The organism is Variovorax sp. FG153 (assembly GCF_057809595.1).
In genome coordinates this window covers 1-53922 of record NZ_JBMDKG010000043.1, presented here as the reverse complement: position 1 = coordinate 53922, position 53922 = coordinate 1, and the positions used below count along the sequence as shown (strand labels likewise).

Sequence of the window (53922 nt, the reverse complement as noted above, 5' to 3'; positions counted from 1 at the left end):
CTGCAGCCGCTGATCGCCGCGGGCTGGATCGCGCAGGGCGCCGGCGCCGATGCGCGCAGCCGCCTGGTGCAGCTCACCGACAGCGGCGAGGCCAAGCGCCGCGAGGCGCAGGCCCACTGGAAGACGGCGCAGCAGAAGCTCAATGCGCTGCTGGGCGTGGAGCGCGTGCTCGCGCTGCATGTGCTGATCGACGAATCGCTCGAGCTGCTCGGCGCGGACGACCAGGCCTGCGATCTGGACTGACGTCCATCCGCACCGGCTTCCCTTTCCTCGCACCTTCCACGCCCGCAGACCCCGCGGTCCAGTCCCCTCTTTTCTCCGATTCCTCCATTCCCATTCCTCCAGAGGTCCCATGTTCGCCACCCAAGTCTCCGCATGGCTGCAGCGCCGCGGCATCCATTACGGATGGATCGTCGCCGCCATCACCTTCCTGACCATGCTGACGATGTCGGCCGCGCTGGGCCTGCCCGGCGCGATGCTGCAGCCGCTCGGCAAGGAGTTCGGCTGGAGCACCGAGCAGATCTCGTCCTCGCTCGCGCTGCGCTTCGCGCTGTTCGGCCTGATGGGTCCGTTCGCCGCGGTGCTGATGGAGCGCTGGGGCCTGCGCGCGGTGATCTGCACCGGCCTCGCGCTGGTCGGCCTGGGCATGGCGCTGGTGACGATGGCCTCGCAGCTGTGGCAGCTGTTCGTGCTGTGGAGCCTGATGCTGGGCCTGGGCACCGGCATGACGGCGCTGGTGCTCGGCGCGGTGGTGGCCAACCGCTGGTTCGTGGCGCGCCGCGGGCTGGTGGTGGGCATGCTCACGGCGAGCTCGGCCACCGGCCAGCTGGCCTTCCTGCCGGTCGCGGCCTGGATGATCGAGCACTGGGGCTGGCGCTCGGCCATCGTGCCGATCGTGGTCGGCAGCCTGCTGATCGGCGTGCTGGCGCTGTGCCTGATGCGCAACCGGCCGTCCGACCTCGGCCTGCGCCCCTTCGGCGAAGCCCCCGATGCGCCGCAGGCGCCGGCCGCGCCCGCCGCGGCGATCAACTTCGCCACGCCGTTCCGCGTGCTCAAGGAGGTCGCGACCAACCGCACCTTCCTGATCCTCGCCGCCACCTTCTTCATCTGCGGCCTGAGCACCAACGGCCTGGTGCAGACCCACTTCATCTCGCTGTGCGGCGACAACGGCATGGGCCCGGTGCCCGCGGCCTCGGTGCTCGCGATGATGGGCGCCTTCGACTTCGTGGGCACGATCCTCTCGGGCTGGCTGTCGGACCGCTACGACAACCGCAAGCTGCTCTTCTGGTACTACGGCCTGCGCGGGCTCTCGCTGTTCTGGCTGCCGCATTCGGAATTCACCATCTACGGCCTCGGCCTGTTCGCGATGTTCTACGGCCTCGACTGGATCGCGACCGTGCCGCCCACGGTCAAGCTCGCGGGCGCCGCCTTCGGACCGGCCAAGGTCGGCATGGTGTTCGGCTGGGTGTTCGCCGCCCACCAGCTCGGCGCCGCCACCGCGGCCTATGGCGCGGGCTTCGCGCGCACGCTGCTGCTGACCTACACGCCCGCGCTCTACGTGGCCGGCGGCGCCTGCCTGCTGGCGGCCGCGATCGTGATGGCGATCCGCCGCCCCACCGCGCCCAAGGGCCATGCCGCGCCCGCCACGGGCGGCGCCGCCGCGGCCCGCGCCTGATCGCCCCACGCCACGGAGTACGAAGGCCATGACCGCTTCCGCCGCCGATCTCGATCCGCGCACCCGCCGCCTGCTCGAGGCGCCCATCGTTCCCACATTGCTGCGGCTCGCGGCGCCCAACGTCCTCGTGATGGTGGCGCAGGCCTCGGTCGGCCTGATCGAGACCTACTTCGTCGGCAAGCTCGGCACCGACGCACTGGCCGGCATGGCGCTGGTGTTCCCGATCGTGATGCTGATGCAGATGACCTCGAGCGGCGCCATGGGCGGCGGCATCTCGTCGGCCATCGCGCGCGCGCTCGGCGCGCGCCGCCGCACCGATGCCGACTCGCTGGTATGGCATGCGATCGTCATCGCGCTGGGCTTCGGCGTGCTGTTCTCGCTCGCGCTGCTTCTCGGTGGGCGCTGGCTCTACGGGATCATGGGCGGCAGCGGCGCGGCGCTCGAGGCGGCCCTGACCTATTCCAACTGGGTGTTCTCGGGCGCGGTGCTGGTGTGGCTGTTCAATTCGCTGTCGGCGATCCTGCGCGGCACCGGCAACATGGCGGTGCCGGCCAACGTCACGGTGGTGGGCGTGGTGTTCCTGATCCCCGCCTCGCCGCTGCTGATCTTCGGCTGGGGCCCGCTGCCGGGCATGGGCATCGCGGGCGGCGCGATGGCGCTGCTGCTGTATTACCTGCTGGGCTCGATCGCGCTGATCGTCTACCTGCGCTCGCCGCGCAGCCTGCTCAAGCCCTCGCTGGCCGCGCTCAAGCTGCGCTGGCCCTTCTTCCGCGACATCCTGCGCGTGGGCCTGGTGGGCACGGTGTCGACCGTGGCCACCAACCTCTCGATCGGCATCGCGACCGCGCTCACCGGTCACTTCGGCCCCGAGGCCCTGGCCGGCTACGGCACGGCCTCGCGGCTCGAGTACCTGCTGGTGCCGCTGGTGTTCGGCCTGGGCGCGCCGCTGGTCGCGATGGTCGGCACCTGCATGGGCGCGGGCCAGCGCGAGCGCGCGCTGCGCGCCACCTGGATCGGCGCCGCGCTGGCCTTCACGCTGGCCGAGACCATCGGCCTGCTGGCCGCGCTGTTCCCGCGGCCGTGGCTGATGCTGTTCGGCCACGACGCCGCGATGCTCGACACCGGCATCCACTACCTGCGCGTGGTCGGTCCGCTCTACGGCTTCTTCGGCGTCGGCCTGGTGCTGTACTTCGCCTCGCAGGGCGCGGGCCGCTTGCTGTGGCCGGTGATCGGCAACCTCGCGCGGCTGGCCGTGGCGGGCATCGGCGGCTGGCTGGCGCTGCGCTGGGGCGCGGGGCTCACGGGCGTGTTCGCCGCGCAGGGCATCGCGCTCGTGGTCTACGGCCTGGTCATCGGTTCGGCGATCGCGGGCGGCGCCTGGTTCGGCCGCGTCGGCTGGCCGCGCACCACCAGCGGGCTGCTGCGGCGCATGGCGCAGGCCTGAAGCATTTTTCTTCGTTCACACCCTCGAAAGCTCTGCCATGAACCTCAAGGATTCCGTCGTCTTCATCACCGGTGCCAACCGCGGCCTGGGGCTCGCCTTCGCGAAGGCCGCGCTCGCGGCCGGCGCGCGCAAGGTCTACGGCGCCGCGCGCGACCCCAGGACCATCACCTTGCCGGGCGTGGTGCCGGTGCCGCTCGACGTGACCCAGCCGGCGCAGATCGAGGCCGCGGTACTCGCGTGCGGCGACGTCTCGGTGCTGGTCAACAACGCGGGCATCTCGCGCGGCTCGAACCTGCTCGGTCCCGACTCGGTGGCGGCCGCGCGTGCCGAGCTCGAAACCAACTTCTTCGGCCCCTGGGCGCTCGCGCGCGCCTTCGCGCCGGTGCTGGCGGCCAACGGTGGCGGCGCCATCGTCAACGTGCTGTCGGCGCTGGCCTGGACCACCTTCCCGAGCGTGGCGACCTACAGCACCACCAAGTCGGCGGCCTGGTCGCTGAGCAACGGCCTGCGCAACGAGCTCGCGGGCCAGGGCACGCAGGTGGTCAGCGTGCACGTGGGCTACATGGACACCGACATGGCCGCGCACGTCGATGCCCCGAAGACTTCGCCCGACGAGGTGGCGCGACTGGCCTACGAGGGCGTGGAGCAGGGCCTGCCCGAGGTGCTGGCCGACGCGATCTCGCGCGGGCTCAAGCAGGGCTTCGCCAGCGACACGCCGCCCTATGCGCAGGTGCCCGCGGCCTGAACGCGGCGGCCATGAAAAAGCCGGGCGCGAGGCCCGGCTTCTTCGTTTCTGGGAACGACCGCGTCAGTAGCGGTACGGATTGTTGGGACGGCGGTCGTAGCGGTTCGGCACGCCATCGCCATCGTTGTCGCGGCGCCCGTAGCGGCGGCCGTCGTAGCGGTCATGGCGGTAGTAGCGGTCGCCGCGGTGGTAGCCCGGGTGGTAGTGGGGCGGCGGCGGGGGCGCGTAGTAGCGGCGGTCGTAGTGGCGATGCGGCGGTGCCGGCGTCACGTAGACCTGGGCCTGGATGAAGGGACCGCTCTGGGCCTGCGCCGGAGCGCTGATCGCCGCCAGCGAGAGAAGGGCCGCGGCGCCGAATGCGTAGGTGAGCTTTTTCATGGCGACTCCAAAGGAGTGGTTGTTGATGGGTGTCATCCTCCCGCGTTCGTGTCAACGCTTTGTAAGGCGCGGGCGAAATCCGATGAAGCGCTGTAACGCCGGGGCGTAGGACTTCGCTCACGGCGACCGGGCGCATTCTGCCCGCGCGAATGCCGCGTCCAGCGCAAGACGTAACGCGCCGCGGCCGCTGCCGCAAGGCAATTGAAAGCACGGGAAACGCCTCGACACAAAGAGGCCGCCGTTGTCGCCGCATGGCGACAGGAAAGGGCGCGAAAAAGCTCAGCCGCGCGGCGCGGGCAGCATGCGCCGCAGCGCCTCGAAGAACAGGTCGGACTGCTCGCGCTCGCCCTGGATCTGCGCCGCCACGCGCGCGGCCAGTTCGCGGTTCACGGGTGCCAGCGGGCGGCCCGTCGACTGCGCGATCACCTGGTGCAGGCAGGCGCGCTCCAGGTAGTAGAGGTCGTCGTAGGCATGGGCGATGGTGGCGCCCGCCACGATCACGCCATGGTTCGCGAGGAAGGCCACGTCCTTGCCGGCCATCGCGCGCGCGATGCGCTCGCCCTCGGCATCGTCGAGCGCCAGGCCGTTGTACTCGCGGTCGACGGCGATGCGGTCCATGTAGCGCATCGCGTTCTGGCTTGCGGTCGGATCGAGCGCGCGGTCCACCGTGATGGTGAGCGCGGTGGCATAGGGCATGTGGCAGTGCAGCACCACCGCATGGCCCGCGATGCGGTGCACCGCGCCGTGGATGAACAGGGCGGTGGGCTCCACGCGGTGGCGGCCCGCGAGCACCTCGCCGTGCACGTCGATCAGCACGATGTCGTCGGCGCCGATCTCGCTCCAGTGCAGGCCGCGCGGGTTGATCAGGTAGCGGTCCTGCCGGCCCGGCAGCATCACGCTGAAGTGGTTGCACACGCCTTCCGACAGCCCGTGGTGGGCGGCGGCGCGCAGCGCGAGCGCGAGGTCTTCGCGCAGTTGGCGCACTTCGGGGCTGGCGTAGTCGGCTTGGGCGGACATCGTGATCCTCTGGTGTTCTGTGGGGTCGTGGAATCAGGCGCGCGTCGTGCCCGTGCAGGCAGCGACGAAACGCTGCGCATCGTCGCGCACGGCCTGCGCGCTCTTGCCGGGCTTGAACAGCGCCGAGCCGATGCCGAAGCCGGAGGCACCGGCCTCGCGCCATTCCGCCATGTTGGTGGGCGTGATGCCGCCCACCGGCATCAGCGGCGTGCCGCGCGGCAGCACGGCCAGCAGCGCCTTCACCACCGCGGGCGAGGCCAGTTCGGCCGGGAACAGCTTGAGCCCGGTGGCGCCCGCGGCGAGCGCGCCGAAGGCCTCGGTCGGCGTCATCACGCCGGGCAGGCACACCAGGCCCAGGCGGGCGGCCTCGCGCACCACGGCGGCATCGAAGTTCGGCGACACGATCAGCTCGCCGCCGGCCGCCTGCACCTCGCGCACCTGTTGCGCATCGAGCACCGTGCCGGCACCGACCAATGCCCGCGGGAAGCGCGCGCGCAGCCGCGCGATGCTGTCGAGCGGCTGCGGCGAATTGAGCGGCACCTCGAGCACCTGGAAGCCCGGCTCGACGATGGCGTCGCCGACGGCATCGGCTTCATGCGGCTCGAGCCCGCGCAGGATGGCCACCAGCGGCAGCGTGCGCAGGGCGGCGTCGAATTTGTCGAAGGGCGTGGTCATGATGGGGTAGCGGAGGAATCGAGGAAGCCGGACAGCGCATGCAGCCCGGCCCAGGTGGCTTCGGCGCCTAGCGAGCGCGTGGCCGTGCCGCTCGCGCGCAGCGCGAGCGCATAGCGCTGGGTGAGGGCGGGCGAGCCGATCAGCACCACCTCGCCCGCGGCCTGCAGCGACTGGGTGCGCAGCTCCTCGCCGATCAGCAGGCCCGAGAGATAGCTCGCGAGCTCGGCGCGCGGCATGCGCTCGAACAGCGCCAGCGTGCGCGCGCCGAAGGCGTTGTGCAGCAGGCCCTGGCCGTTGTCGGCGCGGGTCACGCCCTCGACGAAGGCGGCCTCGTCGAGCGGCGCCGACGCATCGAGCGTGCGCGCGAGGATCGAGTGCTGGCTCAGCAGCGCATAGAACTCGCCGGTCATGAAGGTGCGAAAGCCGGTCACGCGGCCCTTCTTCACCGTGGCCCACTTGTTGTGCGTGCCCGGCAGCACGAACAGGCCCTCGTCGCGGCCCAGCAGCGACAGCGCGCCGAAGATCTGCACCTCCTCGCCGCGCATCACGTCGGGCACGCCGTCGTGCTCGTCGCGCAGGCCCGGCACCATCGCGATGCGCTGGCCGGGAATGGCGTCGATGGCGATGATGCTGCGGCCGACCTCGACGCGGCCCGCGGGACAGGCGCAGTAGGGCGCCTCGACCCAGCCCTGCTTGCTGCCGGCCATGCCCGAGATCAGGCAGCGCGCGCCGCCCTCGCGCATCCAGTCGCCGAACAGCGCCTCGAACACCGCGGGGAAGCCGCCCGCCGGCACCGCGAGGATGCCGCGCGTGTCGCTGCGCTCCTCGCGCACCGTGCCGTCGGCCGCGATCAGCGCGCCGCGCAGCGAGCTCGTGCCCCAGTCGACCGCGACCAATGGACCCGTCATCGCCGCCATCAGTGGTTGTCGCGCGGCACGAAGGCGCCGCGGCGACCGCGCAGGAACGAGAGGTCGGCGCCTTCGTCGGCCTGCAGCACGGTGTCGACGTAGAGCTTCCAGTAGCCCGAATCGAGCGGTGCCTTCGGCGCGACCCAGGCGGCGCGCCGGCGCGCCAGTTCCTCGTCGCTCACGTGCAGGTGCAGCTTGCGGTTCGGCACGTCGAGCTCGACGATGTCGCCGTCCTGCACCAGCGCCAGCGGACCGCCGGCCGCGGCCTCGGGCGCGGTGTGCAGCACCACGGTGCCGTAGGCGGTGCCGCTCATGCGCGCGTCGCTGATGCGGACCATGTCGGTGATGCCCTTGCGCAGCACCTTGGGCGGCAGCGGCATGTTGCCGGCCTCCGCCATGCCGGGGTAGCCCTTGGGGCCGCAGTTCTTGAGCACCATCACGCAGTGCTCGTCGATGTCGAGGCTCTCGTCGTCGATGCGGCGGTGCAGGTCGTCGGCGCTCTCGAACACCACCGCGCGGCCCTTGTGCACCAGCAGTTCGGGCGTGGCCGCGCTGGGCTTGATGATCGCGCCGTTGGGCGCGAGGTTGCCGCGCAGCACGCAGATGCCGGCCTTGTCCTTGAAGGGCTCGGCCTGGGTGCGGATCACCTGCGGGTTGTAGTTCTCGGCGTCCTTCACGTTCTCCCACACGCTGCGTCCGGTGACGGTGAGGATGTCCTTGTGCAGGTGATCGGCGATCTCCTTGATCACCACCGGCAGGCCGCCGGCATAGCAGAAGTCCTCCATCAGGAACTGGCCCGAGGGCTGCAGGTTCAGGATGCAGGGCAGCTCGGAGGCCAGCCGGTCGAAGTCGTCGAGCGTGAGCTCGACGCCGATGCGCCCGGCGATCGCCAGCAGGTGGATCACGAAGTTGGTCGAGCCGCCGATCGCGGCGTTGACCTTGATCGCGTTCTCGATCGCCTGGCGCGTGAGGATCTTCGACATGTTCAGGTCCTCGTGGACCATGCCGACGATGCGCCGGCCCGCCTCGCGCGCGAGCACGTTGCGGCGGCCGTCGACGGCCGGGAAGGCCGCGTTGCCCGGCAGGCCGATGCCCAGCGACTCGACCATGCTGGCCATGGTGCTCGCGGTGCCCATCGTCATGCAGTGGCCGTGGCTGCGGTGCATGCAGCTCTCGGCCTCGAAGAAGTCCTGCAGCTTGAGCGTGCCGGCGCGCACCTGCTCGCTCATCTGCCACACGCCGGTGCCCGAACCGAGCTCCTGGCCGCGCCACTTGCCCGAGAGCATCGGGCCGCCCGACACGCCGATGGTCGGCAGGTCGACGCTGGCCGCGCCCATCATCAGCGCGGGTGTGGTCTTGTCGCAGCCCATGAGCAGCACCACGCCGTCGAGCGGATTGCCGCGGATGCTTTCCTCCACGTCCATGCTCGCGAGGTTGCGATAGAGCATGGCGGTGGGGCGCAGCAGCGTTTCGCCGAGCGACATCACGGGGAACTCGAGCGGGAAGCCGCCGGCCTCGTAGACGCCGATCTTCACCTGCTCCGCGAGCGTGCGGAAGTGCGAGTTGCAGGGCGTGAGTTCGCTGAAGGTGTTGCAGATGCCGATGACCGGCCGGCCGTCGAACTGGTCGTGCGGCACGCCCTTGCCCTTCATCCAGCTTCGGTAGATGAAGCCGTCGCGGTCGTGTCGGCCGAACCACTGCTGGCTGCGCAGCTCTTCGGGATTCTTCTTCTTGGGAGGGGTGCTCATCGAGGGTGTCTCCGGTTGCGGGAAGGCGCCGCGGGGTCAGGGTTTGTCCTGCCGAGCCGCATTTTCAATCATCATATGATAAGCGCGCTGTCCTGGCGGGGCGCTCAGGGTTTCCGAGCGAGCGGGGCGCGCCGGGCGGCCTTGGCCGCGTCGCACAACCAACGGCTTCGCATGATCAAGAACGTCCACGGCAACACGGTCGACCGGATCGGCAGCGACATCGTCGCGGGGCGCTACGCGCCCGGCGCCGCGATCCCGCCCGAGCCGATCCTCTGCGAGGAGCTCGGCGTGAGCCGCACCGTGGTGCGCGAATCCATCAAGTCGCTGATCGCCAAGGGCCTGGTCACCACCGGCCCCAAGGTCGGCACGCGCGTGCAGCCGCCCGACCAGTGGAACTGGTTTGATGCCGATGTCATCGTGTGGCAGACGCAGGCCGGCCTGTCGGTCGAGTTCCTGCGCGACCTGCAGGACCTGCGCCGCGTGGTCGAGCCGGCCGCGGTGGCGCTGGCCGCCTCGCGCGCCACGCCCGAGGACATCGCCGACATGGAGGAGGCCTACGCCGGCATGAAGCAGGCCATCGAGTTCGGCGGCGACTACATCACGCCCGACCTGCGCTTTCACCAGGGGCTGATCCGCTCCAGCCACAACCGCATGCTGGTGCAGATGAGCCGCGCGCTCGGCGCGCTGCTGCGCACCAGCTTCGAGATCTCGACCACGCGCAAGAACGGTCCCGCGAGTTCGTTGCCTTTGCACCGCGCGGTGCTCGACGCCGTGATCGCGCGCAACCCGGCGGGCGCCGAGCGCGCGGTGCTGGTGCTGATCGACGGCGCGCGCGACGACATCGAGATGGTGCTCGCCTCGCGCCGCAGGCTGCCGCGCATCAGCCGGCCGGCGACGCGGCTCAAGGCCGTGCCGCTCTAGCGGGCGGCGCCCCGGGGGCGCCATGAAGAGCGGGTCGGACGAAGAGACGAACAACAACACCGCAGAACAAAAGGAGACAGGAGCAATGAAGAGATTGATCGACGGATTCTTCCGGGTGCTGGAATTCCTCGTGGTCGCCTGCATGGTGGCGATGGTCGTCATGGTGTTCGGCAACGTGGTGCTGCGCTACGGCTTCAACTCGGGCATCACGGTGTCCGAGGAAATGTCGCGCTACTGCTTCATCTGGCTCACCTACATCGGCGCCATGGTCGCGATGCGCGATGGCGCGCACCTGGGCGTCGACACGCTGATCCGCCACCTGCCGCGGCTCGGCAAGAAGCTGTGCTTCGTGCTCAACCAGCTGCTCATGCTGTTCTGCAACGTGCTGTTCTTCATGGGCACCTTCGAGATGCACGAGCTGCAGCGCACCAACGTCTCGCCGGTGGTGGGCATCTCGATGATCTGGGTCTACGGCATCGGCTACGTGGTGTCGGTGGTGATGGGCGTCATCAACCTCCACAAGCTGTGGCGCCTGGCCACCGGCCGCGTCTCCGACGAGGAACTGGTGCAGGTGATGGAGTCGGAGGACGTGGCGCACGAGCCCGCGGCCACCCCGGCTTCGGGCACCGCCGGAGGCGCGCGATGACGGTCACGATCTTCACGGTCTCGCTGCTCGCCGCCATGGCGATCGGCATGCCGATCGCCTATGCGCTGCTGGTGTGCGGCGTCTCGCTCATGGGCTGGCTGGCCTACACCGGCGGCCTGCCGGCCTTCGACAGCCAGATCATCGCGCAGCGCTTCGTCGACGGCGCCGACAACTTCCCGCTGCTGGCCGTGCCCTTCTTCCTGCTGGCCGGCGAGTTCATGACGGCGGGCGGACTGAGCCGGCGCATCGTCGACATGGCGATGGCCTGGGTCGGCCATTTCCGCGGCGGCCTGGGCTACGTGGCGGTGGTGGCCGCGATCATCATGGCCTCGATCTCGGGCTCGGCCGTGGCCGACACGGCGGCGCTCGCCGCGCTGCTGATCCCGATGATGAACCGCGCGGGCTACGACACCAAGCGCTCGGCCGGCCTGATCGCCGCGGGCGGCATCATCGCGCCGGTGATCCCGCCCTCGATCGGCTTCATCGTCTTCGGCGTGGCGGGCAACGTCTCGATCACCAAGCTGTTCCTCGCGGGCATCGTGCCCGGCATCCTGATGGGCGTGGCGATCGGCATCGCGTGGTGGATCGTGGCGCGGCGCGACAAGGTGCAGCCGGCGCCGCGCGTGCCCCTGGGCGAGCGGCTGGCGATCACGGCCAAGGGCAGCCTCGCGCTCGCGCTGCCGGTGGTGATCATCGGCGGCATGAAGTTCGGCATCTTCACGCCGACCGAGGCGGCGGTGGTGGCGGCCGTGTATTCGCTGCTGGTCGGCATGTTCGTCTACCGCGAGCTCAAGCCCTCGATGCTCTACCGCCTCACGCTCGCGGCCGGCAAGACCACCGCGGTCGTGATGTTCCTGGTGGCCGCGGCCATGGTCAGCGCCTGGCTCATCACCGTGGCCGACATCCCGGGCGAGGTCACGAAGATGCTCGAGCCCTTCATGGGCAACAAGACGCTGCTGATGCTGGTGATCATGGTGCTCATCGTGATCGTGGGCACCGCGCTCGACTTCACGCCCACCGTGCTGATCCTCACGCCGGTGCTGATGCCGGTGGTGCTCAAGGCCGGCATCGATCCGGTGTACTTCGGCGTGCTGTTCATCATCAACAACGCCATCGGCCTGATCACGCCGCCCGTGGGCACCGTGCTCAACGTGGTGTGCGGCGTGGCGCGCATCACCATGGACGATGCCTTCAAGGGCGTGATGCCCTTCCTGATCGCGCAGCTCATCGTGCTGTTCGCGATGGTGTTCTTCCCGCAGATCGTCACCGTGCCGCTGTCGTGGTGGCTGGCGCGCTGAGGGCGTTTCGCAGAGTTTCCCGTCCGTTCGTTCATCACCCAAAAAGTAGGAGACACAGACCATGATCCAGCGCAGAACCCTCGTGGCGGCGGCGACCGCCGTGGCCCTGATGGCGGCGGCCCCGGCCTTCGCCCAGTTCGCCGAACGCACCATCAAGTTCACCAACGGCGTGAACGAGGACCACCCGGTGGGCCTGGGCGTGAAGAAGATGCAGGAGGTGCTGGCCGCCAGGACCGGCGGCAAGATGAAGATCGTCGCCTTCTGGGGCGGCGCGGCCGGCGGCGACCTGCCGGCCACGCAGGCGCTGCGCGCGGGCACGCAGGAGATGGTGTGCACCTCGTCCTCGCCGCTGGTGGGCATCGTGAAGGAGCTCGGCGTGTTCGACCTGCCGTTCCTGTTCAACAACGAGAAGGAAGCCGACGCGGTGCTCGACGGCCCGGCCGGCGAGTACTTCAACAAGAAGCTCGAGGCCGCGGGGCTGGTGAACCTGGCCTACTGGGAGAACGGCTTCCGCAACCTCACCAACAGCAAGCGGCCGGTGGCCAAGGTCGAGGACCTCGAGGGCATCAAGGTGCGCGTGATGCAGAACAACATCTTCCTCGACTCGTTCAAGACGCTGGGCACCAACGCCGTGCCGATGGCCTTCGGCGAGATCTTCACCGCGCTCGAGACGCGCACCATCGACGGCCAGGAGAACCCCTTCGTGACCATCGAGACCTCGAAGTTCAGCGAGGTGCAGAAGTACCTGAGCGTGACGCGCCATGCCTACACGCCGTTCCTGGTGCTCTACAGCAAGAAGCTCTGGGACCAGCTCAAGCCCGAGGAGCAGGCGGTGCTGCGCGAGGCCGCGGTCGAGGGCCAGAAGGTGGAGCGCGCCGCCAACCGCGCGCTCAACGAGAAGTCGCTCGCGAGCCTCAAGAAGACGATGACGGTCAACGAGGTCTCGCCGGCCGAGCAGAAGCGCATGCTCGACAAGGTGAAGCCGGTGTACGACAAGAACGTGCCGGCGATCGGCCCCGAGGCCGTCAACGTGGTGATGGATGCGCTGAAGAAGGCGCGCGGGGGCTGAGCCTTCCGCCGGCCGGCGGCGCTCGAGAGCGCGCCGGCCATCCAGTCACCGCATCCCGGACCGCCATGAAGATCACCCAGCTCGAAACCATCCGCCTCGGCGAATTCCCCAACATCCTCTGGGTGCGCCTGCACACCGACGAAGGCCTGGTCGGCCTCGGCGAGACCTTCATGGGCGCCGAGGCGGTCGAGGCCTACCTGCACGAGTGGGGCGCCCACAAGCTGCTGGGCACCGACCCGCTGGCGATCGAGGCGCGCAACCGCGACCTCACGGGCTACCTGGGGTGGCGCGGGTCGGGCGTGGAGACGCGTGGCAACTCGGCCGTGGACATCGCGCTGTGGGACCTGTTCGGCAAGGCCGCGAACATGCCGGTGCACACCGCGCTCGGCGGCAAGAGCCGCGACGCGATCCGCATCTACAACACCTGCGCGGGCTACCAGTACATCCGCAGCGCCGCCAACCAGACCAGTTCCAACTGGGGCATCGGCAACGCGGCCGGGCCCTATGAAGACCTGCAGGGCTTCCTGCACCATGCCGACGAGCTGGCCGAGTCGCTGCTGTCGGAGGGCATCACGGCGATGAAGATCTGGCCCTTCGACCCGGCGGCCGAGCGCAGCCATGGCCAGTACATCAGCAACGCCGACCTCGACGCGGCGCTCGAGCCCTTCCGCAAGATCCGCGGCGCGGTCGGCAAGCGCATGGACATCATGGTCGAGTTCCACAGCCTCTGGCGGCTGCCGATGGCGCAGAAGATCGCGCGCGCGCTGCAGGAGTTCGACACCTTCTGGCACGAGGATGCGATCCGCATGGACAGCCTCGACCTGTTGAAGCAGTACGCCGTCGACTGCAAGGCGCTGGTCTGCGCCAGCGAGACGCTGAGCTACAGGTGGGGCTTCAAGGACTACCTGCAGACCGGCGTGGCCGGCGTCGCGATGCTCGACCTGAGCTGGTGCGGCGGCCTCACCGAGGCGCGCAAGATCGCGGCCATGGCCGATGCCTGGCAGCTGCCGGTGGCGCCGCACGACTGCACCGGCCCGGTGGTGTGGGCCGCGTCGACCCACCTGAGCCTGCATGCGCCCAATGCGCTGATCCAGGAGAGCGTGCGCGCCTTCTTCACGGGCTGGTACCAGGGGCTGGTGACCGAGCTGCCGAAGGTCGAGAACGGCATGATCAGCCTCAACGACAAACCGGGGCTGGGGCTCGAGCTGCTGCCCGACCTGCACGAGCGCGCGGATGCGATGGTGCGGATCTCGAAGGCCTGAGCAGCCGCGTCTTCAGTCGGTGCGCAACCGCAGCAGCGCCCGCACGAAGCCGTGGTCCGAGCGCGAGCGGTCGCGCCCCTCGTGCAGGTGGTCGTTGAAGTAGTCCACGCGCCGCACGTCGCCCAGGCTGTGGCGGCTGCCGGCGATGAATTCCTCGCTCACCAGGATCTGGTCGAGCACCTCCGGGTAGCCCTGGTGCACGTGCGAATAGGCCACGTCCTTCTTGAGCGCGGCCTCGCCCTGCATCTCGTAGGCATTGAACAGCGCCACGTCGCGCGCCGCCTTGTCGTAGGCCACCTCGGAGGTGGCGGCCACGAGCTGCGTGGTCACGCTGTGCGGGTTGTCGTTGAAGTCGCCCATCACCACCAGCGGCACGTTGGTGCCTTGCAGCAGGTCGATCACGATGCAGCGCAGGGCCGCGGCCTCGGCGCCGCGCATCAGCAGCGAGCGCAGCGAGGCCATCGCGCCCACCTTGCGGTCGTCGCGGTCCTCGAGGTGGTTGCCCTGCGCATCCTGCAGGAACTTGGGCCGCTTCGACTTCAGGTGCACCGTCAGCACGTGCACCGGCTGGCCATGCTTCATGCGCAGCGTGGCCAGCAGCGGCGGACGCTCGAAGCGGGTGTGCGGCCCGAGGCCCGGCACCTCGACGCCGAAGCCCGGCGGGAAGTCGACGAAGGACTGGATGCGGTCGACCTTGAGCCGGGTGGCGATGCCCACGCGCGGCGTGCCCTGCGCGCCGGGGCGCGGCGGCTGGTCGGGTTGCGCGGGCGTGTTCTCGGCGCCGGGCACGGCCACGAAGTCGTAGCGCAGGCCGCTGCGGTGGATGGCGGCCTTCAGCGCCGCCTCGTCCCAGACCTCCTGCACCGCGAGCACGTCGGCATTGAGTGCATGGAAACGCTCGCCGAGCCAGTCGATCTTGCGCTCGTACTCGCGCTCGTTGTAGGCGTCCTGGTTCTCGTAGTACACGCGGTGCGGGTTCGCGAGATTGAGCAGATTGCAGGTGGCCACGAAGAGGGTGGCGAAGTTCGGCGGGATGGGCTGCATGGCAACGATTGTGTCCGGAAGGTGTTTCGGCCCCCGAACTGCCATGAAAAAGGGCGCCGAAGCGCCCTCTGTTCTGCGTGCGTCGTGCCTCAGCGGCCGAACGAACGGCCACCGCCGCCGCCCGAGCGGCCACCGCCGCCGTAGCCGCCGCCACCCGAACGGCCACCGCCGCCCGAACGGTTGCCGCCGCCGTAGCCACCGCCACCCGAGCGGCCACCGCGTCCGCGGCCGCCGCCCATGTGGTCGACGCTGGTGCGCAACGGATCGGGCTGGCCGGCCGCGCCGGCGATCGCCTCGGCGCGCAGGTGCGCGACCTGGTTGGCCTGGGTCGGGCTGTGGCTGTTGCCGTGATGGCGCGGCTGGCGCTCGTCGTGCGGCTGGTGGTTCTGCGCATGCGCCGCATGGTGATGCGGACGCGGCTGGGCCTGCGGGGCGCGGCCTTGCGGCGCGCGGTTGCCCGGACCCTGGCCCTGGCCGCGCGGGCCCTGCTGGCCGCCGCCGTTGGCAGCACGGCCCTGGCCCTGGCCCTGGCCGCCGCCACCGGCGCGGCGCTGGCCATTGCCACCACCGCCGCCCTGGCCGGCCTTGTTGTCGCGGATGCGCTGCATCATCTCGCTGCGCGCCGCCTTGGCTGCCGCCTGCATGACTTCGCGGCTCGGCGGACGGCCGGCGCCGCCCCAGATGGTCTGGCGGCCCATGGCGATGGGCTCGGCGCGCTCGCCTTCCTCGGGACCGAAGCCCTCGATGACCTGCACGGGGATCGTCTGCTTGGTGAAGCGCTCGATCTCCTGCATGAAGCCTTCCTCGTCGAGGCAGACGAAGCTCACGGCCTCGCCGCTCGAACCCGCGCGGCCGGTGCGGCCGATGCGGTGCACGTAGTCTTCGCTGACGTTCGGGATCTCGTAGTTCACGACGTGCGGCAGCTCGTCGATGTCGATGCCGCGGGCCGCGATGTCGGTGGCCACCAGGGCGCGGATGTCGCCGCTCTTGAAGCCGGCCAGCGCCTGGGTGCGCGCGCTCTGGCTCTTGTTGCCGTGCAGCGCCATCGCCTCGATGCCGTTCTTGGTGAGGAATTCGGCCACGCTGTTGGCGCCGAACTTGGTGCGGGTGAACACCAGCACCTGGCTCCACTGGTGCTCGTTGATGATGTGCGCGAGCAGCGCCTTCTTCTTGCCGCGGCCCACGGGGTGGATCACCTGGGTGATGCGCTGCACCGTGGTGTTGCGCGGCGTGACCTGGATGCTCTGCGGGTTGCGCAGCAGGCCGTTGGCCAGTTCGCGGATCTCGTCGCTGAAGGTGGCCGAGAACAGCAGGCTCTGCTTCTGGGCCGGCAGCAGCGCCAGCACCTTCTTCACGTCGTGGATGAAGCCCATGTCGAGCATGCGGTCGGCTTCGTCGAGCACCAGGATCTGCACGGTCGACAGGTCGAGCATGCCCTGCTGCTGCAGGTCGAGCAGGCGGCCGGGGGTGGCCACGAGGATGTCGACGCCGCGCTTGAGGCGGTCGATCTGCGGGTTCATGCCCACGCCGCCGAAGATCACGGTCGAGCCGAGCTGCAGGTACTTGCCGTAGTCGCGCACCGATTCCTCGACCTGGGCCGCGAGTTCGCGGGTCGGGGTGAGCACCAGGGCGCGGATGCCGATGCCGCCGAACTTGTTGGTGGCGCTGCGGCTCATGGTGAGCTTGTGCAGCATCGGCAGGGTGAAGGCGGCGGTCTTGCCGGTGCCGGTCTGGGCACCGCCGAGGAGGTCGTGGCCCTCGAGGACGGCCGGAATGGCCTGGGCCTGGATCGGGGTGGGGGTCTCGTAGCCCTGCTCGTGCACGGCCTTCAAGATGGCCGGAGCCAACTTCAGTTCATCAAAAGTCATTGTGTGAAACAACAAGCGCCATACACGGCGCGGTGACATCGGCCCGCTCGGCGTCTTTCGTTCTTGTGACGCGAGCCAGTCAAGGCTGATGAAGGTCAGGAGTGGGAGCCCGAAAAACCGACTTGCGGAAGGGTTTTCTTCGTCCCCGGCAGAGAGCCGGTGTGCGGGCAACTGGACCCGGCACGGTGGCGATTGTCGCATGAGTCGATAATCACTGCTTTTCGCGCTCCGTTTCCGCGATTCCGCGCGCCGGGCCTGCCGCCTTCCCCCGGGGTTCCGCCAGGGGCTCCTCCCAGGGGATTTCGGCTTGTTCCGGCTTTCGCCACCTCAGCAATCAGCAGTCCAACACAGAAGATGGCCCAGTACGTCTACACCATGAACAGAGTCTCCAAGACCGTGCCGCCCAAGCGGCAGATCTTGAAAGACATCTCGTTGTCCTTCTTTCCCGGCGCCAAGATCGGCGTGCTCGGCCTGAACGGCTCGGGCAAGTCCTCGCTGCTCAAGATCATGGCCGGCGTCGACAAGGAGATCGAGGGCGAGGCGATGCCCATGCCCGGCCTGTCGATCGGCTACCTCGAGCAGGAGCCCAAGCTCGATCCCGAGCACACCGTGCGCCAGGCCGTCGAGGAGGCCATGGGCGAGGTCAACGCCGCCAAGGCGCGCCTCGAGGAGATCTATGCCGCCTATGCCGAGGAAGGCGCCGACTTCGACGCGCTGGCGGCCGAGCAGGGCGAGCTCGAGGCGGTGATCGCCGCCGCGGGCACCGACTCCGAGCACCAGATCGAGATCGCGGCCGACGCGCTGCGCCTGCCGGCCTGGGACGCCAAGATCGGCCTGCTGTCGGGCGGCGAGAAGCGCCGCGTGGCGCTGTGCAAGCTGCTCTTGTCCAAGCCCGACATGCTGCTGCTCGACGAACCCACCAACCACCTGGACGCCGAATCGGTGGAATGGCTCGAGGTGTTCCTGCAGCGCTTCACGGGCACCGTGGTGGCCATCACCCACGACCGCTACTTCCTCGACAACGCCGCCGAGTGGATCCTCGAACTGGACCGCGGCCGCGGCATCCCGTGGAAGGGTAACTACAGCACCTGGCTCGAGCAGAAGGGCGAGCGCCTGGCGCAGGAGCAGAAGAGCGAGGAAGCCCACGCCAAGGCCCTGAAGAAGGAACTGGAATGGTCGCGCCAGAACCCGAAGGCACGCCAGGCCAAGAGCAAGTCGCGCCTGGCCCGCTTCGAGGAGCTGAGCGACGTCGAATACCAGAAGCGCAACGAAACGCAGGAGATCTTCATTCCCGTCGCCGAGCGCCTGGGCAGCCAGGTGATCGAGTTCAAGGACGTGAGCAAGAGCTTCGGCGACCGCCTGCTGATCGACAAGCTGAACTTCAACATCCCCGCGGGTGCCATCGTCGGCATCATCGGCCCGAACGGCGCCGGCAAGTCCACGCTGTTCAAGCTGATCGCCGGCAAGGAACAGCCCGACAGCGGCGAGGTCGTGATCGGCCAGACCGTGAAGATGGCCTTCGTCGACCAGTCGCGCGACGCGCTGGCCAACGACAAGACCGTGTGGGAAGACATCTCGAACGGCCTGGACATCATCAACGTCGGCAAGTTCCAGATGGCCAGCCGCGCCTACGCGGGCCGCTTCAACTTCAACGGCCAGGACCAGCAGAAGAAGGTCGGCAACCTGTCGGGCGGCGAACGCGGCCGGCTGCACCTGGCCAAGACGCTGATCCAGGGCGGCAACGTGCTGCTGCTGGACGAACCCTCGAACGACCTGGACGTGGAAACGCTGCGCGCGCTCGAGGACGCGCTGCTCGAGTACGCGGGCACCGTGCTGGTGATCAGCCATGACCGCTGGTTCCTCGACCGCATCGCCACCCACATCCTGGCCGCCGAAGGCGATTCGCAATGGGTGTTCTTCGACGGCAACTACCAGGAGTACGAAGCCGACAAGAAGAAGCGCCTGGGCGAAGAGGGCGCCAAGCCCAAGCGCGTGCGCTTCAAGGCCCTCAAGTAAGGCCCGCGCCGGCCCTCAAGCCGGCTCGACCAGGGCGCGCGGTTCCGCAAGGGGCCGCGCGCTTTTTTCATCGTCGGCCGCGAACACCTCGCGGGCGGCGCCCAGGCCGTTGAGCGCGGCCGGAAAGCCCGCGTAGACCGCCATCTGCATGATCACCTCGATCACTTCCTCGCGCGTCACGCCGACGTTGAGCGCGCCCTGGATGTGCACCTTGAGCTGCGGCGCGGCATTGCCCATGGCGGTGAGCGCGGCCACCACCGCGATCTCGCGCGAGCGCAGGTCCAGGCCGGGGCGCGAATAGACGTCGCCGAACGGGAACTCGATCAGCAGGCGCGCGAAGTCGGGTGCGATGTCGGCCAGGCCTTCGACGACCTTGATGCCGCCCTCACCGTCGATCTGCTGCAGTTTCGCGAGGCCGCGCGCGTAGCGCTCGCCGGTCGGCTGGCTGGTCGTCGTCGGATGGATGGGGTGCTGCATGTTTCTTCCTCTTCGTTGAAGCCGGGGCCTTGCCCGATGAAGAGGGACGCCGGGCCTCGATCCCGCGGTAGTGCTCGATCTTGTGCGCCAGCGCCTGCATCGATTGCTGCAGCGCCTCCACCTTCGAGCGAACCTCGGCGAGATGCGATTCGAGCATCGCGCGGCGTTCGCCGATGCTCGCGTCCCCCTGACTGCGAAGCCCGGCGAAGGCCTGCATGCCCTGGATGGGCATGCCGGTCTCGCGCAGGCGCAACAGGAAAGCAAGCCATTCCATGTCGCTGGCGGCATAGCGGCGCTGGCCGCCGGGCGCGCGCGACACGGCGGCGATCAGGCCGATGCGTTCGTAGTAGCGCAGCGTGTGGGCCGTGAGGCCGGTGCGCCGTGCCACTTCCGCGATGCTCAGGTTGCTTTCCATGGGGAGAATTCTCGAAGTTGGAGCGCGCTCTAAGTCAAGCGGTATCTGGAAGAAATCCGTTCAGGGCAGGAGTTCGGCCTCGATCCAGCCGCGCAGGCTGTTGACGAAGGCCAGCGCGCTCACGCGCGAGAGCTGGTCGCGCCGCACCGTCGCCTCGACCAGCCAACCCTCGGCCAGCCGTTGCGCGCGCCCGATGCCGGGCAGCAGGCCGCAGCGCAGCGGCGGCGTGACCCAGCGGCCGTCGTCCAGGCGCAGCGCGATGTTGCCGCGCGTGCATTCGGTGAGCTCGCCCTCGGGGTTCCACAGCAGCGTGTCGAAGGCCTCGGGCAGGGTCGGCGCGAAGGCCTCGTAGTGCGCGCGGCGCGTGGTCTTGAAGCGCGTGAACTCGCTGTGCGCCTCGTCGAAGGGGCGGTCGGCCAGCTGCAGCTTCACGCGGTGGGGCGCGGAGCCCATTTCATGCGCTTCGGCGCTTGGCTGGCCCCGTGCATCGAGCAGCAGGCGCACGCGCCAGGTGCCTTCGGCATGTGCGTCGCGCAGCGATTGCAGCGCTGCCTCGACGCGTGCTGCATTCCAGTCGAAGCCGAAGTGGGCGGCCGCGCCGGCCATGCGTTCGATGTGCAGCGGCGCATCGCGCAGCGTGCCGTCGACCAGCGCCAGCGTTTCGAGCAGTTCGAAGCCGGGTGCCTCGGCGACCGCGGCCGTGCCCAGGAAGGCTCGCTTGTGGCCCCACTCGGCCCATTCGGCGTCGGCCGTGGCATCGGCCGTGATGCCGCTGCCGATGCCGCAGCGCGCCTGGCCGCCGCGCAGGGTCACGGTGCGGATCGGCACGTTGAAGGTCGCATGCCCGCCGGGCCGCAGCACGCCGACCGCGCCGCAGTACACGCCGCGCGGCGCCTGCTCGAGCGCGTGGATCAGCCGCATCGCCGCCACCTTGGGCGCGCCCGTGACCGAGCCGCAGGGGAACAGCGCGTCGAACACGTCGACCAGCGAGGTGCCGGGGCGCACCGTGGCTTCCACGTCCGAGGTCATCTGCCACACGGTGGGCAGCGCCTCGGTGTGGAACAGCCGCGGCACGCGCACCGAGAACGGTTGCGCGATGCGCGACAGGTCGTTGCGCAGCAGGTCCACGATCATCACGTTCTCGGCCCGTTCCTTCGGCACGCTGCGCAGCCGCTGCGCCTGGGCCTCGTCCTCGGCCGGCGTGGCGCCGCGCGGCGCGGTGCCCTTCATCGGGCGCGCGAGGATGCGCTCGCCCTGCCAGTCGAAGAACAGCTCGGGCGACAGCGACAGCACCTGCTCCTCGCCGCTGTCGATGAAGGCCGCGTAGCCCGCGGGCTGGTTGCGGCGCAGCGCGGCGAACAGGGCCAGCGGGTCGCCAGCGTATTCGCCGAGCAGCGGCGCCGTGTGGTTGATCTGGTAGAGGCCGCCGGCGGCGATCGCCGCGTGGATGGCTTGCATCTGCCGGTCGAAGTCGGCGCGCGAGAGGCTGTCGCGCCAGGCGATCGGCGAACTGGCGGGCGGGGCCTTCTCGGGCCAGGGCAGGGCCAGGTCGTGCACGCCGAACCAGGCCAGTGGCCCGCCATCGCCCGCATGCGTCTCGAACGCGGCATCGAAGGCCGCGGCCGCCTCGTAGCGCAGGTAGCCCACGCACCAGTGGCCCGCGCGCGCCAGCGCCTCGGCCTGCGCGAGCACGGACCGCACCTCGGCCGGGCTGCGCGCCACGAGCGTGCGGGAAGGGGCGCCGAAAGCCAGGCGCAGCCGTTGCGCGCCATCGGTGCGCGGGGCGGCGAAGTCGATCAGGGTGGACACGGTGGGTCTTGGGGCAAAGGCAACGGCGCCCGCTGGCACCGTTTGCCGGTCAGCGCGGTGCGGAAGGCGAAGGCGGCGGTGGCATCTCGGGGCCGGCCGGCGCACCGGCGCCGCGCGCCAGCGCCCGCTTGCGCACCGCATAGATGTTGTTGCGCAGCGCATAGAGCTCGTCGGCGTACGACAGCGGCACCGCCACGCGGTTGACCACACGGTCGAGCTCGTCGAGCTCCTTCGTGAGCTCGGCCGGATCGCCGCGCTGGCCGTCGACCTTGCCCTCGATGTCGCGCAGCCGCGCATACCAGCGGAACACGCGGCGGCGCACGCGGAACTGGTAGAGCGGCGGCACCACGCGGCTCAGCGGCAGCATCAGCACCAGCAGGCCGCCGAGCACCAGCCACATGCGCTCGATCAGGTTGCTGGCCCAGAACGGCAGGTAGCGCTGCCAGAACGGCGGCGTGCCGTTGATGGCGCGGTCGCCCTCGGGGCTCACCGGCAGTTCGCTGGTGCGGGTGTTCGGGAAGTCGCGCGGCCGGTTGAACCAGCCGGCGCCGCCGTGCAGGTGCTGCGCCGCCTGCGCGAACAGCTGGCGCAGCGCGGGATGGGTGTCCTCGCGCGACAGCAGCGAGGTGGTGGCCGCGAGCAGCGACACGTCGCCGGCCGGCAGGTCCTTCGACAGGTCGACCACGCCGCGCGGCAGGGTCACGGCCGAGAGGAAGGGGAAGCGCCGCGTGTACGCATCGGCCTGCACGAAGTCCATGAGCCGGATGTCGTTCGCGCGCAGCAGCCGCTGCACCTGCGGCGACTGCGGCGCCGACGACAGCACGATCGCATCGAGCAGTCCGGCCTGCAGCGCCTCGGCGGCCGCGGACTGCTCGAGGTTCGACAGCAGCAGCGCATCGGGCGCGAGCCGGTTGGCCTCGAGCAGCCGGCCCATGAGTTCGGGCAGGCCGCTGCCGGGCATGTCGACGTTGACGCGCAGGCCGCGCAACTGGGTCAGCGAGGTCAGCGGGATCGGGGCGGGGGGCACGGCGGGTTGCGGTGCCGCGGCCTTCTTGCGTGCGGCGCCGTGGCGGCCCTTGGCGGCGGCCTGGGCCGCCTTCTTCGCCTTCTCGGCCTCCGCCGCCTGCTGCGCGATCACGCTGTCGGGCGCGCGCGTGATCGCGTCGGGCCGATAGAACAGCCAGACCGGCTCGAAGAACAGGCTGCCGAGCGAACTGAGCCCGGCTTCGTCGTCGGCCACCGGGTCGGCGCTGCCGCCACGCACGAAGCCCACGTCGGCCTCGCCCTTGCGCAGCAGCTCGAGGTTCTCCGACGAGCCCGAGGTCGGCTTGAGCACGACCTCGATGCCGCTCGTCTTCAGCGCCTCGGCGTAGCGCTTGCCGAACTGCGCGTAGGCGCTGCCCGTGGGGCCGGTGGCCAGCGTGACCTGCTTGGGCGGCTGCGGCTGCAGCCACCAGTAGGCGGCGATCAACAGGCCGATCACGAGGAACAGGATCGGGCCGGCGGAGGCGACCAGGTCGCGGATCGACAGCAGGATCAGCTTGAGGGTTCTCGGGAAGGCCATGGTGTCTCGCTCGTGAGGTCAGCGCGGCGCGGTGCCGAGCTCGGCGGCCGAGGGGATGTGCAGCTCGCCGACCGTCACCGAGCGCGCCGCCAGCACCGCGCGCAGGGTGGCGCGCGCGGCGACCTCGGCCGCCATGGTGCTGAGCACCGTCATGCCCGGGCCGTCGGCCGCCAGCGGCACGCGGCCGGTGGCGAGCGCGAACAGGGTGTCGCCGTCGCTCATGGTGTGCACGGGGTTGATGGCGCGCGCCAGGCCGTCGTGCGCCACGGTCGCGAGCCGGTTGGCCTGCACCTTGGTCAGCACCGCGTCGGTGGCGATCACGCCGATGGTGGTGTTGGTGCCGGCCAGCAGCGGCTTGGGCAGGTCGCCGCGCAGCAGGGCGCGGCGCGTGTCGAGCAGCGCGCGGCCGTCCTCGGTGCGCGCGCCGGCCACGGGCAGCGCGGTGTCGGGATCGATCACGTCGCCGAGCGAATTGACCGCGATCAGCGCGCCGACCGTGACGCCGCCGACCGTGACCGAGGCGGTGCCGATGCCGCCCTTCATCGCGCGCTGCACGCCGAACAGCTTGCCCACCAGCGCGCCGGTGCCGGCGCCCACGTTGCCTTCGGCCGGCGCGTCGCGACCCGCTGCCTCGCAGGCGGCATAGCCGGCCGCGGCATCGGGCCGGATGCGGGCATCGCCCATCGGCAGGTCGAACAGCACCGCGGCGGGCACGATCGGCAGGGTGCCGAAGCGCACGTCCATGCCCACGCCGCGCTCCTCGAGCCAGCGCATCGCGCCCTCGGCCGCGGCCAGGCCCCAGGCGCTGCCGCCCGCGAGCATCACGGCGTGCACCTGCTGCACCAGGTTGCCGGGCGCGAGCAGGTCGGTCTCGCGCGTGCCGGGCGCGGCGCCGCGCACCTCGACCCCGGCCACCGCGCCTTCGCGCGCGATGATCACGGTGCAGCCGGTGGGCCGGCGGGTGTCGGAGAAGTGGCCGACCTCGATGCCGGCGACGTCGGTGATGGCACCGTCGGAAGAGGAGGGGGAAGCGTGGGAAGGCGTGGCTGACATGGCGGCCGATTATGGAACCATGCCGCGCGGCCCCTACGATGGGCGCCATGACAGTTGAAAGAAGTGGTTTCCAGTCCGGCGCGCGGCGCCATGCGGTGGTGATCGGCGCGGGCGCCGTCGGCAGCGCCACCGCCATCGAGGCCTTGCGCGCGGGCCTGCGCGTCACCGTGGTCGAGCCGGGCGAGCCCGGCGCGCCGCAGGCCACCAGCTACGGCAACGCGGGCTGGCTCTCCTCGCATTCGGTGGTGCCGCCCGCGCTGCCGGGCGCCTGGCGCAAGGTGCCGGGCTGGCTGGCCGATCCGCTCGGCCCGCTGGCGGTGCGCTGGCCCTACCTGCCGCGCGCGCTGCCCTGGCTGCTGCGCTACCTGGCCTCGGGCGCCACCGAGGCGCGCGTGCAGCGCATCGCCGACGCGTTGCGCACCTTGCTGGTCGACGCGCCCGCGCTGCATGCGCGGCTGGCGACGGAGGCCGGCGTGCCACAACTGATCGAGCAGCGCGGCCTGCTGCATGCCTACCGCTCGCGCGCCGAGTTCGAGGGCGATGCGCTGGCCTGGCGCGTGCGTGCGCGCACCGGCGTGCGATGGAGCGAATGGGGCGCCGACGAGCTGCGAAGGCAGGAGCCCGACCTCGATGCGCGCTACACGCTGGGCATCCACGTCGGCGAGGCCGGCCACTGCCGCGACCCGGGCGCCTACGTGGCGGCGCTGGCCGCGCATGCGCGTGCGCTCGGCGCCGAACGCGTGGCGGCACGCGCCACCGGTTTCCGCATCGAGGGCGGCCGGCTGCGCGCCGTGCGCACCGAGGTCGGCGAGGTCGCCTGCGACACCGCCGCGGTCTGCGCCGGCGCGCGCTCGGGCGCCCTGGCCGCCGCGGCCGGCTCGCCGGTGCCGCTGGAATCGGAGCGCGGCTACCACGTCGTGCTGCCGAAGGCCGCGGTGGGCCCGCGCACGCCGGTGATGGTGGCCGACGGCAAGCTCATCGCGCACTGGATGAACGGCGGCCTGCGCGCCGCTGGCCAGGTCGAGATCGCGGGGCTCGAGGCCGCGCCCGACTGGCGCCGCGCCGAGATCCTGCACGCGCACCTGCGCTCGATGTTTCCCGCGCTCGCCGACGCGCCGCCCGAAGGGGCCGAGGTGCAGCGCTGGCTCGGCCATCGCCCGAGCCTGCCCGACGGCCTGCCCTGCATCGGCCCCGCCGCCGGCAGCGCCGACGTGGTGCTGGCCTTCGGCCATGGGCACGTGGGGCTGTGCGGCTCGGCGCGCACCGGGCGGCTGGCGGCGCAGGCGATGGCGGGGCTGGCGCCGGAGATCGCGCTGGCGGCGTTCGATCCGAGGCGCTTCGGGGCGTAGCGCGGTTCGCCGTCAGTCGGACGAAGAGGGCCAGCCCGTGGGGTCGCGGCGCTGATGCATGCAGCTCAGCACGACCACACGATCGAACTCGACGAGATAAAAGACGGAATAGGGGAAGCGCCGCAGGTGGGCCCGGCGAACGTCTTCCCAGACCAGCGGCGCGCCTTCGGGCTGTCGCGCGATCCGGTGCACCACGGCCTCGACGCTGCGCGCGAACTCCGCGCCCAGACCGGCGCGCTGCATTTCGTACCAGCCCTGCGCGTCCTGCAACTGACGCAGGGCGCTTTCCCGAAAAACGATGTCCAGCAAGGTCAGAGCTTCAGCGATGCCTTGACCTGGTCCCAGGGCACGACCGCCTGCGGGTCGGCGCGATGTTCCGCGCGGCGGCGTGCGACCTCTTCCTGTTCGCGCGCGCTCAGCCTTTGCGATTCGGCATCGCGCGCCACGCTGTCCCACAGTTCTTCGGCCAGCTCGATGCGTTCCGCCATGCTCAGCGAAGAAAGAGCCTGCTGCAGATCGGAGCTTCCCAATTCGATCTCCCGAAAGTGGATCAACGCATCATTTTAGGCAGGCGTGCCCGAAGCCCGAAGGCCCTCAGTTCGCAGGTGCGATCGACAACACCGTGAGCGCCCCATCGACCTTGTCGGCCGTGAACCGCACCTTGTCGCCGGGCTTCACCTGCGTGAGCAGCGCCGGGTCCTTCACGCGGAAGACCATGGTCATGCCGGTCATCTCGAGGTTGGGGATGTCGCCATGGCGCAGGGTGATCTTGTTCGCCTCGGTGTCGATCTTGCGGACCTCGCCCTCGACGGGCGGCAGGGCCGCCTGCGCGAAGGCAACAGCGGCGAACAGGGTGGCGCACAGGGCGGTGAACAGCTTCTTCATGGCGGTCGGTCTTTCTTGCAAGGGGATCGGAGGATTCATCGATAGCTCTGGAACACGCGCGTGCCGCCATCGGCCAGCACCAGCAGCACGTCGTAGGGATCGCGCTGGTCGCCATAGGCCGGACCGTCCATGCCCGGCGAGCCGACCGGCATGCCGGGCACGGCGAGGCCCACGGCCCTGGGCTTCTCCTTGAGCAGGCGCTGGATCTCGCGCGCGGGCACATGGCCCTCGATGGCGTAGCCGCCGACCTGGCCCGTGTGGCACGAGCCCAGCTTCTCGGGCAGGCCCAGGCGCTTGCGCGCGGCCGCGTTGCCTTCGTCGTGCACGCGCGTGGCGAAGCCGTTCCTGTTGAGGTGCTTGACCCAGTCCTGGCAGCAGCCGCAGTTCGGGTCCTTCCAGATCTCGACCATCGGCGCCGCGGCGCGCGCCGCGAACGGCAGGGCGGCGGTGGACGCCAGGGCCAGCATCAGTCGTCTTCTTTGCATGGGAGCTCCTTTGGGTTGTCAGGATTTGCCGGCGGCGGGCAGCACGCGCACGCGGCCGGCCATGCCGAGTTCGTAGTGGTCCTTCACCAGGCAGGCGAAGTCGAAGTCGCCGGCGCGGTTGAAAGTCCAGACCAGCTCGCCGGTCCGGCCCGGCGGCACGTGCGCCATCCAGGGCTCGTCGTGCTCCATGCCGGGGAATTTCTTCATCATGGCCGCGTGGGCCTCGATCTCGGCCGTGGTGCCGAGCACGAGCTCGTGCAGATCCTTGCCTTTGTTCTTCAGGCGCAGGCGCAGCGTGTCGCCTTCGCGCACCTCGATCACCGAGGGCGTGAACGTCATGTCGTCGGCCATCGCGATGTCGATGGTGCGCTTCACGGCGCCGGGCTTGCCGACGATGCCCCAGGGCTTCTGCTCGGGCGCGAGTTCGGCCGCGCCCTTGGGCCTGGCGACGTGGTTCTCGTGCGCCGGCGCGGTGGTGGCGAAGGCCGCGAGCGCGAGGCCGGCGGCAACCCGTGCGAGTGTCTTGTTCATGGATGGAACTCCAAAATGAAAGGGGATGAGCGGATTCAGTGCTGGTGCGCGCCATGCCCCGAGGGCTTGCGCACGCTGGCATCGGGCTCGGTGGCCGATGGCGCCGGTGCCTTCGCGCGCGGGGCCGGCGGCACGTTGGCGTCGGGCACTTCGCGCGCGACCGTGCCCGGCGGATGCTTGAACCAGCCCGGGTCGCGGTAGTCGCCGGGCTTCTGATCACGGCGCACCTTGAGCAGCGTGAACATGCCGCCCATCTCGGCCGAACCGAAGGGGCCGGTGCCGGTCATCATCGGCACCGTGTTGTCGGGAATGGGCATCTCCATCTCGCCCATGTCGGCCATGCCCTTGTCGCCCATCACCATGTAGTCGGGCACCAGCTTCCTGATCTTCTCGGCCACGCCCTTGTGGTCCACGCCGATCATGGTCGGCACCTCGTGGCCCATCGGCCCCATGGTGTGGTGCGCCTTGTGGCAGTGCAGCGCCCAGTCGCCTTCCTCGTCGGCGATGAACTCCATCTGCCGCATCTGGCCCACCGCCACGTCGACCGACACCTCGGGCCAGCGCGCGGTGCGCGGCACGGGCCCGCCGTCGGTGCCGGTCACCTCGAACTCGTGGCCGTGGATGTGGATCGGGTGGTTGGTCATCGTGAGGTTGCCCGCGCGGATGCGCACGCGATCTCCGCGGCGCACGTTGAGCGTGTCGATGGCCGGGAACACGCGGCTGTTGAAGCTCCAGATGTTGAAGTCGGTCATGGTGTTGACCTTGGGCGTGGCGCTGCCGGGCTCCACGTCGAAGCTGCCGAGCAGGAAGCAGAAGTCGCGATCGACCTTCTCGATCAGCGAGTGATCGGCCTTCGGGTGCGTGACCCAGAAACCCATCATCCCCATGGCCATCTGCACCATCTCGTCGGCATGCGGGTGGTACATGAAGGTGCCGGGCCGGCGCGCCGTGAACTCGTAGACGAAGGTCTTGCCTGGCGGAATGTGCGGCTGCGTGATGCCGCCCACGCCGTCCATGCCGTTGGGCAGGCGCTGGCCGTGCCAGTGCACCGTGGTGTGCTCGGGCAGCCGGTTGGTCACGAAGATGCGGACCCTGTCGCCTTCCACCACCTCGATGGTCGGGCCGGGCGACTGGCCGTTGTAGCCCCACATGTTGACCTTGAAGCCCGGTGCCATCTCGCGCACCACGGGCTCGGCGACCAGGTGGAATTCCTTGACGCCGGCGTTCATGCGCCAGGGCAGGGTCCAGCCGTTGAGCGTGACGACGGGGTTGTAGGGCCGGCCGTTCGGTGGCACCAGCGGCGGCGCGGTGGCGGTGGAGCCCTGCGAGACGGGTTCGGGCAGCGCGGCCATCGACACGCGGCTGACGGTGGTGGCGGCGACGGCGGTTGCCGCGCCGGCGAAGAAGTTTCGACGGTTCATTTCAGTGGCCTCCCGCCGCGGGGGCGTCCGTGGCGGCCGCGGTCTGCAGCGCCGTCATGCCGCCGGGCGAGCTGCCCGTGAGCACCAGCTGCAGATCGGTGTCCGCCAGCCAGAAATCGCGCTGCGCCTCGATGCCCGCGTTCACCGCGAGCATGCTGGCGCGGGTTTCGCCGAGCAGTTCCCAGACGCTGGCGAGCATGCCGTTGTAGCGAAGGACCATCTCTTCGTTGACCTTCTTGCGCAGCGGCAGTACCTCGTCGCGGTAACGGCGGGCGATGCCGTAGGCGGTGTTCCAGCCCTGCCACGCCTCGCGCGCCTCGCTCGCGGCGAGCACCCCCACGTCGCGCACGCGGGCGGCCGACTGCAGGTACTGCGCCTCGGCACGGCCGTTGCGCGACTGGCCCCAGTCGAAGATCGGAATGGGCAGGTCGAGCTCGAAGCCTCGCTTGGTTTTCTGCGTGCGGTCGGCGTCGTTGTCGAAGGTGGTGTTGCGCACCACGCCCAGCTCCATCGCGTTGATCACGCTGGTGGCGTGCGTGAGGCCGAGCGAGCCGGCCACGGCCGTGTTCTGCGCCTGCGCCGAGCGCACGTCGAGCCGGTCGCGCAGCGCGCGCGCCTGCACGTCGCCGAGCTCGGGCGCGGCCTGGGGCAGCGGCGGCAGGCGGTCGGGCAGGGTGTAGGCGGTGCGCTCCCCAGCGAGGCCCAGCAGCCGCGTGAGCTGCTCGCGCGAGGCCACGGCGGCCTGCTCGGCGCGCGCGAGCTGGGCCGCGGCATCGGCCAGCAGCAGCTGTTCGCGCGTGCGTTGCAGCGCGCTCCAGTTGCCGACCTGGGCCATGCGGTGCGCGAGCTCGGCGCCGGCCTCGGCCGCCTCCCTGGCATCGCGCAGGTAGGCCACGCTCTGCTGCGCCGCCACCGCGCGCACCCAGGCGCGGCGCGTGTCGGCGGCCAGCAGCAGCACGCTCTGCGCGGCCTGCAGCTTGGCGGCCTCGTGGCGCTGGCCGGCCCAGCGCGCCTGCCACGGCAGCGTGACCAGGCCGATCACGTTGAAGCTCAGCATGCGCTCGAATTCGCGCTCGCGACCCTGCGCCAGCCGGCTGAACGAGAGCACCGGGTTCGGCAGGCTCGCGGCCTGCACGCGGTCGGCGTCGCTCAGCTGCAGGGTGGCGAAGGCGTCCTGCACGCGCGGGCCGTTGACGAGCGCGATGCGCACGGCGGCCTCGGCGTCGAGCGGCCTGGCGAGCAGCGCATCGACGCTTTTGCGCGAAGCCTCGTCGGGCATGCGCTGGGCCGGCTGGCCCGCCATCAGGGGATTGCCCGCGACCAGGGCCTGTACGTCGGCCGTGCCGCCGTCGGGCGAGAGGCTGGCGCAGCCGGCCAGAAACAGGGCACTGGCGAATGCGAGGGCGCGCCGGGGCAGCGCGTCAGCTGTTCGACAGCGAAAGGGAAAGGGGCCGGCCAGGTGCCGGCGAACGATGGGGTTCACGCTCGATCTCCATGAGCAATACGATCGACGCCGCGAGCCGGCAAGGGCTCACCGCGGACGGACTACGGGCAGGGAGATCAGGAAATGGGCGGCTTCAGGCCCAGGAAGGGCTCGGTGCTCGCGAAGCGAGCCGCCGGGGCCGCGGGGGCGGCCTGGGGGGCATCGTGCGCGATGCCCGGGAGTTCGGTGCCGCCGAGCGCGACCGAATGGCAGACCTGGCAGGCGGTGCAGGTGCCGCAACCCTGGTGGCTGGCGTGGTCGCTGTCGTCACCATGGCCATCGGCCATCGCGTGGTCTTCGTGCGATGCGCCGTCCATGGCGCTCATGGCCATGTCGCCCGCCTCGTGGCAGTGCGCCTCGGTGGCCGCCTGTGCCGCGCCGGCGACGGCCTCGGCCGCGGGCATCGAATGCCGCACCATCTCGATCGCCATCGCGTCGCCGAGCCAGCCGCGAACCGGCAGCAGGGCGATCATGAGGGCGAGGAACAGGGTGCGCATGGAGGGCCGATGATAAACCGCGTGCCTCAGCCGCCGAGCTGCGCGCGGGCCTTGTCCACCCACAGCGACAGGTTGTCGAGCAAATCTTTCTGGCTGAACGAGCAGCTTTCCTCACTGAACAGCGCGCTCGATTCGAGCCGGTCGAGCAGGTTCAGCAGCACCTCGCCGTAGCGCGGCGGCAGGGCGGCCAGCAGCGCGGCGCTGCCGCGTGCCTGGTCCGACAGCAGGCCGGCGGGGCCGCCGCCCTGGCGGCGCAGCGCGTCGATGTGCCCGGCGATGGTGTCGAGCTGTTGCAGCGCGGCGCTCACGAGGCACTCCTTCCCGAGGGCGGCAGCGGCAGCCCGCGTTCGCGTACCAGGTCGCGCAGCACGTCGGGGTAGTCGGTGATGATGCCGTCCACGCCCAGGTCCATCAGCCGGATCATGTCGGCGCGCTGGTTCACGGTCCAGGGCAGCACCTTCATGCCGAGGCCCTGTGCCTCCTTCACCTGCGCCGCGTCGAGGTCGGCGAAGGCCGGCGACCAGACGAGCGGACCGCCACTGGTGCCGGCCGCGGCCTTCACGAGCCGCGGCGTGGAGCCGAAGCCCGCGGCATCGAGCCCGGCGGTCCAGCGCTTGTCCTTCAGCGTACGCGGCGTGCTCAGGTAGGCGCGCGACATCGTGGGCGCCAGCTGGCCCACCAGCGCCAGCGTGCGCCAGTCGAAGCTCTGCACGGTCACGCGATCGGCCATTTGCGCCTTGTCGATGACCGCGAGCAGCGCGCGCACCATGGGCTCGGGCGCGGCGGTCTCGTCGGGTTTTGTCGGATCGATCTTGGTCTCGATGTTGAAGCGCACGGTGGCCGCGGCCGGGCCGCGCGCGCGCACCAGGTCGAACACCGCCTCGAGCGTCGGGATGCGTTCGCCGTCGCGCGGCAGCTGCAGCGCGAACTGGCGGCCGTAGCTGCTCGAGGGATTGAGCCGGCCCACGTCGTAGCTTTGCAGCTGCGCCAGCGTGAGCGAGCGGATCGTGGGCCCGCTGCGGCCGTTGGCGGGTGCGAGCCACTGGCCGGCGGCGTCGCGCGTGTGGTCGGGGTTGAGGGCCGTGTCGTGCGACACCACCACCACGCCGTCGGCGCTCAGACCGATGTCGAGCTCGAGCGTGGTCACGCCGAGGTCGATGGCGTTGGAGAAGGCCGCCAGCGTGTTCTCGGGCGCGAGGCCGCGGCCGCCGCGGTGGGCCTCGAGGTCGAAGCGCGTGCGCGGCGTCGGCGCGAAGCCGGTGCAGCCCGCGGCGAGCGCGGCCGTGGCGCCCAGGGCGAGCAGGAGCGTGCGTCTGCGATGTGTCATTTGAGTTGTACCTTGATGCCGTCGGCGAGCACCGTGATGTCGCCGATCTCGTAGGTCTTGCGCCCGACGGTGAGTTCCTCGGGCTTGAAGGTGCGCAGCGGCTGGCCCTGCAGCAGTTCCTGCGCCACCAGCGCGCCCACGCGCTGCAGCCGCTCGCCATCGCGCCCGCCCAGGCCCTGCAGCTCGATGCGCTCGGCCTTGGGCTGGTCGAGCCGCAGCGCGCGCGTGGCGGCGTCGTACTTGAGCGCGCTGCTGACCGCCACCGTGCCCTGCACCGGCGCGCCGCCGAGCAGCGGGCTCGCGATGGTCAGCGTGGCGGTGATCGCGGCGCGGTTGGTGGCCGCGTCCAGGCCCAGCTGCGGATCGCGCAGCCCGACCGTGAACAGCTCGGCATAGCGCTCGGCCACCGGGAAGCGGCGCGAGATCTGCGCCTGCAGCTCGTCGCGGCTCGCGGTGTATTCGCTGGTGAAGAAGTTGAAGCCCGCGAAGGCGGCGAACGGCGCCTGGAGCGCGGCGGCGCCGAGCAGGACGCCCAGCGCGCGGCGGCGGGTAGGGCGGGTCAAGGAGAGGGGCATGGAGCGGCGGCTTTGCATGGCGGTGGGAGCTTGCCACAGGCGCGCGAGTTCGCGCCCGATTGGTTGCAGGACGTCACCGGCCGCCTCAGGCATGCAACAGGTTCTGCGGCAAGCCGCTCACGAACTCCGCGAAGTCGCTGCCGCCGATCGAGATGTGGACCAGCATCGCCGCCTGCGCCTCGGCCGGATCGCTGCGCAGCAGCGCCTCGGCGATGGCCGCGTGCTCGCGCGCCGAGCGCTGCATGCGGCCCGGCGAATCGAAGCGGTTGGCGGTGTAGGCGGCGCAGCGGGTGCGCAGCGCGCGGATCTGGTCGACCAGCGTCTCGTTGCGGCAGGCCGCGTAGATCAGGTCGTGGAAATGGTCGTTGGCATCGCGGTAGGCCAGCGCGTCGTCGCGCGCCGAGGCCTCGGCGCAGGCGGCCAGCGCCTCTTCCAGCGCCTTCTTCTCGGCCGGGCGCATGCGCTTGGCGGCGAACTTGGCGGCCGCGCCTTCCAGCTCGCCGAGCAGCTCCAGCAGCTCGCGCAGCAGCTGGATCGACAGCCGCGGCACCGAGGCGCCGCTGCGCGGTTCCATCACCACGAAACCCTGGGCCGCGAGCTGGAGGATGGCTTCGCGGATCGGGGTGCGCGAGACCTCGAAACGCTCGCTGAGTCCGCGCTCGTCGATGGGCTGGCCAGGCTGCAGCAGGCCGCTGGCCAGGCTTTCGATGATCGACAGGCGGATCGATTCGGCCAGCGTCGGGCTGGCAACGGGGCTTCTACCGGGTTGCATACGGATGTGATCTGAAAATATACTGAACTCGTTTATAAATATTTAAACGGAGACGCGTGGTGTTTTCAAGACTGCTTTGGAAGGTCGTGGCGGCTGGTTCTGCATTTCTGCTGGGTGCGCCCGGATTTTTGCATGCACAGGAAAGCTGGTCGCCGACCCGCCCGCTGCGGCTGGTGCTCGGCTACACGCCCGGCGGCGCGGCCGACGCGGTGGCGCGCGACCTCGCGCCGGTGATGGAGAAGGCGCTGGGCCAGCCGGTGGTGGTGGACTACCGGCCCGGCGCCGGCGGCGCGATCGGCGCCGAGGCCGTCAAGACCGCCGCGCCCGACGGCTACACCCTGGGCCTGATCGACGGCGCGCCACTGACCATCATCCCGAACGCGCGCAAGGTGCCCTACGACCCGCGCAGCGACTTCAGCTACCTGGGCGTGGTCTCGAAGTCGCCGCTGGTGGTGCTGGTGAATCCCTCGGTGCCCGCGCGCACCCTGCCCGAACTGCTGGCGCTGGCGCGCGCGCAGCCGGGTCAGCTGGCCTATTCCAGCTCGGGCAACGGCACCATCCACCACCTGGCGGGCGAGCTGCTCAAGGCCGCGAGCCGCAGCGACCTGATGCACGTGCCCTACAAGGGCGCGGCGCCGGCCATGAACGACCTGATGGGCGGCGCGGTCGCGGTCTCGTTCGCCACCATCGCGCCCGCCGTGCCGGTGGTGCAGGGCGGCCGGGCGCGCGCCATCGCCGTGACCTCGGCGCGCGAGGTGCCGGCGCTGCCGGGCGTGAAGACCGTGGCCGCGCAGGGCCTGCCGGGCTACGACGCGCAGGGCTGGTTCGTGCTCGCCGCGCCCAAGGGCCTGCCGGCGCCCGTCGTGCGACGGCTCAATGCGGCGCTCAACGCCGCCCTGCAGACGCCCGCGGTGCGCGAGCGCCTGCTGGCCACGGGCAGCGACATCGAGGCCGGCCCGCCCGAGGCGGCCGCCGAGCTGGTCGCGACCGACTTCCGCAAGTGGGGCCAGGTGATCCGCGAGCAGCAACTCCGTTTCGATTGACCCGCCCCTTCCCCTTTTTTCTCTTCCTCTCCAAGGACCTTCACGCATGACCACGACCCTCCAGGATCCCGCGGCCGACACCGCCGCGCCGCCGCTGCTCGCCATCGACGGCGCCGTCGCCACCATCACGCTGCGCCGGCCCGGCAGCCACAACCGCATCGAGCCCGACGACCTGCCGGTGCTGCGCGGCTACCTGCGCCAGCTCGACGCCGATCCCGCGGTGCGCGTGATCGTGTTCGCGAGCACGGGCAAGAGCTTCAGCTCGGGCTTCGACCTCTCGCGCCTGGGCAAGGCCGCCGCCACCGGCGAGAACCTGTTCGAGCAGTTCACCGACGAGATCGAGAACGCGCGCGCGGTCACCATCGCGCGGCTGCACGGGCCGGTCTACGGCGGCGCCACCGACCTCGCGCTGGCCTGCGACTTCCGTCTCGGCGTGCAGGGCATGCGCATGTTCATGCCGGCCTCGCGCCTGGGCCTGCACTACTACGGCCACGGCATCCGCCGCTGGGTCTCGCGGCTGGGGCTCGGCGCGGCCAAGAAGCTGTTCCTGACCTCGCGCGCGATCCAGGCCGAGGAGATGCTGCGCGTGGGCTATCTCGATGCGCTGGTCGCGCCCGAGGCGCTCGATGCCGAGCTGCGCACCTGGCTCGACGAGCTGCTCGCGGTGGCGCCGATCCCGCTGGTCACGATGAAGCGCACGCTCAACGAGACCGCGCGCCAGCAGTACGACGAGGCCACCGCGCAGCAGGCGCATGTCGCCAGCCTGCGCACGCGCGACCTGCACGAGGCCCTGGCGGCCTTCGCCGAGAACCGCGCGCCGCGCTTCGAGGGCCATTGAGCGTGGCGCACGGAATGCCGCCACCCGACCCCGCCGCGCTGCCGCTGGCCGGCGTGCGCGTGCTCGAGCTGTCGCAGATCATGGCCGGCCCGATCTGCGGCCTGATGCTGGCCGACATGGGCGCCGAGGTCATCAAGATCGAGAAGTTTCCGGCCGGCGACGATGCGCGCGGCTATGCACGGCCCAACGACCCGGGGCTCGCGCCATCGTTCGTGATGCTCAACCGCGGCAAGCGCTCGGTGGCGGTCGACATCCGCCAGCCGGCCGGGCAGGACGTGATCCGCCGGCTCGCGGCGCGCTGCGACATCGTCACCGAGAACTTCCGGCGCGGAAAGCTCGATGCGCTCGGCCTCGGCTACGAGCAGCTGCGCGCCGCGAACCCCGGCCTCGTCTACTGCTCGATCAGCGGCTACGGCCCCAACGGCCCGCTGAGCGACAAGGGCGGCTTCGACCTGGTGCTGCAGGCCTTCTCGGGCCTGATCAGCGTCACCGGCAGCCTCGGCGGCGAGCAGGCCAAGCCCGGCAACTCGGTCGCCGACATCAATGCCGGCATCCTGGCCGCGCTCGGCAGCCTCTCGGCCTATGTGCGGCGGCTGCGCACCGGTATCGGCAGCAAGGTCGAGACCTCGCTGCTGCAGGCCTCGCTGCAGCAGATGTACTGGTTCGCCGCGGCCTACTTCTCGAGCGGCGCGATCGCGCGGCCGATGGGCACCGCACATCCGCTGATCGCGCCGTACCAGACCTTCCGCTGCGCCGAGGGCGCGATCGCGATCGGCGGCGGCAACCAGGCCAACTGGCAGCGTATCGCCGAGGTGCTGGGCCATCCCGAATGGGTGGACGACCCGCGCTTTCGCACGGGCCGCGACCGGCTCGCGCACCAGGCCGCGCTCGAGGCGCTGATCACGCAGGCGCTGGCGCCGCACGGCGCGGACCACTGGATCGAGCGCCTCGACCGCGCCGGCGTGCCGGTGGGACCGGTGCAGGACGTGAAGCAGGCGCTCGAGCATCCGCAGTCGAGCGCGGTGTCGATGGTGGTGGAGGTCGACCATGCCGAGGGCGGCACCACGCGCTCGCTCGGGCTGCCGCTGCACTTCGACGGCGTGTCGCCGCATGCGCGCTCGGCCGCGCCGCGCGTGGGCGAGCAGACCCACGAGGTGCTGCGCGAATTCGATTTCGGCGAGGAGGAGATCGAGCGGCTGCAGCGCGCGCAGGTCATCGCGCAGCACGCCGCGGCCTGAGGCTCAGCCCAGCGGCAATTCGTAGCGCGCGAAGAGGCCGAAGTCCTTGCGGATCTCGCTGTGCAGCGCGAAGCCGAAGCGCTCGTAGAGGCCGCGCAGCGGCGCGCGGTCGGCCACGCAGTCGAGCCGCAGGTGGCGCTTGCCGAGCGCCGTCGCCCGTTCGCGCGCGAACACCAGCAAGGCGTTCGACACGCCTTGCCCCGCGAAGCCGCGGCGCACCGCGAGCTTGTGCACGTAGAGCGAGCTGCCGGCCTCGATCTCGGGCCAGAAATACGGGTCCTCGAGGTCGAGCCGGACCACGCCGGCCACCTGGCCATCGATGCGCGCGATGAAGTAGCCGCCGGCCGCGCAGTCGCGCTCGATGCGCGCGGGTGCGATCTCCGGGCCCGACCACAGGGTACGGCCTGCGTCGACCAGCCACTGCGCGGCCTCGTGCAGCACGGCGACGACGGTGGGGGCTTCCTCGGGGCGGGCTTGTTCGATCTGCATGGGGGGCCGAGCATAGCGGCCCGCCGGCTCACACTTGGTCAGTCATGCAGCGACGACAGGAACTGCCGCAGCTCCGGCGTCTGTGGATTCGCGAACAGCTCGGCGGGCGGCCCCATCTCGTGCACGCGGCCCTGGTGCATGAAGATCACGCGGTCGGCCACCTTGCGCGCGAAGTTCATCTCGTGCGTGACCATCAGCAGGGTCATGCCCTCGTCGGCCAGCGACTCCACCACGCGCAGCACCTCGCCGACGAGTTCGGGGTCGAGCGCCGAGGTGATCTCGTCGCACAGCAGCACGCCCGGTTCCATGGCCAGCGCGCGCGCGATCGCCACGCGCTGCTGCTGGCCGCCCGAGAGCTGGTCGGGCATGGCGTCGAACTTCTCGGCCAGGCCCACGCGCGTGAGCAGCTTGCGCGCCTGCGAGGCGGCCTCGAGCGACGCGCGCTTCTTCACCAGCGTGGGCGCGAGCATCACGTTCTTGCCGACCGTGAGGTGCGGGAACAGGTTGAAGCCCTGGAAGATCATGCCCACGCGCTGGCGCAGCTCGCGCATCGCCATCGCGCTCTCGTGCAGCAGCGGCTTGCCGTCGACGGTGAGCGAGCCTTCCTGGAACACCTCGAGGCCGTTGATGCAGCGCAGCAGCGTGCTCTTGCCCGAGCCGCTCTTGCCGATGATGGCGATCACCTCGCCGCGCTTGACGTCGAGGTCGATGCCCTTGAGCACCTCGTTGCTGCCGTAGGACTTGCGCAGCGCGGTGATGCGCACGATCGGCGAGCCCACGGCGACGGCGGGTTGTTGTTGCGGTTCAAGCACGGCGGCCATGGGTTTTCCTCTCGAGGGTCTTGGCGTACAGGCTCACGGGAAAGCACAGCACGAAATAGAGCAGGGCCACGCAGCTGAACACCACGAAGGGCTGGAAGGTGGCGTTGGAGATCATGCTGCCGGCCTTGGTGAGTTCGACGAAGCCGATGACCGACGCCAGCGCCGTGCCCTTGATGACCTGCACCAGGAAGCCCACGGTGGGCGCGATCGCGATCCTCACGGCCTGCGGCAGGATCACGTGGCGCAGCTGCTCGCCGAAGCTCAGCGCGAGGCTGCCCGAGGCTTCCCATTGCCCCTTCGGGATCGAGGCCACGCAGCCGCGCCAGATTTCGGCGAGGAAGGCGCTGGTGTAGAGCGTGAGTGCAACGCTGGCCGCGGTCCAGGCCGACACGTCGATGCCGAACAGGGCGATGCCGAAGTAGGCCAGGAACAGCTGCATCAGCAGCGGCGTGCCCTGGAACAGCTGCACGTAGAGGCCCACGGCCTTGCCGACGGCCCGGCCGCCGCGCAGGCGCAGGAACAGCAGCAGCGCGCCCACGATGCCGCCGCCGACGAAGGCGATGAGCGAGAGCACGACGGTCCAGCGCAGCGCCAGCAGCAGGTTGCGCAGGATGTCCCAGAGGGAGAAATCGGTCATGGCGGTTTCAGCGGCCGAAGAAGAAGCGGGGACCGGCCCAGTCGAGCAGCCGCCGCAGCGCCACCGAGAGCGCGAGGTAGATCAGCGTGGCGACGATGAAGGCCTCGAAGGCGCGGAAGTTGCGGCTCTGGATCAGGTTGGCCGCGTAGCTCAGCTCCTCGGTCGAGATCTGCCCGCACACGGCCGAGCCCAGCATCACGATGACGATCTGGCTCACCATCGCGGGCCACACCTTCTTGAGCGCCGGCGGCAGCACCACGCGCAGGAACACCTGCGAGCGGCTCAGCGCCAGGCTCACGGCGGCCTCGATCTGGCCCTTGGGCGTGGCCTCGATGCCGGCGCGGATGATCTCGGTGGAATAGGCGCCGAGGTTCAGCACCATCGCGATCACCGAGGCGACCTCGGGCGTGAGCTTGACGCCCGCGGCCGGCAGCCCGAAGAAGATGAAGAACAGCTGCACGATGAAGGGCGTGTTGCGGATCAGCTCCACGTAGGTGCCCACGATGGCGCGCAGCCAGCGCGGGCCGTCGGCGCGCGCCCAGGCGCAGAAGGTGCCGACGCCCATGCCCAGCACGGTGCCCACGGCCGTGAGGCCGATGGTCCACGCGACGCCGCGCAGCAGCAGCGGCCATTCGGCGAGCACGGCGCCAAAGTCGAATTCGATGCCCATGGCCGCGCCGTTCGATCAGACCGGCAGGTCGCCGGCGGCCTTGCCGAGCCACTTCTTCGACAGGGCGTCGAGCGTGCCGTCCTTCTTGGCCGTGGCGATGATCTCGTTCACCCTGGTCTTGAGCGCGGTCTCGCCCTTGGCGATGCCGACGAAGCAGGGGCTGTCCTTCAGCAGCAGCTTGAACTCGGCGCTGACCTTCGGGTTCTTGGCCAGCATGTCGCCGGCGACGGCCGCGCTGGTCGCGAGGGTCTGGGTCTGGCCCGCGACGAAGGCCGCGATGGTCGCGTTGTTGTCCTCGAAGCGGCGGTAGTCGACGTTCGGCGGCGCCACCTTGTTGAGCTCCTGGTCCTCCATCGCGCCGCGCGTGACGGCCACGGTCTTGCCGGCCATGTCGGCGAAGCTGGCGAGCTTCATGCTCTTGGCGGCGTACACGGCCTGGAAGAAGGGCGCATAGGCCGAGGAGAAGTCGATCACCTTCTCGCGCTCCGCGTTCTTGCCGAGCGTGGAGATCACGAGGTCGGCCTTCTTCGTCTGCAGGTACGGGATGCGGTTGGCGCTGGTCACGGGCACCAGCTCGACCTTGACGCCGAGCTTGGCGGCGATGAGCTCGGCCATCTCCACGTCGAGGCCCTGCGGCTTCATGTTCTTGTCGACCGAGCCGTAGGGCGGGTAGTCGGTGGGCACGGCGATCTTGATGGTCTTCGCCTTGAGCACGTTGTCGAGCGCGTTCTGGGCCTGCGCGGCACCGGTCGAGGCCAGCAGGGCGGCGGAAGCGAGCGCGAGGGCGACGCGGCGTTTGGAAGCAGAGAAGGTCATAGCAGGGCTCCTAGGTAAGTCGAAGAATCGGAATCGGGGGGGGCGCCGCGCTTGCCGCGTTTGCTGCCCTTGGCAAGTGGGGCGGTGGCCGTGTTCTGCAGCGGCGCCAGCGCATCGCGCAGCTGGGCCAGCGGATCGGCGGGCGCCTGCACGCGCAGGGCCGACTGCACCGTGCCGATGTGCTCGGCCATCAGGGCCTCGGCGGCGGCATGGTCGCCGCGCTCGAGCGCCGCGACGATCTGCACGTGGTCCTCGCAGGACTGCACCGCGTCGTGCGTGGACTGGTAGAGCATGGCGATCAAGGTGGTGCGCGCCGTGTAGTCGCGCAGGGTGTCGGCCAGTAGCGTGTTGCCCAGGCATTCGGCCAGGCAGACGTGGAAGTCGCCGAGCAGGAAGCTGCGGTTGCCGACGTCGCTTTCCTTGAGCGCGGCCTTCTCGCGCTGCAGGTGCGTCTTCAGCTGGCGCAGCGCGCTCTTCTGGAGCTTGCCCGCGCTGCCGGCGCTGCGAATGAGGCCGAGCTCGATCACGCGCCGCGCCTCGAAGGCCTCGCGCGCCTCGTCCTGCGAGGGCTCGATCACGAACCAGCCGCGCCGCGCGCTCACGGTGACGATGCCGCGCGCCGCCAGCCGCGTGAGCGCCTCGCGCACGATGGTGCGGCTGCAGTCGAACAGCATCGCGAGCTGCTGTTCGCCCAGGCGCGAACCCGGCGCGAGCTTCTGCGCCATCACCGCCTCGACGATGCGCGCACTGATTTCGGAAGCGGAGGTGGCCATGTGCCTGCATACCAGCAGCTTCCGTGCCAACTGGTATGCAAGATGTGTGCACCGAAATGGGCCGGCGGCGTGCGCCGGTGGTGCGGGTGCCTCAGGCGTGCACCGGGGTGCCGAAGCTGGTTTCGCCCCAGAGGTGGCTGGTGGGCGCGCCCGGAAACAGCCAGTGCGGCGAGCATTCGGCCGAGGGCACGACGTTGCTGAAGCCGTGTGACGACGAGGTGCCGGCCAGGGTCTTCTCGAGCACCATCGACAGGTACTGGTCGGTGCTGCCTTCCTGCGTGTTGCCGTTGAGGATCACCTCGGCACCGGTGGCCTTCGCATAGCGACGGATGCCGTCGTGCCGCGAGGAGAGCGGCGCCCAGCTGTCGGCCGAGACTCCGTTCTCGCTGCTCACGCGCAGGCCGTCGCCGGTGCGGTAGACCAGCGAGTGGTTGCCTTCGGTATGGCCCGGCGTGTGCACGAGCGCGAGGCCACGCCCCAGCTGGATGCTGCCGTCGAAGGGCACGATGCGTTCGGCCGCGATGCCGTCGAGTCCGTGCGGGCAGTACCACTCGGCCTGCACCGGCAGCAGGCCCCGCACGCTCGCGAGTTCCTGGCGGTGCACCAGCAGCCTGGCGTTCGGCAGCAGGCCCGAGGTGCCGAGCCAGCGCCGCAGGTCCTGGGTGTGGAGGTGGTCGTAGGTGATGTAGTCGACCTGCGCCGGTGAGATGCCGTAGCGCGCGAGCGCCTGCGGCACCGTGTTGTAGACCGGGGCGATCGCCTTGTGCAGGAACTTCGGGGTCTTCTCGGCCAGGCGCTTGAAGTAGGGCGTCTCGTTGCCGGCCTCGAAGTCGGCCGGCGTGAACAGCAGCGTGCGCAGGCGGCCTTGGAAGTCGTCGTACTGGACCACCACCATGCGCGCCAGCAGATGGACCATGTGTGGCTTGAGCAATTGCTGCGAATACACGCCGGTGAACGCGAACCATGCGGGGTAGGGGATGCGCAGCAGGTCGAAGCTGCGGGCGAAGTGAACCGGTGGGTCGTCCAGCAATTGCTCGCGCAATGCCTCGGCGCCGTGGCGAATGGCGCGCAGGCGGTCTTGGGGCATGGGGGTGTCGCGGGCGCCGTTGAAGTGGTTCAACGAGGCGAATTCGTCGGTCATGGTTTCTTTGGGTCTTTGTTTGCTGGCGTGTCGAGGCCGGGGACGGGCTCACGCCGACGGGGTACTCCCCTCCGCGAATGTCCCCCGGCCTGCGGCCTCCTCCTTTATTTCGCTGCGGGGAGTACCCCATCGACGTGAGCCTGGACACGCTGGTCGAACCGGCCGCACCACCGCTGCGCTTCTCGTGCACAGGGCAGTGGGTGCTTCCCGCAGCGAAATCAAGGAGGAGCCCGAAGGGCGGGGGACATTCGCGGAGGGAAGTACCCGCTGTCCTGTGCACGCGCCCCTGGCGTATCTCAGGCTTCCATCACCTCACTCTTCGAAGCAGCAGCAGGCTGCCCCAACAACCCGCCCACCAGCGCCCCCACCATCTCCGAAGGAACACCAGCCAGCAATTGACGCAACATCGTCAGCGTGTCGAAGTAAACCCGTTCGCACACCAGCCGATCGCCCTCGAAGATGAAGAACGCATTCATGCGGCAGCGAAAGCTGTTGCCCGTCGGCGGCAGTCCCTTGAGCGGACCGCGGTGCGTGCCCAGCAGCCAGAACTCCACGATCACCGAATCGTCGGCATGGCGCAGCTGGATGATCTCGTGCCGCTGGTCCGGAAAGGCGCGGCGCGTGTCGATGTAGTACTGGCGAACGTCGTCGATGCCATCGTGCACCTCGCCGTTCGGGATCAGCTCGTAGTGAGGGTGGGGAAAGGTGCCGAGCACCGCGTCGAAGTCCTGCCGCGTCTCGTCGGCGAAATGGTCGAGCACGAGGCGCTCGCGGCGGGCTTGCAGGTCGGTGAGGGTGGTCATCGGGGGCTCCATGCGACAGGGATCGTGGGTGGCCCGGGTTGGCGCGAATGCGCGGTTCCGGGGGCGCTGCGTACTATCGGCAGGCCCCTCCAACAAGACTGTCCGGTGTTGGCAATCGCCGCTCCGTACAAACCCGCGATGCCTTTTCCCTCGAACACCGACGAACCCGTGGCGCAGCCCTCGCCCGTGCACAACGGCGACATGCGCCTCGATGCCGGCGTGCAGCAGCAATTGCTGGCGGTCGCGCACCGGCGCACGCTCGCGCGCGGCGAGTCGCTGTTCCACAAGGGCTCCTCGCCCGATGCGCTGTTCGGCGTGGTCGCGGGATCGCTGCGCGTCAGCGTGGTGGCGCCCGGCGGGCGCGAGGCCGTGATCGCGATGCTCGAGCCGGGGCACTGGTTCGGCGAGGTCTCGCTGCTGGTCGGGCGCGAGCGCGTCTACGACACCTGCGCTGTCGAGCCCACCGAGATGGCGGTGGTGGCGGCGGCCGATTTCCATCGCCTGGTGGCCGCGCAGCCCGAGGTCCACATGGCCTTCACGCGGCTGGTGTGCCTGCGGCTGCGCCAGGCGCTGGCCTGGATCGACGACGTGATCCTGATGCCGCTGCCCGTGCGGCTCGCGCACCGGCTGCTGGCGCTCGATGCGCGCGAGGGCGCCGGCGAAGGCCCCGTGCTGCTGGGCGTGTCGCAGGAAGACCTGTCCTTCATGCTCGGCGTGTCGCGCCAGAGCGTGAACCGCCAGCTCAAGCTGTGGGAGGAGGACGGTACGTTGCGCGTGCGCTACCGCGGCATCGAGCTGCTCGACCGCGCGCGGCTCGAGCGGCATGCGGCCACGCCGCCCTGAGCCGCCGGCATCGGCTCAATCCATCCGCGCGCCCGAAGCCTTCACCGCCTCGCGCCAGCGCGGCGTCTCGGTCGCCAGGAAACGCGCGAACTCCTCGCTGCCCAGGAAGGCCGGGTCGGCGCCCTGGCTCACCATGCGCTCGCGCACCTCGGCGCTGGTCAGCACCTGCTTGAAGGCCTCGCTGAGCTTGGCCACCACGTCCTTCGGCGTGTCCTTGGGCGCGAAGAAGCCGTAGAAGCCCACCACCTCGAAACCCTTCACGCCCGACTCGGCCACGGTCGGGATGTCAGGCAGCGCGGGGTTGCGCTCGCGGCTGGTCACGGCCAGCGCGCGCACCTTGCCCTGCTTGTGGTAGTTGGCGGCCTGCGGGATCGATTCGGCCATGAACTGCACCTGCCCGCCCATCAGGTCGGTGAAGGCCGGCGCGCTGCCGCGGTAGGGGATGTGCACCATGAAGATGCCGGTCGCGGTCTTGAACATCTCGGGCACCAGGTGGCTGATGCCGCCGTTGCCGGCCGAGCCGTAGTTGACCTGGCCCGGACGCGCCTTCGCGTAGTCGATGAACTGCCTGAGGTTCTGCACCGGCAGCTTGGGCGTGACCAGCAGCGCCAGCGGCTGCATCGCGGTGCGCGCGATCGGCACGAAGTCGCGCTGCGTGTCGTAGGGCAGCTTGCTGTAGAGCGCGCCATTGATCACGGCCACGCCGGTGTTCGCGAGCATCAGCGTGTAGCCGTCGGCCGGGCTCTTTGCGACCGCGTCGGCGCCCACCGAGCCGCCCGCGCCGGGCTTGTAGTCCACGATCAGCGGCTGGCCCAGCGCCGCCTGCAGCTTGTCGGTCAGCAGGCGCGCATGCTGGTCGAGCGGGCCGCCGGCCGGGAAGCCGATCACGACCTTGATCGGCTTGTCGGGAAAGGCCGCCGTGGCGGTGCCGGCCAGGGCCAGCGACAGGACCGCGAGCGCGGTCCGCAGGGTGTTGTTCATGATCCGTCTCCTCGTTCTTGGTGAGGAGGCGATCATAGGCAAGGCGCTCAGCCGGCCAGCGTCGCCTTCAGCGTGATCTCGGGCACGCTCGCGAGCGCCTTCGACAGCGGGCAGCCGGCCTTGGCGGCTGCCGCGATCTGCTGGAACTTCGCCTCGTCGAGGTTGGGCACGGCGGCGTCGAGCTCGAGCGCGATGCGGTCGATCTTGAAGCCCTCGCCATCCTTGGCCAGGCGCACGGCCGCGCGGGTGTCGATCCTGGTGGCGGCCAGGCCTTCCTTCTCGAGCGCGAAAGCGAAGGCCATCGTGAAGCAGGCCGCGTGCGCGGCGCCGACGATCTCCTCGGGGTTGGTGCCGCGCCGGTCGTCCTCGAAACGGCTGGCGAAGCCATAGGGGTAGTCCTTGAGCGCGCCGGTCTCGGTGCTGACCTGGCCCTTGCCGGTCTTGCCGGCGCCTTCCCAGTGAACGCTCGCGTGCTTTTCTGCTGCCATGGAGATGCTCCTTCGGTGGTCGGTGGATGGGTGAACGGGATGCGAAGCCCCGGGTATCGCCGAAACCGGGCGCAGCGTCTGTAGTCGCGGGCGCTGTCGCCCCGGCCGTTTCGACGGGCCGCGATCGGGCGACGTAGAAAAAAGGGCGTCGCCAAGGTGACGCTCCGGGGGCTTCCCCGATGGGAGCGGCGCCGCGCTCGGCTTAGGCTGGCGTGCGGCCCGCGCGCCCGGCATTCCGGCCGGAGGCGCCCCGCCCCGGATTTCCCATTCCCTTCCGCCCGCCTGCCATGACCCTGGAACAACGCCCGCATCACAAGTTCTGGCCCAAACGCCTGCCGCATTCGATCACCGTGCCCGCGGTGTCGCTCTGGCACAACCTCAAGACCGCCGCCGAGCGCTACCCCGACAACAACGCCCTGGTGTTCTTCGGCCGCGTCACCAGCTACCGCGAGCTGGCGAGCCAGGTCGAGCGCCTGGCCGGCACCTTGCACGCGCTGGGCGTGAAGCGCGGCGACCGCGTGCTGCTCGACATGCAGAACTGCCCGCAGCTGGTGATCGCGCATTTCGCGATCCTGCGCGCCAATGCCGTGGTGGTGCCGGTCAACCCGATGAACCGGGCCGAGGAGCTCAAGCACTACATCACCGACGCCGATGCCAAGGTGGCGATCACCACCGGCGACCTGGCCGCCGAGCTGGCCAAGGCCAGCGACGCGCTGCCCGAGGGCGAACGCCTGTCGAGGCTGATCGTGACCCAGTTCACCGACGCCTTCGATCCCGGCGTGACCGGCGACGACGCGCCCGCGCCCGCCTGGGTCGACTGGCTCGGCACCCGCCATCCGCTGCCCGCGCTGGCCGGCGGCGAGGTCATGGCCTGGACCGAGGCGCTCGAGAGCAGCCACCCGGTGCCCGAGCACGTGGTGGGCGCCAACGACATGGCGCTGCTGCCCTACACCAGCGGCACCACCGGCCTGCCCAAGGGCTGCATCCACCACCATTCGAGCCTGATGCACAACGCCCTGTCGGGCGTGCTGTGGGGCTGCGCGCATTCCGAGGTGGTGGTGCTGGCCGTGGTGCCGATGTTCCACATCACCGGCGTGGTCAGCATGATGCACACCGCGATCCTCGCGGCCGCCACGCTGGTCATCATGCCGCGCTGGGACCGCGACGTGGCCGGGCGCCTGATCTCGCGCTGGAAGGTCTCGAGCTGGACCAACATCCCGACCATGGTGATCGACCTCATGGCGAGCCCGCACTTCGCGAGCTACGACCTCTCGAGCCTCAGCTACATCGGCGGCGGCGGCGCGGCCATGCCGCAGGCGGTGGCGCAGCGGCTGCAGGACCAGTTCGGCCTCAAGTACCAGGAAGGCTATGGCCTCACCGAGACGGCCGCGCCCTCGCACTCGAACCCGGCCGACCATCCCAAGCAGCAGTGCCTGGGCATCCCGTTCATGAGCACCGATGCGCGCGTGGTCGACCCCGACACGCTGAAGGAACTGCCGCCGGGCGAATCGGGCGAGATCATCATCCACGGCCCCGAGGTGTTCCAGGGCTACTGGAAGCGGCCCGAGGCCACGGCCGCGGCCTTCGTCGAGTTCGAGGGCAAGCGCTTCTTCCGCTCGGGCGACATGGGCCGCATGGACGAGGAGGGCTACTTCTTCATCACCGACCGCTTGAAGCGCATGATCAACGCCAGCGGCTTCAAGGTCTGGCCGGCCGAGGTCGAGCTGCTGATGTTCCGCCACCCGGCGATCCAGGAAGCCTGCGTGATCTCGACCAAGGACGCCTACCGCGGCGAATCGGTCAAGGCCGTGGTGGTGCTGCGACCCACCCACAAGGACACGACCGCGCAGCAGATCATCGACTGGTGCCGCGAGAACATGGCGGTCTACAAGATCCCGCGCCAGGTGCAGTTCGTCGACGCACTGCCCAAGAGCGGCAGCGGCAAGGTCATGTGGCGCCTGTTGCAGGAAGCCGAGAACGCCTGAGCCTTCGGGGTCCGCGCCCCGCGGTGCGGGCGGCGGGCGGGCACGGGAAGGAAAAAGTCTGTGTACCGGGCGCGGGCGGCGCGGGAATCCCTTAGCCTCGATGCGTCGTCGCCGCTTGCGACCCGTCTTCCTTCTTCATGCACCCGCGCGCACTCCTTCCCGTCCTCCTCGCCTTTCCCCTGCTGGCCTCGGCCGCTTCCTCCCGCAATTGCCTCGTCGTCGGCGTCAGCGACGGCGACACGCTGACCGCGCGCTGCGGCCGCAGCGGCGCCTACGAACAGGTCAAGGTGCGCATCGCCGCCATCGACGCGCCCGAGAAGGCGCAGCCCTATGGCCAGCGCAGCCGCCAGGCGCTGAGCCGGCTGTGCTATGCGGAGAAGGCGCAGATCACCGCGCGCGACACCGACCGCTACGGCCGCACCGTGGCCGACGTGTCGTGCAACGGCGAGGACGCGGGCCGGCGCATGGTGTCGGAGGGCTGGGCCTGGGTCTACGACTACCACGGCATCGCGAGCAAGCGCGGCGGCGACCTGTTCCGGCTGCAGGACGGCGCCCGCGCGCAGCGCGCCGGGCTGTGGGCCGACACCAAGCCCACGCCGCCCTGGGAATGGCGCCGGCAGCGACGCGAATCGCATGGGAGCGACAACTTCTTCTCGTCGTTCTGAGTGCCTTCGGGTCGGGCACGGCCCATGTCACGCGAGATTCATGCGGCGCGCAGAGCATCCGGGGTTCTTGCAACCCACGCAGCGCAGAGAACGACGACATGGCCAAGAATTTCGACCGGATGGAGGACTCCAACCCCAGCGCCAACCCCACGATCCACGAGGTGTCCGATCCGGCGCGCCGCGTGCTCGTGCGCGGCGGCCTCGCGGCCGCGGTGGCGGGGCTGTTCGGCCCGCTCGCGGGCTGTGCCTCGACCGCCGCCGGCGGCGGTGGCGCGGTTGCCGGCCTGGGCCGCGCGATCGGCTTCAAGGGCATCGCGATGGCCGCGGTCGACCAGGTGGTGGTGCCCGAGGGCTACAGCGCGCAGGTGCTCTACCGCTGGGGCGATCCCACCGGCGTCGCCGGCAGCATGCCCGCCTTCAGGACCGACGGCTCCAACTCGGCCGACGACCAGGCGCTGCAGGCCGGCATGCACCATGACGGCATGGCCTTCTTCCCGCTCGAGGGCTCGAACCGCGGCCTGCTGGTGCTGAACCACGAGTACGTCGACGACGGCCTGCTGCACACCGACGGCATGAAGACCTGGACCCGCGAGAAGGTGCGCAAGTCGATGAACGCGCATGGCGTGTCGGTGATCGAGCTGCAGCGCGACGGCGCGAAGTGGTCGCAGCTGCTGCCCTCGCGCTTCGCGCGCCGCGTGACCGCGCTCACGCCGATGACGCTGAGCGGCCCGGCCGCCGGCCATCCGATGCTGCGCACGGCGGCCGACCCCGGCGGCACGCAGGTGCTCGGCACCTTCAACAACTGTGCGAACGGCCAGACGCCCTGGGGCACCTACCTGACCTGCGAGGAGAACTTCGCCGACTACTTCGAGGGTCCCGAGTCGCCCGACGCGCACCAGAAGCGCTGGGGCATCCGCAAGGGCAACGGCGCCAAGTACCGCTGGCACGAGCACGAGCCGCGCTTCGACGTGGCGAAGAACCCGAACGAGCCCAATCGCTACGGCTGGGTGGTGGAGATCGATCCGCGGGACCCGGCTTCCACGCCGCGCAAGCGCACCGCGCTGGGCCGCGCCGCGCACGAGGGCGCGGCCACCGCGTTGACCGCCGACGGCCGCGCCGTCATCTACATGGGCGAGGACTCGCGCTTCGAATACATCTACAAGTTCGTGAGCCGCGACGCGGTGAAGCCCGGCGGCGCGGCCGCCAACCGCGAGCTGCTCGACCACGGCACGCTCTACGTGGCGCGCTTCGACGTCGACGGCAGCGGCGAATGGTTGCCGCTGGTGCAGGGCAAGAACGGGCTCGTGGCCGACAAGGGCTTCGCGAGCCAGGGCGACGTGCTGATCAAGTCGCGCCAGGCCAGCGACCTGCTGGGCGCGACCAGGATGGACCGCCCGGAGTGGACCACCGTCGATCCGCTGACCAAGGAGGTCTACTGCACGCTGACCAACAACAGCAACCGCGGCGGTGCCGGCCAGCCGTTCATGGATGCGGCCAATCCGCGCTCCAACAACACCATGGGCCAGATCATCCGCTGGAAGGAGCAGGGCGACCTCGACGGCACCAGGTTCGCGTGGAACCACCTGGTGCTCGCGGGCGACCCGAAGCAGTCGCGCTGGGAAGCGCAGGGCAACGTCAAGGGCGACGCCTTCGGCAGCCCCGACGGCCTGATGGTCGATGCGCGCGGCGTGCTGTGGATCCAGACCGACGTCTCGACCTCCACGCTGGGCAAGGGCGAGTACGCCAACCTGCCGAACAACCAGATGCTGGCCTGCGATCCGACCCAGGGCGAGATCCGCCGCTTCCTGCTCGGCCCGGCCGGCTGCGAGATCACCGGCCTCACGGCCACGCCCGACCTGCGCACGCTGTTCATCAACATCCAGCATCCGGGCGAGCCGGCCAACGAGCGCAGCGATCCCGAGCGTCCGCTCGCGGTGTCGAAGTGGCCCGACGGCGCGGGCCGGCCGCGCTCGGCGACGGTGGCGATCACGAAGAACGACGGCGGCGTGGTCGGGACCTGAGCGCCCGCAGCCGAGAGCGGACGGCGGCGCTCAGCAGGCGCCGCCGTACCAGCAGCGCAGCCCGGGCATGAACAGCCCGAGCACGAAGCTGATGCCGCACACGATCAGCATCAGCAGCGCGCACATGCGCAGGCCTTCCTCGCTCCAGCGCGGCGCGAAGATGCTCACGAGGAAGCCCGAGGCGAAGCTGCCCTCGAGCCAGTGCGCGCCGCCCCAGCGCAGGATCCAGAGCCAGAACAGCGCGTCGACGACATGCAGCGCGATCCAGAGGAAGAGCGACATGCGGGGCCCTTGTGCTGCGCGGCGGCTTCAGGACTCGCTGCGGCCGTTCACGTCGGCCACCACGCGCGCATTGCGCTGGAAGCTCCAGTAGGCGCTGGCCCAGTCCATCATCACCACGATGCGGTTGCGGAAGCCGATCAGGAAGTACGCGTGCGCGAACAGCCAGAACAGCCAGGCGAGCCGGCCGCTGAAGCGCAGCGGCCCAAAGGGCGTGCCCAGGTCGACCACGGCCGAGTTCCGGCCGATGGTCGCGAGGTTGCCGTAGTCGCGGTAGCGGAAGGCCTGCGTGGGTTGGCCCGCGATGCGGCGCAGGATGTTGGCGGCGGCCGCGCGCCCGGCCTGCTTGGCGCCGGGCGACACGCCGGGCACCGGCCGCGGTTCCTTGCCGGGTGCGTGGCTCATCGCGGCAGCGAGGTCGCCGACCACGCTGATCTCGGGATGGCCCGCGAGGCTCAGGTCGGGCTCGACCTTGATGCGGCCCGCGCGATCGCATTCGACGCCGGTGGCGGCGCCGAGCATGCGCCCGAGCGGCGAGGCCGCCACGCCCGCGGCCCACACCACGCAGCTGCTGTCGATGCGGTAGCTTTGCGCGGGCGCGCCGTCGGCGCCGCCGCCGGTCTGCACCTCGAGGCCGGCTTCGTCGATCGCGGTCACGCGCGCGTTGAGCCGCACCTCGACGCCGAGTTTCTCGAGCTGCTCGAGCGCCTTCTGGCTCAGGCCCTCGGGCATCGCCTGCAACACGCGCGGCCCGCCCTCGACCAGCAGCACCTGCGCGCTCGCCGGATCGATGTGGCGGAACTCGCCCGCGAGCGTGTGCTTGGCGATCTCGGCCAGCGTGCCCGCCATCTCCACGCCCGTGGGACCGGCGCCGATCACCACGAAGGTCAGCAGCGCGCGGCGGCGCTGTTCATCGGTCGTGAGCTCGGCGGTCTCGAAGGACAGCAGCACGCGGCGGCGGATCTCGAAGGCATCGGCCAGGGTCTTGAGGCCCGGCGCATTGGCCGACCACTCGTCGTGCCCGAAATAGCTGTGGGTGGCACCGGCCGCGACGATCAGGTGGTCGTAGGGCACGGGGTTGCCGTCGGCCATGCGCACCGTGCGCGCGGCCGGATCGATGGCCGTGACCTCGCCGAGCAGGGAGGTGATGTTGGCCTGGCCGCGGAACAGCCCGCGCACCGGCGCCGCGATCGACGGCGCCGCCAGCCCGGCGGTCGCCACCTGGTAGAGCAGCGGCTGGAACAGGTGGTGGTTGGTGCGGTCGATCACCGTCACGTCGACATCGGCGCCTTGCAGCTTGCGAGCCGCTTCGAGCCCGCCGAAACCGCAGCCGACGATGACGACGCGCGGGCGGCCTGGGGAGTTGGTCGTTTGCATCGAACGGATGATACGCAGCGCCCTGCACGTGAAGCCATCTTGTGCCAAAGTGGCCGACCCGCCGTCGGATGGCGCGAGGAGGGACAGCCTGCGCCAGGGGGCGGGCCCTTGTCCTACGCGCCGCCGGCGGAAGCATCGGCTACAAACTTCGTTGACCCGCGACTGGAGATCCCATGACGCTTTCCCGGCCGATCACGCCGGCAGCCGGCACCGTGCGAGAGCAGTTCCGCTCCGTGCGCGCCGCCAGCCTCGCGCTTGCCGCACCGCTTTCCGCCGAAGACCAGTGCATCCAGTCGATGCCCGACGCGAGCCCGACCAAGTGGCATCTCGCGCACACCACCTGGTTCTTCGAAACCGTGCTGCTGCAGCCGCATGCCAGCGGCTACCAGCCCTTCGACAGGCGTTTACATTACCTTTTCAATTCCTACTACGAGGCCCTGGGCCCGCGTCATCCGCGCCCGCAGCGCGGCCTGCTCACGCGGCCTTCGCTCGACGAGGTGCATGCCTACCGCCGTCATGTCGACGCGGCCGTGCTGGCCTTCCTCGACAGCGACGAGGCCGGGGCCGCATGGGCCGCGCTCGAGCCCATCGTCACGCTGGGCCTGAACCACGAGCAGCAGCACCAGGAGCTGTTGCTCACCGACATCCTGCATGCGCTGTCGTGCAACCCATTGCTGCCCGCCTACAAGCCCGCCGGCGGCCCCGCGCTGCGGCTGGCCGCGGTGCCGCCCGCCGTGCGCTGGCTGCCGCACGAGGGCGGCCTGGTCGACATCGGCCATGACGGCGCGGGCTTCTCGTTCGACAACGAGACCCCGCGCCATCGCGCGCTGCTGCAGCCGCATGCGATCGCCGACCGGCTCGTGAGCTGCGGCGACTATGCGCAGTTCATCGCCGATGGCGGCTATCGGCGGCCCGAGCTGTGGCTGTCCGACGGCTGGGCCGCGGTGCAGTCGCAGGGCTGGTGCCATCCGGCCTACTGGCTCGCGCCCGACGATCCGCGCCTGGGCGCCTCGTCGGCCAATGCTGGCGGCTGGCATGTGTTCGGCCTGCACGGCGTGCGGCCGATCGAGCCCGAGGCGCCGGTATCGCAACTGAGTTTCTACGAGGCCGCCGCGTATGCCGAGTGGGCCGGCACGCGGTTGCCGACCGAATTCGAGTGGGAGGCTGCGTTCGGCGCCGAGGGCATCTCGCAGATGACCGGCCATGTGTGGCAATGGACGCGTTCCTCGTACGACCCCTATCCAGGCTTCAAGCCGCTGCCCGGCGTCGCGGCCGAATACAACGGCAAGTTCATGGTGGGCCAGCTCGTGCTGCGCGGCGGCAGCGTGGCCACGCCCGAGGGCCATGCACGCCCCAGCTATCGCAACTTCTTCCCGCCGGCCGCGCGCTGGCAATTCACCGGCCTGCGGCTCGCGAAGGATCTCTGACCATGCGCCCATTCGCTCCCATTCCCGCGGCAGCTTCGACTGCTTCTGCTTCTTCCCCTTCTTCTTCGCTGCCGTTCTCGTCGAAGAAGCGTCCCGCCGTCGTGGCGCCCGCCACGTCCGCGCCGTTGTCCGAGTTCGCGCGCGAGATGCAGGCGGGGCTGGCGCGCACGCCGCGCAGCATCTCGCCGAAATTCTTCTATGACGTCGTCGGCTCGCAGCTGTTCGATCAGATCTGCGATCTGCCCGAGTACTACCCGACGCGCACCGAGCTGCGCATCCTCGGCGAATGCGCGGGGGAGATCGCGAAGCAGATCGGGCCGAATGCGGAGATCGTGGAGTTCGGGGCGGGGTCGTTGACCAAGATACGCTTGCTGCTCGATGCGCTCGAGTCGCCGAAGCGTTATCTGCCTATCGATATCTCGGGCGAGTATCTGGAAGGGGCTGCTGCGCGGTTGCGTGCGGACTATCCGGAGTTGGCCGTGCAGCCGATTGCGGCCGACTACACGATGCCGCTGGTGTTGCCTGCGCCGATGCCCGGGGCGGGGCGACGGGTGGGGTTCTTTCCGGGGTCTACGTTGGGGAACTTCGAGCCTGACGAGGCGCTGGCCTTTCTGCAATTGGCGGCCCGCATGTTGCGTGGTGGGGGGATGCTGATCGGGGTGGATCTGGTGAAGGATCCGGCGCGGTTGCATGCGGCCTACAACGATGCGCAAGGGGTGACGGCGGCGTTCAATCTCAATCTGCTGCGGCGGGCCAATGCTGAACTGGATGCGGACTTCGATCTCGATGGGTTCACGCATGCGGCGTTCTTCAATGCGCCTTTGCGGCGGATCGAGATGCATCTGGTGAGTCGGCGGGCTCAGAGCGTTTCAGTGAATGGCGAGTCGTTTGGGTTCGAGGAAGGGGAGACCATTCATACGGAGTACTCGCACAAGTTCACCGTGGATGGGTTTCGTGCTTTGGCCGTTAAAGCGGGGTTTCGGCCTGGGGCGGTTTGGGTGGATTCGGAGAGGTTGTTTAGCGTGCATTGGTTGGGGGCTTGACGGTCCCTTTTTGAAGGTCCTTTTCTTGCTGAGGCAGGAGCCGGGATTTCGCCCCGGCGGGCGAGTCACTTTCTTTTGTCTCGCCAAAAGAAAGTAACCAAAGAAAAGGCGACCCCACTGTCTGCGACCCTGCGCTTCGCTCCGGGCAACCTGCGGTGCTCGCGTTTCGCGGGGTCTCGCAGAACTC

The 53922-nt window shown here is 70.1% G+C and carries 56 protein-coding genes (1 of these 56 only partly in view); 20 read left to right on the top strand and 36 right to left on the bottom strand.

Annotated elements, in window-relative coordinates; genetic code table 11:
• The 4 genes from ACODT0_RS32850 to ACODT0_RS32835 form a co-directional block, all read left to right on the top strand.
• Window positions 1-243, top strand: partial view of a MarR family winged helix-turn-helix transcriptional regulator gene (locus ACODT0_RS32850; protein ID WP_057595622.1) — the 3' portion only. It extends 213 nt beyond the left edge of the window; only the last 243 of its 456 coding nucleotides appear in the window; the start codon falls outside the window, past its left edge; the stop codon is at window positions 241-243.
• A gap of 109 nt (window positions 244-352) precedes the next feature.
• Window positions 353-1675, top strand: coding sequence for an MFS transporter (locus ACODT0_RS32845; RefSeq protein ID WP_489043175.1), 1323 nt, complete (start codon window positions 353-355; stop codon window positions 1673-1675).
• A gap of 28 nt (window positions 1676-1703) precedes the next feature.
• Window positions 1704-3119, top strand: coding sequence for an MATE family efflux transporter (locus ACODT0_RS32840; protein ID WP_489043174.1), 1416 nt, complete (start codon window positions 1704-1706; stop codon window positions 3117-3119).
• Between the two features lie 37 nt (window positions 3120-3156).
• Window positions 3157-3864, top strand: coding sequence for an SDR family oxidoreductase (locus tag ACODT0_RS32835; protein WP_057595625.1), 708 nt, complete (start codon window positions 3157-3159; stop codon window positions 3862-3864).
• A gap of 63 nt (window positions 3865-3927) precedes the next feature.
• Here the strand turns inward: ACODT0_RS32835 and ACODT0_RS32830 are convergent, their stop codons facing one another.
• From ACODT0_RS32830 to ACODT0_RS32810, 5 genes are all read right to left on the bottom strand, one after another.
• The gene (locus tag ACODT0_RS32830; protein WP_057598231.1) at window positions 3928-4242 is read right to left on the bottom strand and encodes a hypothetical protein; all 315 of its coding nucleotides are present in this window, start codon (window positions 4240-4242) and stop codon (window positions 3928-3930) included.
• 279 nt (window positions 4243-4521) lie between these two features.
• The gene (locus tag ACODT0_RS32825; protein ID WP_057595627.1) at window positions 4522-5259 is read right to left on the bottom strand and encodes an aldolase; all 738 of its coding nucleotides are present in this window, start codon (window positions 5257-5259) and stop codon (window positions 4522-4524) included.
• Window positions 5260-5292: 33 nt separating this feature from the next.
• On the bottom strand, window positions 5293-5934 hold the full coding sequence (locus ACODT0_RS32820) for a 2-dehydro-3-deoxy-6-phosphogalactonate aldolase (RefSeq protein ID WP_489043173.1): 642 nt from the start codon (window positions 5932-5934) through the stop codon (window positions 5293-5295).
• Entirely contained in the window at window positions 5931-6842 is a 912-nt protein-coding gene (locus ACODT0_RS32815; protein WP_489043172.1) for a 2-dehydro-3-deoxygalactonokinase, read from the bottom strand. The genes ACODT0_RS32820 and ACODT0_RS32815 overlap by 4 nt, the downstream gene beginning before the upstream one ends.
• An 8-nt stretch (window positions 6843-6850) precedes the next feature.
• Window positions 6851-8590 carry an IlvD/Edd family dehydratase gene (locus ACODT0_RS32810; RefSeq protein WP_057595629.1) on the bottom strand — a complete coding sequence of 580 codons (1740 nt, stop codon included), beginning with the start codon at window positions 8588-8590 and terminating at the stop codon, window positions 6851-6853.
• 171 nt (window positions 8591-8761) lie between these two features.
• On the opposite strand from ACODT0_RS32810, the gene ACODT0_RS32805 reads away from it, so the two are divergent.
• The 5 genes from ACODT0_RS32805 to ACODT0_RS32785 all read left to right on the top strand — a co-directional run bounded on the left by ACODT0_RS32805 (window position 8762) and on the right by ACODT0_RS32785 (window position 13786).
• Window positions 8762-9511, top strand: a complete 750-nt coding sequence (locus tag ACODT0_RS32805; RefSeq protein ID WP_057595630.1) for a FadR/GntR family transcriptional regulator — start codon at window positions 8762-8764, stop codon at window positions 9509-9511.
• Window positions 9512-9596: 85 nt separating this feature from the next.
• Window positions 9597-10157 (top strand): TRAP transporter small permease, encoded by a 561-nt coding sequence (locus ACODT0_RS32800; RefSeq protein ID WP_057595631.1) that lies wholly within the window; start codon window positions 9597-9599, stop codon window positions 10155-10157.
• Complete coding sequence (locus tag ACODT0_RS32795) at window positions 10154-11455, top strand: TRAP transporter large permease (protein ID WP_057595632.1); 1302 nt, start codon at window positions 10154-10156, stop codon at window positions 11453-11455. The genes ACODT0_RS32800 and ACODT0_RS32795 overlap by 4 nt, the downstream gene beginning before the upstream one ends.
• Window positions 11456-11516: 61 nt before the next feature.
• Window positions 11517-12524, top strand: coding sequence for a TRAP transporter substrate-binding protein (locus ACODT0_RS32790; RefSeq protein WP_422096391.1), 1008 nt, complete (start codon window positions 11517-11519; stop codon window positions 12522-12524).
• Window positions 12525-12589: 65 nt separating this feature from the next.
• A complete protein-coding gene (locus ACODT0_RS32785) occupies window positions 12590-13786 on the top strand; it encodes a mandelate racemase/muconate lactonizing enzyme family protein (RefSeq protein ID WP_479670438.1) in 1197 nt (398 codons plus the stop codon).
• A gap of 12 nt (window positions 13787-13798) precedes the next feature.
• Here ACODT0_RS32785 and ACODT0_RS32780 read toward each other — a convergent pair whose 3' ends face one another.
• Complete coding sequence (locus ACODT0_RS32780) at window positions 13799-14830, bottom strand: endonuclease/exonuclease/phosphatase family protein (RefSeq protein ID WP_479670437.1); 1032 nt, start codon at window positions 14828-14830, stop codon at window positions 13799-13801.
• Between the two features lie 89 nt (window positions 14831-14919).
• Window positions 14920-16698: a DEAD/DEAH box helicase gene (locus ACODT0_RS32775; protein ID WP_057598230.1), complete on the bottom strand. Its 1779-nt coding sequence runs from the start codon at window positions 16696-16698 to the stop codon at window positions 14920-14922.
• 354 nt (window positions 16699-17052) lie between these two features.
• Here ACODT0_RS32775 and ettA point away from each other — a divergent pair, with 354 nt between their 5' ends.
• Window positions 17053-18714, top strand: coding sequence for an energy-dependent translational throttle protein EttA (gene ettA / locus ACODT0_RS32770; RefSeq protein ID WP_057597366.1), 1662 nt, complete (start codon window positions 17053-17055; stop codon window positions 18712-18714).
• 15 nt (window positions 18715-18729) lie between these two features.
• Here the strand turns inward: ettA and ACODT0_RS32765 are convergent, their stop codons facing one another.
• The 5 genes from ACODT0_RS32765 to ACODT0_RS32745 are packed head-to-tail and all read right to left on the bottom strand — an operon-like array spanning window position 18730 to window position 24032.
• Window positions 18730-19191, bottom strand: coding sequence for a carboxymuconolactone decarboxylase family protein (locus tag ACODT0_RS32765; protein WP_057597367.1), 462 nt, complete (start codon window positions 19189-19191; stop codon window positions 18730-18732).
• Window positions 19100-19606 (bottom strand): MerR family transcriptional regulator, encoded by a 507-nt coding sequence (locus ACODT0_RS32760; RefSeq protein WP_489043171.1) that lies wholly within the window; start codon window positions 19604-19606, stop codon window positions 19100-19102. Before ACODT0_RS32760 ends, ACODT0_RS32765 begins: the two co-directional genes overlap by 92 nt.
• A gap of 60 nt (window positions 19607-19666) precedes the next feature.
• Window positions 19667-21415, bottom strand: coding sequence for an aminodeoxychorismate synthase component I (pabB, locus tag ACODT0_RS32755; protein ID WP_489043170.1), 1749 nt, complete (start codon window positions 21413-21415; stop codon window positions 19667-19669).
• A 49-nt stretch (window positions 21416-21464) separates the two neighbouring features.
• Entirely contained in the window at window positions 21465-22979 is a 1515-nt protein-coding gene (locus tag ACODT0_RS32750) for a TAXI family TRAP transporter solute-binding subunit (protein WP_261214472.1), read from the bottom strand.
• 18 nt (window positions 22980-22997) lie between these two features.
• Entirely contained in the window at window positions 22998-24032 is a 1035-nt protein-coding gene (locus tag ACODT0_RS32745; protein WP_489043169.1) for a P1 family peptidase, read from the bottom strand.
• A gap of 47 nt (window positions 24033-24079) precedes the next feature.
• On the opposite strand from ACODT0_RS32745, the gene ACODT0_RS32740 reads away from it, so the two are divergent.
• Window positions 24080-25381 (top strand): NAD(P)/FAD-dependent oxidoreductase, encoded by a 1302-nt coding sequence (locus ACODT0_RS32740; protein WP_422096395.1) that lies wholly within the window; start codon window positions 24080-24082, stop codon window positions 25379-25381.
• 12 nt (window positions 25382-25393) lie between these two features.
• Here ACODT0_RS32740 and ACODT0_RS32735 read toward each other — a convergent pair whose 3' ends face one another.
• The 12 genes from ACODT0_RS32735 to ACODT0_RS32680 form a co-directional block, all read right to left on the bottom strand.
• Complete coding sequence (locus ACODT0_RS32735) at window positions 25394-25690, bottom strand: type II toxin-antitoxin system RelE/ParE family toxin (protein ID WP_057597372.1); 297 nt, start codon at window positions 25688-25690, stop codon at window positions 25394-25396.
• Window positions 25691-25692: 2 nt separating this feature from the next.
• A complete protein-coding gene (locus ACODT0_RS32730) occupies window positions 25693-25911 on the bottom strand; it encodes an addiction module protein (RefSeq protein ID WP_412179907.1) in 219 nt (72 codons plus the stop codon).
• 64 nt (window positions 25912-25975) lie between these two features.
• On the bottom strand, window positions 25976-26266 hold the full coding sequence (locus tag ACODT0_RS32725; protein ID WP_057597373.1) for a copper-binding protein: 291 nt from the start codon (window positions 26264-26266) through the stop codon (window positions 25976-25978).
• A 35-nt stretch (window positions 26267-26301) separates the two neighbouring features.
• Window positions 26302-26751, bottom strand: coding sequence for a DUF411 domain-containing protein (locus ACODT0_RS32720; RefSeq protein WP_057597374.1), 450 nt, complete (start codon window positions 26749-26751; stop codon window positions 26302-26304).
• Between the two features lie 18 nt (window positions 26752-26769).
• Complete coding sequence (locus ACODT0_RS32715) at window positions 26770-27282, bottom strand: cupredoxin domain-containing protein (RefSeq protein ID WP_489043168.1); 513 nt, start codon at window positions 27280-27282, stop codon at window positions 26770-26772.
• Between the two features lie 35 nt (window positions 27283-27317).
• Window positions 27318-28703 carry a multicopper oxidase family protein gene (locus ACODT0_RS32710; RefSeq protein ID WP_489043167.1) on the bottom strand — a complete coding sequence of 462 codons (1386 nt, stop codon included), beginning with the start codon at window positions 28701-28703 and terminating at the stop codon, window positions 27318-27320.
• Window position 28704: 1 nt separating this feature from the next.
• Window positions 28705-30186: a TolC family protein gene (locus tag ACODT0_RS32705; protein ID WP_489043166.1), complete on the bottom strand. Its 1482-nt coding sequence runs from the start codon at window positions 30184-30186 to the stop codon at window positions 28705-28707.
• A gap of 77 nt (window positions 30187-30263) precedes the next feature.
• Window positions 30264-30683, bottom strand: a complete 420-nt coding sequence (locus tag ACODT0_RS32700; RefSeq protein WP_057596473.1) for a hypothetical protein — start codon at window positions 30681-30683, stop codon at window positions 30264-30266.
• A gap of 26 nt (window positions 30684-30709) precedes the next feature.
• Entirely contained in the window at window positions 30710-30961 is a 252-nt protein-coding gene (locus ACODT0_RS32695; protein WP_371268778.1) for a hypothetical protein, read from the bottom strand.
• Window positions 30962-30987: 26 nt separating this feature from the next.
• Window positions 30988-32010: a glycerophosphodiester phosphodiesterase gene (locus ACODT0_RS32690; RefSeq protein ID WP_489043165.1), complete on the bottom strand. Its 1023-nt coding sequence runs from the start codon at window positions 32008-32010 to the stop codon at window positions 30988-30990.
• Window positions 32007-32585 (bottom strand): DUF1439 domain-containing protein, encoded by a 579-nt coding sequence (locus ACODT0_RS32685; RefSeq protein WP_489043164.1) that lies wholly within the window; start codon window positions 32583-32585, stop codon window positions 32007-32009. Before ACODT0_RS32685 ends, ACODT0_RS32690 begins: the two co-directional genes overlap by 4 nt.
• A gap of 85 nt (window positions 32586-32670) precedes the next feature.
• A complete protein-coding gene (locus ACODT0_RS32680; RefSeq protein WP_057596476.1) occupies window positions 32671-33357 on the bottom strand; it encodes a GntR family transcriptional regulator in 687 nt (228 codons plus the stop codon).
• A 128-nt stretch (window positions 33358-33485) separates the two neighbouring features.
• On the opposite strand from ACODT0_RS32680, the gene ACODT0_RS32675 reads away from it, so the two are divergent.
• The 3 genes from ACODT0_RS32675 to ACODT0_RS32665 are packed head-to-tail and all read left to right on the top strand — an operon-like array spanning window position 33486 to window position 36476.
• Window positions 33486-34400 (top strand): tripartite tricarboxylate transporter substrate-binding protein, encoded by a 915-nt coding sequence (locus ACODT0_RS32675; protein ID WP_489043163.1) that lies wholly within the window; start codon window positions 33486-33488, stop codon window positions 34398-34400.
• Between the two features lie 46 nt (window positions 34401-34446).
• A complete protein-coding gene (locus tag ACODT0_RS32670) occupies window positions 34447-35238 on the top strand; it encodes an enoyl-CoA hydratase/isomerase family protein (protein WP_261214503.1) in 792 nt (263 codons plus the stop codon).
• A 14-nt stretch (window positions 35239-35252) separates the two neighbouring features.
• Window positions 35253-36476, top strand: coding sequence for a CaiB/BaiF CoA transferase family protein (locus ACODT0_RS32665; RefSeq protein WP_489043162.1), 1224 nt, complete (start codon window positions 35253-35255; stop codon window positions 36474-36476).
• A gap of 3 nt (window positions 36477-36479) precedes the next feature.
• Here the strand turns inward: ACODT0_RS32665 and ACODT0_RS32660 are convergent, their stop codons facing one another.
• The 8 genes from ACODT0_RS32660 to ACODT0_RS32625 form a co-directional block, all read right to left on the bottom strand.
• Window positions 36480-36965 (bottom strand): GNAT family N-acetyltransferase, encoded by a 486-nt coding sequence (locus tag ACODT0_RS32660; protein ID WP_489043161.1) that lies wholly within the window; start codon window positions 36963-36965, stop codon window positions 36480-36482.
• Window positions 36966-37003: 38 nt separating this feature from the next.
• The gene (locus ACODT0_RS32655; RefSeq protein ID WP_057596481.1) at window positions 37004-37786 is read right to left on the bottom strand and encodes an amino acid ABC transporter ATP-binding protein; all 783 of its coding nucleotides are present in this window, start codon (window positions 37784-37786) and stop codon (window positions 37004-37006) included.
• Window positions 37770-38423, bottom strand: coding sequence for an amino acid ABC transporter permease (locus ACODT0_RS32650; protein WP_413762824.1), 654 nt, complete (start codon window positions 38421-38423; stop codon window positions 37770-37772). Before ACODT0_RS32650 ends, ACODT0_RS32655 begins: the two co-directional genes overlap by 17 nt.
• A 7-nt stretch (window positions 38424-38430) precedes the next feature.
• Window positions 38431-39093, bottom strand: coding sequence for an amino acid ABC transporter permease (locus tag ACODT0_RS32645; RefSeq protein WP_208509673.1), 663 nt, complete (start codon window positions 39091-39093; stop codon window positions 38431-38433).
• A 15-nt stretch (window positions 39094-39108) separates the two neighbouring features.
• Window positions 39109-39909 carry a transporter substrate-binding domain-containing protein gene (locus ACODT0_RS32640; protein WP_489043160.1) on the bottom strand — a complete coding sequence of 267 codons (801 nt, stop codon included), beginning with the start codon at window positions 39907-39909 and terminating at the stop codon, window positions 39109-39111.
• Window positions 39906-40682 (bottom strand): GntR family transcriptional regulator, encoded by a 777-nt coding sequence (locus ACODT0_RS32635; protein WP_489043159.1) that lies wholly within the window; start codon window positions 40680-40682, stop codon window positions 39906-39908. Before ACODT0_RS32635 ends, ACODT0_RS32640 begins: the two co-directional genes overlap by 4 nt.
• 91 nt (window positions 40683-40773) lie before the next feature.
• Complete coding sequence (locus ACODT0_RS32630) at window positions 40774-41823, bottom strand: MBL fold metallo-hydrolase (RefSeq protein WP_489043158.1); 1050 nt, start codon at window positions 41821-41823, stop codon at window positions 40774-40776.
• Between the two features lie 296 nt (window positions 41824-42119).
• Window positions 42120-42626 (bottom strand): ester cyclase, encoded by a 507-nt coding sequence (locus tag ACODT0_RS32625; protein ID WP_489043157.1) that lies wholly within the window; start codon window positions 42624-42626, stop codon window positions 42120-42122.
• Window positions 42627-42764: 138 nt separating this feature from the next.
• Here ACODT0_RS32625 and ACODT0_RS32620 point away from each other — a divergent pair, with 138 nt between their 5' ends.
• Entirely contained in the window at window positions 42765-43469 is a 705-nt protein-coding gene (locus ACODT0_RS32620) for a Crp/Fnr family transcriptional regulator (RefSeq protein ID WP_296733630.1), read from the top strand.
• A 15-nt stretch (window positions 43470-43484) separates the two neighbouring features.
• Here the strand turns inward: ACODT0_RS32620 and ACODT0_RS32615 are convergent, their stop codons facing one another.
• Together ACODT0_RS32615 and ACODT0_RS32610 are read right to left on the bottom strand one after the other, a co-directional pair.
• Complete coding sequence (locus tag ACODT0_RS32615; RefSeq protein ID WP_489043156.1) at window positions 43485-44450, bottom strand: Bug family tripartite tricarboxylate transporter substrate binding protein; 966 nt, start codon at window positions 44448-44450, stop codon at window positions 43485-43487.
• Between the two features lie 47 nt (window positions 44451-44497).
• Entirely contained in the window at window positions 44498-44938 is a 441-nt protein-coding gene (locus ACODT0_RS32610; RefSeq protein ID WP_479670419.1) for an OsmC family protein, read from the bottom strand.
• Window positions 44939-45225: 287 nt separating this feature from the next.
• On the opposite strand from ACODT0_RS32610, the gene ACODT0_RS32605 reads away from it, so the two are divergent.
• From ACODT0_RS32605 to ACODT0_RS32595, 3 genes are all read left to right on the top strand, one after another.
• A complete protein-coding gene (locus tag ACODT0_RS32605; RefSeq protein WP_172705684.1) occupies window positions 45226-46923 on the top strand; it encodes a long-chain fatty acid--CoA ligase in 1698 nt (565 codons plus the stop codon).
• Window positions 46924-47060: 137 nt separating this feature from the next.
• The gene (locus ACODT0_RS32600) at window positions 47061-47588 is read left to right on the top strand and encodes a thermonuclease family protein (RefSeq protein WP_057596491.1); all 528 of its coding nucleotides are present in this window, start codon (window positions 47061-47063) and stop codon (window positions 47586-47588) included.
• Window positions 47589-47686: 98 nt separating this feature from the next.
• Window positions 47687-49609 carry a PhoX family protein gene (locus ACODT0_RS32595; protein ID WP_261217848.1) on the top strand — a complete coding sequence of 641 codons (1923 nt, stop codon included), beginning with the start codon at window positions 47687-47689 and terminating at the stop codon, window positions 49607-49609.
• A gap of 30 nt (window positions 49610-49639) precedes the next feature.
• Here ACODT0_RS32595 and ACODT0_RS32590 read toward each other — a convergent pair whose 3' ends face one another.
• Both ACODT0_RS32590 and ACODT0_RS32585 read right to left on the bottom strand, forming a co-directional pair.
• Window positions 49640-49891 carry a hypothetical protein gene (locus ACODT0_RS32590; RefSeq protein WP_489043155.1) on the bottom strand — a complete coding sequence of 84 codons (252 nt, stop codon included), beginning with the start codon at window positions 49889-49891 and terminating at the stop codon, window positions 49640-49642.
• A gap of 27 nt (window positions 49892-49918) precedes the next feature.
• Window positions 49919-51265, bottom strand: a complete 1347-nt coding sequence (locus tag ACODT0_RS32585; protein ID WP_489043154.1) for an NAD(P)/FAD-dependent oxidoreductase — start codon at window positions 51263-51265, stop codon at window positions 49919-49921.
• Window positions 51266-51438: 173 nt separating this feature from the next.
• Here ACODT0_RS32585 and egtB point away from each other — a divergent pair, with 173 nt between their 5' ends.
• Entirely contained in the window at window positions 51439-52692 is a 1254-nt protein-coding gene (gene egtB / locus ACODT0_RS32580; protein WP_489043153.1) for an ergothioneine biosynthesis protein EgtB, read from the top strand.
• Between the two features lie 146 nt (window positions 52693-52838).
• Entirely contained in the window at window positions 52839-53735 is an 897-nt protein-coding gene (gene egtD / locus ACODT0_RS32575) for an L-histidine N(alpha)-methyltransferase (protein WP_261217884.1), read from the top strand.
• Window positions 53736-53922: the final 187 nt, after the last annotated feature.

Coding starts and splice junctions, on each gene's coding strand:
- ACODT0_RS32835 (WP_057595625.1), top strand. CDS start 3,157: ATGAACCTCAAGGATTCCGTCGTCTTCATCACCGGTGCCAACCGCGGC.
- ACODT0_RS32715 (WP_489043168.1), bottom strand. CDS start 27,282: ATGAACAAGACACTCGCACGGGTTGCCGCCGGCCTCGCGCTCGCGGCC.
- ACODT0_RS32750 (WP_261214472.1), bottom strand. CDS start 22,979: ATGGCCTTCCCGAGAACCCTCAAGCTGATCCTGCTGTCGATCCGCGAC.
- egtD (WP_261217884.1), top strand. CDS start 52,839: ATGCAGGCGGGGCTGGCGCGCACGCCGCGCAGCATCTCGCCGAAATTC.
- ACODT0_RS32745 (WP_489043169.1), bottom strand. CDS start 24,032: ATGTCAGCCACGCCTTCCCACGCTTCCCCCTCCTCTTCCGACGGTGCC.
- ACODT0_RS32830 (WP_057598231.1), bottom strand. CDS start 4,242: ATGAAAAAGCTCACCTACGCATTCGGCGCCGCGGCCCTTCTCTCGCTG.
- ACODT0_RS32710 (WP_489043167.1), bottom strand. CDS start 28,703: ATGAACCGTCGAAACTTCTTCGCCGGCGCGGCAACCGCCGTCGCCGCC.
- ACODT0_RS32825 (WP_057595627.1), bottom strand. CDS start 5,259: ATGTCCGCCCAAGCCGACTACGCCAGCCCCGAAGTGCGCCAACTGCGC.
- ACODT0_RS32670 (WP_261214503.1), top strand. CDS start 34,447: ATGACCACGACCCTCCAGGATCCCGCGGCCGACACCGCCGCGCCGCCG.
- ACODT0_RS32760 (WP_489043171.1), bottom strand. CDS start 19,606: ATGGAAAGCAACCTGAGCATCGCGGAAGTGGCACGGCGCACCGGCCTC.
- ACODT0_RS32650 (WP_413762824.1), bottom strand. CDS start 38,423: ATGACCGATTTCTCCCTCTGGGACATCCTGCGCAACCTGCTGCTGGCG.
- ACODT0_RS32625 (WP_489043157.1), bottom strand. CDS start 42,626: ATGACCACCCTCACCGACCTGCAAGCCCGCCGCGAGCGCCTCGTGCTC.
- ACODT0_RS32810 (WP_057595629.1), bottom strand. CDS start 8,590: ATGAGCACCCCTCCCAAGAAGAAGAATCCCGAAGAGCTGCGCAGCCAG.
- ACODT0_RS32790 (WP_422096391.1), top strand. CDS start 11,517: ATGATCCAGCGCAGAACCCTCGTGGCGGCGGCGACCGCCGTGGCCCTG.
- ACODT0_RS32740 (WP_422096395.1), top strand. CDS start 24,080: ATGACAGTTGAAAGAAGTGGTTTCCAGTCCGGCGCGCGGCGCCATGCG.
- ACODT0_RS32620 (WP_296733630.1), top strand. CDS start 42,765: ATGCCTTTTCCCTCGAACACCGACGAACCCGTGGCGCAGCCCTCGCCC.
- ettA (WP_057597366.1), top strand. CDS start 17,053: ATGGCCCAGTACGTCTACACCATGAACAGAGTCTCCAAGACCGTGCCG.
- ACODT0_RS32720 (WP_057597374.1), bottom strand. CDS start 26,751: ATGCAAAGAAGACGACTGATGCTGGCCCTGGCGTCCACCGCCGCCCTG.
- ACODT0_RS32725 (WP_057597373.1), bottom strand. CDS start 26,266: ATGAAGAAGCTGTTCACCGCCCTGTGCGCCACCCTGTTCGCCGCTGTT.
- egtB (WP_489043153.1), top strand. CDS start 51,439: ATGACGCTTTCCCGGCCGATCACGCCGGCAGCCGGCACCGTGCGAGAG.
- ACODT0_RS32795 (WP_057595632.1), top strand. CDS start 10,154: ATGACGGTCACGATCTTCACGGTCTCGCTGCTCGCCGCCATGGCGATC.
- ACODT0_RS32820 (WP_489043173.1), bottom strand. CDS start 5,934: ATGACCACGCCCTTCGACAAATTCGACGCCGCCCTGCGCACGCTGCCG.
- ACODT0_RS32685 (WP_489043164.1), bottom strand. CDS start 32,585: ATGCCCCTCTCCTTGACCCGCCCTACCCGCCGCCGCGCGCTGGGCGTC.
- ACODT0_RS32775 (WP_057598230.1), bottom strand. CDS start 16,698: ATGACTTTTGATGAACTGAAGTTGGCTCCGGCCATCTTGAAGGCCGTG.
- ACODT0_RS32615 (WP_489043156.1), bottom strand. CDS start 44,450: ATGAACAACACCCTGCGGACCGCGCTCGCGGTCCTGTCGCTGGCCCTG.
- ACODT0_RS32610 (WP_479670419.1), bottom strand. CDS start 44,938: ATGGCAGCAGAAAAGCACGCGAGCGTTCACTGGGAAGGCGCCGGCAAG.
- ACODT0_RS32780 (WP_479670437.1), bottom strand. CDS start 14,830: ATGCAGCCCATCCCGCCGAACTTCGCCACCCTCTTCGTGGCCACCTGC.
- ACODT0_RS32605 (WP_172705684.1), top strand. CDS start 45,226: ATGACCCTGGAACAACGCCCGCATCACAAGTTCTGGCCCAAACGCCTG.
- ACODT0_RS32845 (WP_489043175.1), top strand. CDS start 353: ATGTTCGCCACCCAAGTCTCCGCATGGCTGCAGCGCCGCGGCATCCAT.
- ACODT0_RS32840 (WP_489043174.1), top strand. CDS start 1,704: ATGACCGCTTCCGCCGCCGATCTCGATCCGCGCACCCGCCGCCTGCTC.
- ACODT0_RS32585 (WP_489043154.1), bottom strand. CDS start 51,265: ATGCAAACGACCAACTCCCCAGGCCGCCCGCGCGTCGTCATCGTCGGC.
- ACODT0_RS32635 (WP_489043159.1), bottom strand. CDS start 40,682: ATGGCCACCTCCGCTTCCGAAATCAGTGCGCGCATCGTCGAGGCGGTG.
- ACODT0_RS32600 (WP_057596491.1), top strand. CDS start 47,061: ATGCACCCGCGCGCACTCCTTCCCGTCCTCCTCGCCTTTCCCCTGCTG.
- ACODT0_RS32630 (WP_489043158.1), bottom strand. CDS start 41,823: ATGACCGACGAATTCGCCTCGTTGAACCACTTCAACGGCGCCCGCGAC.
- ACODT0_RS32660 (WP_489043161.1), bottom strand. CDS start 36,965: ATGCAGATCGAACAAGCCCGCCCCGAGGAAGCCCCCACCGTCGTCGCC.
- ACODT0_RS32765 (WP_057597367.1), bottom strand. CDS start 19,191: ATGCAGCACCCCATCCATCCGACGACGACCAGCCAGCCGACCGGCGAG.
- ACODT0_RS32645 (WP_208509673.1), bottom strand. CDS start 39,093: ATGGGCATCGAATTCGACTTTGGCGCCGTGCTCGCCGAATGGCCGCTG.
- ACODT0_RS32690 (WP_489043165.1), bottom strand. CDS start 32,010: ATGACACATCGCAGACGCACGCTCCTGCTCGCCCTGGGCGCCACGGCC.
- ACODT0_RS32640 (WP_489043160.1), bottom strand. CDS start 39,909: ATGACCTTCTCTGCTTCCAAACGCCGCGTCGCCCTCGCGCTCGCTTCC.
- ACODT0_RS32800 (WP_057595631.1), top strand. CDS start 9,597: ATGAAGAGATTGATCGACGGATTCTTCCGGGTGCTGGAATTCCTCGTG.
- ACODT0_RS32700 (WP_057596473.1), bottom strand. CDS start 30,683: ATGCGCACCCTGTTCCTCGCCCTCATGATCGCCCTGCTGCCGGTTCGC.
- ACODT0_RS32655 (WP_057596481.1), bottom strand. CDS start 37,786: ATGGCCGCCGTGCTTGAACCGCAACAACAACCCGCCGTCGCCGTGGGC.
- ACODT0_RS32680 (WP_057596476.1), bottom strand. CDS start 33,357: ATGCAACCCGGTAGAAGCCCCGTTGCCAGCCCGACGCTGGCCGAATCG.
- ACODT0_RS32815 (WP_489043172.1), bottom strand. CDS start 6,842: ATGACGGGTCCATTGGTCGCGGTCGACTGGGGCACGAGCTCGCTGCGC.
- ACODT0_RS32590 (WP_489043155.1), bottom strand. CDS start 49,891: ATGTCGCTCTTCCTCTGGATCGCGCTGCATGTCGTCGACGCGCTGTTC.
- ACODT0_RS32805 (WP_057595630.1), top strand. CDS start 8,762: ATGATCAAGAACGTCCACGGCAACACGGTCGACCGGATCGGCAGCGAC.
- ACODT0_RS32665 (WP_489043162.1), top strand. CDS start 35,253: ATGCCGCCACCCGACCCCGCCGCGCTGCCGCTGGCCGGCGTGCGCGTG.
- ACODT0_RS32595 (WP_261217848.1), top strand. CDS start 47,687: ATGGCCAAGAATTTCGACCGGATGGAGGACTCCAACCCCAGCGCCAAC.
- ACODT0_RS32785 (WP_479670438.1), top strand. CDS start 12,590: ATGAAGATCACCCAGCTCGAAACCATCCGCCTCGGCGAATTCCCCAAC.